Source organism: Flaviflexus sp., from assembly GCF_052087705.1.
GTDB lineage: Bacteria > Actinomycetota > Actinomycetes > Actinomycetales > Actinomycetaceae > Flaviflexus > Flaviflexus ciconiae.
On the sequence record NZ_JBQCYC010000021.1, the window covers coordinates 1 to 46,022 of the forward strand.

Below are 46,022 nucleotides of genomic sequence, written 5' to 3' on the forward strand. Positions count from 1 at the left end.
CTCCTCAACAGCGGCAGATTCCAAAACAAACTACACCCCCAATTATGAAGAGCCCGATAACGTCATCGGCGTCGCACACCTCGATGAGGAGGTCGTAGAGCCCTCCCTTACCGAGTTCCCACAGGATTGGGTTCTTGACCTTGATGTCGAACGTATATTCCAGGCCCTTCGCATCAACACCCACCGAATCGGCTCGCCCGGCCTCGGTACCGTCGGGTCCGAGAAGTGCGGCGCGGAGTGTGAGCAGTGACGTTAGTGTGCCAATGCCTTCGGGAAGGGCGCGATGTCTGTATTCGTCTGCGTCGTGCACGTTGGAGATTGATGCCCGGCACGACACGAGGCCACGGACCTCGGCGTCGGCTTCACTTTTCTCAATGTCAGTGACAACCGTAATGTCATCGAGGTAGTTGACGGGGGTGGAGTAGAGCCACACCCGGCGATGGATACCGGCATAGCTAAAGAAGTCGTGCATCTGCCGTTGCACCGGGCCGTACGTGGTGTCTTCGACGTAGCCGGGCGGAATAGTATGCCAGCGCAAGCGGTTGTCGATCCGCACTGTAATCCGTACTTCTTCGCCGGGCGCAACAAGATCGGTGACATCGGCTTCCAACGGCAGGTAACCACCTTCGTGCTGTGCCACATGGGTATCGCCAACCCAGACATCTGCTTTGCGGGTGGCCGAGTCGAAGCGGAGAACAACACGCTGGTCGTGCCAGCCGCGCGGCTCCCGAACGGTCGTTTGGTAGAAGACGGCACCAACTATTCGTGGAGGGCGCGTCCCGGCACAATGTCGTTGTAGCTGGCCGGCACCGGCATAAGAAAAGCATCGTCGAGCGGCCGACCGAACCACCTCTGCTCCTCCCCTACCTCATCCGGATCGGCCTTAAACCTCCACAAGCCCGAGAGGTCCTTGCGTTCACGAGTGGGCGTATCGAGCGGCTTGAGCATGGTGATCCTTCCCTCGCCACCCAGCCTAGGCGCAAGCCATCGCGTTGGCACGGGGGTCATTCGCTCAGCGAAATCGAGTGCAACTCGCTTGGGCAGGTACGCCCAATAAGCAAAGCCCGCACCCAGCACCACGGAGGCGGCAACAGCTGTGGGGCCAGCCCGATCGAACTGGCCGCACTCGTTCGCCCATAGTCTGATTTGCTGACCATCAGCCAGCTCTCTTAGCTGCCACGCACATCGTTACTCACGGGCACTGAGAATCGCCCCCGGTACTGGCCAGCTATCCGCCGGTGATTGTCATGGTCTTAACGCCGGTCTCGTCGACCTGTTCGCGGGTAAAGGCCCAGGGCAGGGTTTCACCTTCGGCCCACAGAGCAAACTGGTTGTCGACATTGTGGGACCGGGGGTGACCTGAAGTGCCCGAGGAAATGATCCAGGTGGCCGCGTCGAGGTCGGACAGGTCAACAACCATTCTCATGGAGGGACCGGGACCCACTTCGTAGTCAACGAGGCCATTCTCGTCCACCGTAGGCGAGAATCCGTTGGCGTTGGGAATGGAGGAGCTACCCGGAATGGGGAGCGGATCGCCGTTGAAGTAGTTGCGAACAATGCTCGGGATGGCATCGCCTCCCATGACGGAGTGCGTCGGGGTTTCGACGTGAATCTTGCCCCACTCCCACTCGTCCATGTCCTCTCCCATCTGTTCGCTCAGGTCGTGATTCATGGCTTCCAGGGCAGCGACCATGATGGCATCACGATCCTCCACGGCCTCGGTTGACGGGTTGTCCCACCACTCGCTATCGGCTTCCAGTCCGGCAAAGAAGATCAGGTACCTGGTGGAGTTTGTGGCACCAAAGCCATCGATGCGTTCACCGAGAGTGAGGTCCATCAAATGAGAGTAGGCGGATGACATGATGGCGGCACCGGCCTCCTCCGTAGCCGCATGCGCACCGTTCTCGAGCCAGGTGGACAGAATGTCCTGCGCCTCGGAGAGCCGTTCACTATCGGTATCAACAGTTGCAAAGTGCTCGGCGAGCTCCTGGCCGTACGGGGACTGGTCGAGAAGCATGATTTCGTTTGCTCGATCCACCGTGATCGGCGTGCCCGCCTCGATGTCTGATTCGATGGCGTCACGAATCGCCTGTGCACGGTATCCACCATCGGAATAGCTACCGAGGTACGGGCCAAGATCGGGGGGCGTCACCTGCTGGTTGGCAGGAACAATGAAGCCCTCCGCGGGGTCGAGCGAAGCTGGCATGTCGTCCGCACCGTAGTAGCCCTGCCAGTCATAGGACGAATCCCAGCCCGGCCGCGGCCACCTGCCATCGGCACCCAGGTTCTCGGGCAGTTGCGCCTGCTCTAGGTCACCATCGGCGTCACTGACCTCAGGGCGGATCGGGAACAGACCCGGCGCCTGGTATCCAATATGACCATCGTTCGTCGCGAAGACAATGTTCTGTGCGGGAACCGCAAAGGCTGCCGCGGCCTCCGCAACCTCCTCCGCATTACTCGCTCGATTGATCGCAAAGATCGCATCGCCCGTCGTGCCGGGCTTTAACGCAGTCCACTCGAGTGCAATCGAGAAGTCACGCGGAGCATCTGGCAGGGAGGCGGTTCGATCATCTGAGATCAGCAGATCGGACACGATCGGTCCGTGGACGGACTCGCGTACCTCAACCTCGAATGAGTCTCCACCAGCAACATTGAACGTTTCGGTCCGGATCTCGTACTCAACATCCTCGCCATCACGTTCGTACGTTGTCTCCCCCGTATTCTTCTCGACAACAAAGTCCGTGACGTCACCGCCAAGGTTCGTTAGGCCCCAAGCCAGCTCGGAGTTGCGGCCAATGATGAGGCCGGGCATCCCAGAGAAGGAGAAGCCGGTCGCATCGTACGTGCAGTCTTCCGTAATCTCCACGCAGTGCAATCCAACCTGGTACCAGACCGACGGATAGGAAATAGTCAGGTGCGGGTCGTTCGCCAAGATCGGCATACCCGACTCTGTGTACTCGCCCGAAACCACAAACGAATTCGAGCCCACGCCGCTCCCCCTGCCCAGCATGATCGGCATCGCATCAAGGGTCTCTTGAGACTCGAAGACGAGCGCAGAGATCTGAGCCTCCGATTCGGCGCCCCCTGCTGATAAATCTCCAGCTTTATCGGCCGAGGCATCTGAACCTAATTCATCGGCCGATGCCTCTGGATCTGCAGCATCAGCCGAATCCGTTCCATCCGCCGTGTCAGAACCTGCCGCCTCCCCAGCGACGAGCGGACGAGCTTGCGCTCGCGGATAGGTGTCTCGCGGTTGCAGATTCGTGTCGTCGCTACCGGTGAGAATGGGATCGTGGTCGCCTGCCGAGAAGGCGGGGAAGAGCTCCTCGACAAGCTCGGTGTCACCAATGCTGTCGTAGGCGACAACCCTGGCAACCTCGTCATCGAGGTTGTTCTTCAGGTCCCACGCCATGGCCTTCAACCAGGCAAGGGAGTCGATGCCCGTCCAGGGCTCGATATCGGCCACCGGAACCGACAGGGAAAGGACCGTGTATTCAAGGCCGAGTTCACCGGGTGAACGATCTGCAATGTAGGCGTTCACACCATCGGCGTATGCGGTGTAGTAGGACCGCGACTCCTCGGTGATGAGGTCCCACTCTTCTTCGGCGAGCTTCCGCCATCCCATCGAACGGATAACGACGTCGGCTTGCTTCGCTTCGTCCACGTCACCAACAAGCTCGGTAAGGCGGCCTCCGGTCATGTGGCGTCGGTAGTCCATTTCAAAGAATCTGTCCTGGGCGTGGATGTAGCCCTGGGCTCGGAACAGATCCGCATCCGTCGTGGCATAGATGTTCGGGATTCCGTATTCATCCCGAATGATCTCGACGGTGCCATCGGCACCTTCGATAACGTGCTCGCCCCCGTGGGTGGGAAGCGATTTGTTAAGCGTGACAATGAGGAAGCCTCCACCAAAGACGACGAGGGCAACGAGTAAAGCGAGGATGGCAACTGCGACCTTTCGGCCGAGTCTGCGCGGTGATGATTGGGACATGTAGCACCTTGGTAAAACAACGTTGTAGTCGAACCATCCTAGGACGAAAGGCCCGTTATTGGACCGTTTCCCGCGGTGAGTCGGCGTCGAGTTGCGGTGGCGGCTACACCGACCTGGCACAATGGTGCATACCGCACATGGCAAGAGCATTGCCATTACGCCGCAACACATGGCAACTTGTTGCAGAAACTCGTGTGCTAAACCACGCTATTTGGTAAGACCTACGACAAAGGAGTCCGGACATGACTATTTCTAAACCTGCTCCATCTTCCGCCGATATCGGTGTCACCGGTATGGGTGTGATGGGCCGTAACCTCGCCAGGAACCTTGCCCGGCACGAACATCGGGTCGCCATCCACAACCGCACCGCCTCCAAGACCGAAGATGTCATGGACCAGTTCGGTGACGAAGGTACCTTCGTTCCCTCTGAATCTCTCGAGGATTTTGTCTCGTCGCTGACCCCGCCCCGGGTCGCGATCGTCATGGTCCAGGCGGGTGCCGCAACCGATGCTGTCATTGATGATCTGGCTGACCTGCTGGACGAGGGCGACATTGTCGTTGATGCCGGGAACGCACTGTTCACGGATACTCGCCGCCGCGAGGCCGCCCTGAAGGAGCGCGGCCTGCACTTCGTTGGCTGCGGTGTTTCCGGCGGTGAAGAGGGCGCACTTTGGGGTCCGTCGATTATGCCGGGCGGTTCCGCAGACTCGTACAAGCGGCTTGGCCCCATGCTCGAGTCGATTTCCGCTCACGTCGACGGCGAGCCGTGTTGCACCCACGTCGGTGAGGACGGTGCCGGTCACTTCGTCAAGATGGTGCACAACGGTATCGAGTATGCGGACATGCAGGTCATTGGCGAAGCCTACGATCTGCTCCGCCGCGGCCTTGGCCTCACGCCCGCAGAGATCTCGGCGATCTTCGCGGAGTGGAACAAGGGCGATCTTGACTCGTATCTCATGGAGGTCTCCACGGAGGTTCTCCGCCAGGTGGATGCTGAAACCGGCAAGCCACTCGTTGACATCATTGTTGACCAGGCCGGCCAGAAGGGCACCGGCATGTGGACCGTCCAGACGGCCCTCGATCTTGCTGTTCCCGTCACCGGTATCGGTGAAGCAACCTTCGCCCGCGGCCTGTCCTCCGCCGTTGTGCAACGCGAAGCCGCCGCCGATTTCGAAGGAATTGCCGACGAATGGAATATTGCGGACCGCGACGCCTTCATTGAGGATGTTCGCCAGGCTCTCTATGCGTCGAAGATCATTGCTTACTCGCAGGGATTCAACGAGATCCAGGCCGCGGCCACCGAGTATGGCTGGGATATTAGCCTTGCCGACATGGCTCGGATCTGGCGGGATGGCTGCATCATCCGTGCCCGCTTCCTCGGCGATGTCACGAAGGCTTACAACAAAAACCCGGAGCTTCCGCTCCTCCTCGCCGATGAGTACTTCTACAACGCCGTGAAGACGGCACTGCCGCACTGGCGCAGGGTTGTTTCGCTCGCAGCGCTGCACGGCGTTCCTGCACCGGTCTTCTCGTCCTCCCTGTCGTACTACGACGGGGTGCGAGCCGACCGCCTCCCGGCTGCCCTCATTCAGGGTCAGCGTGACTACTTTGGCGCGCACACGTACAAGCGCGTGGACAAGGAAGGCACGTTCCACACCCTGTGGGCCACCGAAGAACGGGGCGAAGTCGAGTCCTAAGACTCTCCGTGGTGGGCCGCTCAGCCCAGCACCCCATTCCGCTGAATCTCAACTGAATAGCTCCAAACGGAACACCCACGCTCGGCTTTCACCCGGGGGTTCAGCTGCACCGCACGCTATTTCAAGCTCTGGAGCTTTATCCAACGGGACTCATAAATTTTTCCATTCTCTATCTGCACATCCACTTCCCAACATGTAGAGGTATTCAATGAAACTCCGTGAAGATGCTCGCTGGTCCATCGTCGTACCGACATCGATCGGCGTCAGGATCACACCCGAAAACCGTCAGCCCGTCCACACCACCGACCGATTCTTCATGCATGCGACGTCGGCAGAGACCAACGTTGCGTCCGTATCGTCGTACCTGGGTGAGCCCACGAAGGTTCTGACGAACTTCGTCGAAGGCTCCCCGATCTCCGCCTTCATTCAGGCTGATCTCCGTAAGCGCGGCATGGCATTCGAGGGCCCCTCGCTGCCGCAGGGCGACGCCTGGGGGTACCGCCACCAGTTCAACGTTGCCGACTCCGGTTTCGGTGGCCGCGGACCCCGCGTCTGGAACGACCGGGCGGGCGAGGTCGGACTCGACCTCGATGCCGCAGATTTCGATCTGGATCGCATGTTCAAGGACGAGGGCGTGAAGGTGGCCCACCTATCCGGCCTCGTTGCCGCTCTTTCCCCGAAGACCTCGAAGTTCTGTGTCGAGATTGCGAAGAAGGCCAAGGAGCACGGCACTGCCGTTTCTTTCGACCTGAACTACCGCGCTTCCTTCTGGAAGGGCCGCGAGGAAGAGCTCTCCGCAGCGTTCCATGCGATCGCCGAGCAGTGCGACATTCTCTACGGCAACGAAGAGGACTTCCAGCTCTGCCTGGGCATCAAGGGACCCGAGGCGGGAGGCAAGGACATCGATGAGGAGATCGATCAGTTCAAGCAGATGATCGGCCGCATCCAGGAGGCCTACCCGAAGGCGCAGTACATTGGCACCTCGCTCCGTGAGGTCGTCTCCGCGAACCACCACCGCTGGGGCATGATCCTCTGGGGCGAGGGCGAGTTCAACGTTGCGCACCTTCGCGACATTGACGTCCTCGACCGTATTGGCGGCGGCGACGGCTCGATCGGCGGCGTTCTCTACGGCATCCTGCAGGGCTGGGAACCGGAGAAGTGCATGCAGTTCGGATGGGCGACGGGCGCACTTGCCGCAACGTCAATCACCGACTTCGGCGCCCCGGCCGACGAGGAGCAGGTCTGGGCCATCTGGTCCGGCAACGCCCGCGTCAAGCGGTAAGCACACATCAACCAGCGGCTGACATAACAGGAAAGGAGGGGTCCCGTGGCACTGCCCCGGCACCCCTCTTCTCCGCCCTACGGACTTCAATCATCCACGGACTTCCGTCCGTCGCAGTCCGAGCTCCGCAATTCGTTCCCATCATGGTTCGTTTCCGGGCCGTAGGTGAAGGCGAGTTCAGCAATTAAACACGTATCGTGCCTTCCCCGGTCAACAGCGACCCTCCCTTCGAACCAGTTCCGCGACCAGAATGGGTTGGACAACCACGAGCCACCCGCGGCAACGACCTAGACAGGGTGGCCACCTAAACAAAGCGGTCTCCTAAACAAACCTGCCAACTCGACAAACCGGCTACCCAAACAAACCGAATACCCATACGATCCGGCCTACCCGACAGGCACAGAGAGGTGCATCATGACGAAGCTTTATCCCGGTATCCCCGAAGCGATTGGCATCGGTGGTCCCGACACGACGTTGACGGATGATGAGATCCGCAGTTTCGTTACTGAGCAGCTGGGTGACTACGACTTCGATGGCAAGCGCGTGACACTTGTTGTCCCCGACGGTACCAGGCATGCCCCGGTTGCAAAGCTCGCCCATATGATCCGCGATGCTCTTGGCAATCGCCCAAAGGACGTTCGCGTTGTCATCGCTCTTGGCACCCACGACAAGATGAGTGAAGAGGCTATCGGTGCGCTCATGGGCTACGAACCCGGGCATTTCAACGACTCTTTCCCGGGTTGGCAGATTTTCAATCACGAATGGTGGGATGAGGACACGTTCGCGAACCAGGGGACCATTCCCGCCGACAAGATCATGGAACTATCGGGCGGACGTCTCGAGCGTGAAATGGTTGTACACGTCAACAAAATGGTGGTTGACACCGACATCACCTTTATTCTCGGTCCGGTGCTCCCCCACGAGGTTGTTGGTATCTCTGGCGGCAACAAGTACCTCTTTCCCGGGCTTTCGGGTCACGACGTCATCAACATGTCGCACTGGGTGGGTGCTCTCATCACATCCTTTGAGATGATCGGCTCTCGCGGAATCACCCCCGTCCGTCAAATGATCGACGCGGCAGCATCGCTTGTCCCGTCAACGAAGATCATGCTCGGCATGATCGTGAAACCGGGCGGCGGCTACGACCTGCACTACGTCGCCTTCGGCGATGTTCACGCGGCCTGGGAGGCCTGCGCACAAGTATCTGCGGACGTGCACGTCAAGTACGTGGAGAAGCCATATCGGCGGGTCGTGTCCATCATGCCGACCATGTACGAGGACATGTGGACGGCAGCGAAGGGCTTTTACAAGCTCGAACCGATCGTCGCCGACGGCGGAGAGCTCATCATTTACGCCCCGCACATCGACACGATCTCCCACATGCATCCCGACATCGTCAAGATCGGCTATCACAACCGCGACTACTTCGTGAAGCAGTGGGACAAGTTCGAAGACAAGCCCTGGGGTGACCTCGCCCACTCGACACATTTGCGAGGCAAGGGCACCTTCGACCCCGAAACCGGCAACGAAGAGAATCGCGTGACTGTCACCCTCGCCACGAAGATCCCTCGCGATGTCGTCGAGTCCATCAACCTGTCTTACATGGATCCCGAGGACCTCAACTTCGAGGCCCTAGAAGCCGACCCCGATACCCTCGTCGTCCCGCACGCCGGTGAACTCCTGCACCGCGTCGAAGCACGCGAAAAGTAGAACTCAAGAGAATAGGTGCCGGCAAACTTCTCAGCAACCGATCCGCGACGGCAACCAGTTGCACCGCCAGGACGAGCAACTACACCGGCCAGTATCCGTAAAAGCAGATTGGGCGATGGCAACAACTGGCAATGTTGCCACCGCGGCAACGAACATTGATGAAATAGACGCAAGAGAGCTTGACTTGACGCAAGGGAGCGATGACATGGCCGAATGGACACCGTTGTCGATGCGGAATGCTGACTGCGCTCAGTCCGCCCGCTTCCCCCGGGCTCACCGTCGAGGAGGAAACGCATGACTAGTCAGATAGCGGCAATGCCGGGTTTCGCCCGCGATCTTCCACCGCACCTCGACGAGCTCGCCCAACGGGTCGCCGCCGAGGTTAAGAATGCTCTCGGCAAGGCACCGCGGCCCAAAATCGGGGTTGCCTATTCCGGCGGCGTGGACTCCGCTGCTCTCGGCGCCCTTGTCGCTCGCGCAGTCGGCCCCGAAAGAACCGTTCTTCTCCTCGGCATTTCTCCATCGCTGGCAGCACGTGAACGAACCCTCGCCCACAGGCAGGCCGAGGAGATGGGTCTACCGGTGATCGAGGTTCCCACTGAAGAGATCGAGAACGCTGAGTACCGCAAGAACGACGTTGACCGCTGCTACTTCTGCAAGGACGAGCTCTTCACGAAGCTGGATGACAGCACGGCCGAGGCTCATGATCTTGGCGTGATCGCCTACGGCGAGAATGCCGATGATTCGAAGCGACCGGATCGTCCCGGCGGCAGGGCTGCTCGAGAGCATTCCGTTCTTTACCCTCTCGCCACCGCCGGCATCAAGAAGGTCCAGGTCCGGGAGATTGCCTCTGCTCTTGGCCTGAGCTCTGCGCTGAAGCCGGCAGCCCCGTGCTTGGCTTCCCGTATTCCTCACGGCCAGGAAGTCACGGCCGAGAAGCTTCATGCCGTTGACGTAGCCGAAGATGTTGTTCTTGGCGCGGGCTTCAGCGACTGCCGCGTGCGTCATCACGGCACCGTTGCCCGTATCGAAGTGCCGACGGACGAGATCGGCAGGATCGCCAATGACGAGCTTCGTAGACACCTGCTCGAGGGTGTGAAGCAGGCGGGCTTTAGCCACGTCGCCTTCGATCTCAACGGCATCCAGTCCGGTGCTTTCACCATGCAGATTCTCTCCCGCAGACCGGAGGAAGCATGAGCAGTATCGCGAACCTTGACTTTGGTCGATACGAGCGGAGGGGTTATCCCGAAGCCGTTCTGTGCGACGGGAAGTCCCTTGACCAGTGCGTACATATCGCACGCACCTGGAGAGCAAAGGCCAATGAGGGCCTGAACCTGGGCACGGTCCTGTTCACTCGGATTACCGAGGACAAGGCCAAGGCGGTCACCAAGATTTTAGATGGTGCGATCTGGCACGAGACAGCCCGCATGGTGGCGTGGCCGGGGGACGTACCTGAGCCAAGCGGAGGCAAGGTCATTGTCGCCTGCGCTGGCACGTCCGATCTTCCCGTCGCCCAAGAAGCAGCGCTCACCGCACGGTACCTCGGCAGGTCCGTGACCGAACTCGTTGATGTTGGGGTTGCCGGCCTGGACCGGATCCTCGCCCACCGCGAAACTCTCCAGTCCGCCCGGGTCATCGTGGTCGTGGCCGGAATGGAAGGGGCACTTGCTTCCGTCGTTTCAGGACTCGTTTCTTGCCCGGTTGTTGCCGTCCCAACCTCGGTTGGCTACGGAGCGTCGTTCGGAGGCATCACTGCCCTTCTCAGCATGCTGAACTCCTGCTCCCCCGGCGTGTCCGTCGTCAATATCGACAACGGCTACGGCGCCGGACATCTCGCAGCGCAGATCGCAGAACCCCAGGGAGACACGCATGGCACCGCATGATCACGGCCACGGCGGACATTCCGACTGCGATCACGCCCACTCTCATGGTCATTCTCATGACGGGGCTTCTCACGGAAGTCACTTGCACGGTAGTCATCCCCACGACCACGGTGGATACTCTCATTCTCACGGCGAGTACAGCCGCGAGATTTCGACTGCCGACGGCCTACCCGTACCCGAGAGTCAGCAAATTGAGGCAACCGACCTTTGGCAAGGTGAAGCAGACCGGATTCTGTGGATCGATGCGAGCCAGGGCGCTTCTGGCGATATGTTGCTCGGTGCTCTGCTAGATGCTGGGGCCGATGCTGGTTCTGTTGCGAAGGTTCTTGAGCTCATCGCACCGGGCCTGCTCCACCTTCAGTCGCGGCACGTGGTCCGCGGTCCGTTCCGCGCGGTCAAGGTGGACGTCATTGCCGACGAGCCGAATCCCCACGCCCGTCATCTCTCCGACGTCGAGGAGCTTCTGGAAGCTCCGGGAGTTCCCCCGGCAACCCGGGATTTAGCAAAGGAAGCGTTCCGCCTGCTCGCGGAGGCCGAGGCTCACGTGCACGGCGCAAGCATCGAGTCGGTTCATTTCCACGAGGTGGGCGCTCTCGACTCGATCGGCGATATCGTCGGCGTCTGCGAGGCAATCCGGACCCTCGGGGTGGAAACAGTCGTCACCACAACCGTTGCGGTCGGTGCGGGAACGGTGAAGACCCAGCATGGTGTGTTGACGGTTCCACCACCCGCCGTTGCCGAGCTAGCGAAGGGCTGGCCCGTCGAGGCCGGCGGACCGGAGGACGTGGGCGAGCTCTGTACTCCAACGGGGATGACTCTGATTCGCACGCTGTCCGCTAGGCACGGGAACATGCCGGAGATGGTGGTTGAGGAGATTGGTGTTGGTGCCGGCACCAGAATCCGCAAGGACCGGGCAGGCGTTGTTCGAGTGGTGGTCGGCACCGCGGCGCACGATAGGACACCAGCTCACTCCGTGGCCGGTGCCGCCATTGATTTAGATTCTTCGCATAATCAGGTAACTGAACCCTCCTTTGAGCCGGACGATCGGGTGCATACGGTCGAGGCGAATGTGGATGATATGGATCCGCGCCTGTGGCCGAGTGTGCTTGATGCCTTGATTTCTGCCGGTGCGAATGATGCTTGGCTGACACCGATTGTTATGAAGAAGGGCCGGCCCGCCCACGTTGTCTCCGCGCTCTCGCATGAGAATAACCTGTCGGCCGTCGTTGATGCGATGGTGGCACACACCTCGACGATCGGCGTGCGCGTTTCTGCGCCCTCGCACCGGAGGGTCCTGAACCGTAGCATTGTTCCGATCGACGTTGACGGGATGATGGTGCGGGTCAAGGTCTCGGGGTCCGAGGACGAGATCACGCACGTGAGCATCGAATTTGATGACGTCGCTCGGGTGGCTCGTTCTCTCGATATTCCGCAGCGCGAGGCACTGTCAATGTGTGAGTCTGTTGCCTGGTCGGCCGGACTCGTTCGCGGAAGGAGTATGCCGTGACAGACGCAAAGAAGCGTGTCACCATTTACGATGTCGCTAAAGTCGCGGGAGTCGCTCCCTCAACCGTGTCGCGAGCCTTCTCTCGACCGGGTCGTGTCAATGCCGAGACATCCCGCCGGATCTACGAGGTTGCCGAAGGACTCGGTTACCGTTCCCAGTCACCGGCCCGCCTGGATACGGGGAAGGTTTCGAAGATTCTCGCCTTTGTCGTCTCCGACATCAATAACCCGTTCCTCACTCACATCATGCGGGGCTTCCAGCAGGAAGCCAGCCAGCAGGGCTACACCACCCTACTGATTGACTCTCAGGAGTCCGATTCCGCAGAGCGCAGCTCTATTGAGAAGATCATTCACCTGGTTGACGGCGTTGTTCTTACCTCATCGAGGATGTCTGATTCGACGATCAGCCAGATCATGAAGGTCAAGCCCGTGATCGCCATTAATCGCGAGGTCCGCGGGGTTCCCTCCATTCTTCCCGACACTGACCGCGGTGTGCGCCAGGCCGTCGAGCTGATTGCCAGCCATCATCACAAGCGCCTGCTTTATCTGGCTGGCCCAGAATCATCCTGGGCCGACGGCGTACGGTGGCGGGCGCTCGCCGAGTCCTGCGATGAACTGGATATCACTCTCAAGCGCATCGGGCCCTATCCGCCCTCGCTCATGGGTGGCATCACTGCTCCCCGGGTGTGGATCCGGCAGCAGTCCTCGGCTGTCATGGCCTACAACGATCTCCTTGCCATCGGGTTCATGAAGGCCGTTCAGAACGCTGGCTTCAACGTTCCCGGCGACGTGTCCGTCATCGGCATGGACAACACGATCACGACCGCACTGACCACTCCCACGCTCACGACCGTCGCTACTCCCCCGAACATGCTGGGTGTGCGGGCTGCTCGCACTCTCATCTATCAGTTGCAGAACCGGTCGAAGCAGCAACCCAAGACCGTGACGGTCCCCATGAACGTGTTCCTGCGGGAATCCGTGGGGCCCGTTCCAACACCAGCCTAGGAATCTCCGGCTCGATGACCACCACCAACGAAGGATTCGTGATGACAACGCCACGTACCGGCCGCGCGCCGCTCACCCTCCACCCGGACCGGCTCTTCCCTGCCGATCCGACCACCCGCGATATCACGCGTGAGATCTACCAGCAGATTGTTGACTTGCCGATCATTTCCCCGCACGGTCACGTGCCGGTCGAATGGCTTGCCGATGACATTCCGTTCACCGACCCGACCTCCCTTCTTCTCACCCCGGACCACTACACGAACCGCATGCTTCATGGCGCGGGCGGCGTTGAGCTATCCGAGCTCGGCGTTCCCGTGGGAAGCGAGATGACACCCGAACAGTCCCGGAATGCGTTCCGCAAGCTGTGCGAGAACTGGAAGTACTTCCGTGGCACCCCGGTTCGCTACTGGTTCGAGCAGGAGTTCTACGACCTATTCGATGTACGGGTGCGCCCCAGTGCCGACACTGCGGACGAGATCTACGACCAGATTGCCGCGAAGCTCGCCACCCCCGAGTACCGGCCGCGCGCTCTCTACCAGCGGTTCAATATCGGGGCGATTGCCACGACCGATGATCCCTGTTCCGACCTGTCCGGTCACGCGAAGTTGCTGGCAGATCCGACATGGGACAGCAAGGTGGCCCCGACGTTCCGGCCCGATGCGTACCTCGAGCCGGGCCGGTCCAACTGGAATGAGCTCACAAACAACCTGGGTGAGGTTACGGGCGTCAATGTCGACACCTACGCCGGCAACCTGGAAGCCATGAGGACCCGCCGCCAGTACTTCAAGGAGCACGGCGCCGTCTCCTCCGATCACTCTCACGCCGATGCTGGATGCGCGAGGCTCTCCGACCGGGAAGCCGAAGCGCTGTATGCAAAAGCAAGACAGGGCACAATCGAGCAGGCGGATGCTGACAGGCTCCGCCGCCACATGATCAACGACCAGGCGAAGCTTGCCACCGAGGACGGGCTGGTCATGACCCTGCATCCGGGCGTGTACCGCAACCACGACACGCAGGCCTTTGAGCGCTACGGTGCCGACGTCGGCGGCGACGTTCCCTACGCCATTGAGTTCACGAAGGCACTTCAGCCCATCCTTGACTCCTACGGCAACGTTGACGGCTTCCAGCTCGTCGTGTTCACCATGGACGAGACGGTGTACAGCCGCGAGCTGGCCCCCATGGCCGGCTACTACCGCTGCCTCTTCGTTGGCGCCCCCTGGTGGTTCATCGACGAGGCTGACGCCATCATGCGCTACCGCCGTTCCGTCACCGGGTACGCAGGCTTCTACAAGACATCCGGGTTCATCGATGACACCCGCGCCTTCTGCTCGATCCCGGCCCGCCACGACCTGGCCCGCCGCATCGACTCCACCTTCCTCGGTGGCCTCGTTGCCGAGCACCGCCTCGACATGGATGAGGCCGTCGAGACCGCTATCGATATTGTCACCACCCAGCCGCGAAAGGTATTCAAGCTATGAGCACGCAACTGACCCGTTCCACCCACGGTAGGCCAGCCGCACCCGTGCGGATTCTCCACGTGGGGCTGGGCAACTTCATGAGAGCCCACCAGGCCTGGTACACGGAAAAAGCCAGTAACGCCGACGAGTGGGGAATCGCAGCTTTCACGGGCCGCAGGCCTCTGATGGCGGAGCTGCTGACGCCCCAGGATGGTCTTTACACTCTGATCACCAAGGAGGCAGCCGGTAACTCCTACGAGGTCATCTCCTCAATCGTTGCCGTCCATCCCGCCTCCGACTTCGCTTCCTTCATTGGCTACTTTGAGTCCTCGGACCTGTCGATCGTCACCTCAACGGTGACCGAGGTCGGCTACTGCCGCCGCCCCGACGGCTCCCTGGATCTGGAGGACGCAAGGGTGGCAGCCGACCTGGAGGCACTCAAGGAACTTGTCGGTAAAGAAATGGAGCTGGGCTCTGCCGAGCTCTCCACGGCGCCCGCGAAGATCCTTGCCGGTCTTCTTGCCCGTCGGGCCGCCGGGGTTGGACCGCTCACGATCCTGCCGTGCGACAACCTGCCGGACAACGGTTCAGCATTCGCACGCGTTGTGACCGATGCTGCCCGCGAGGTCGATCCCAGCATTGTGCAGTGGATGGATGAGAACGTCTCCTGGGCCACGTGCATGGTTGACCGCATTACCCCCGCAACTTCCGATGCGGATCGAGACGAGTGCGAGAAGGTGCAGGGCTACGCTGATGCCTCACCGGTTCCGACCGAGCCCTTCAGCGAATGGGTTGTCTCGGGCGACTTTCCCGCGGGACGCCCCGACTGGGAAGTCGCCGGCGCTCAGATCGTTGAGGATGTCGAGCCCTACGAGCAGCGCAAGCTGTGGATGCTGAACGGCTCCCACTCCCTCATGGCCTACGCCGCACCGATACTCGGCCACGAGACCGTGGCCGACGCCATCGGCGACCAAGTGGTGCGGGGCTGGGTTCAGAAGTGGTGGGAGGAAGCCGGCTCCGGACTTCAGGTCGAATGGGAGGACTACGCGGCAGCCCTCCTGGCTCGCTACGAGAACCCGAACATTCGTCACCTGCTGGCACAGATCGCACACGACGGTTCCCAGAAGATCCCCGTCCGCATCGCACCCACGCTGATCAACCAGCGCACGCAGGGTAAGCTCCCGGTCTCCGCAGTAAAGGCCGTTGCAGCCTGGATGCTCCACTTGCAGGGCTATGGCGCACCCGTTGTCGACAAGAGCGCCGACAAGGTCGCCAGCCAGCTGAACGACAACGCAACGAAGAATGCCGAAGTCGTTCTCAACTATGTGGCACCCGAGCTCAGCGGCGATGCCGAACTCGTCACCGCGATCGCCGATGCAGCAGAGGAAATCCTCAGCTTCGTCAAGGAATAATCCCTGGCCATCACGGATAGTAAAGCGTCAGGGGCGAGAGAAGAACACACAATTCACTCCCGCCCCTGACGGCATATCTCATATTAAAGCGGCAATTCGACCGCGAAACTCAGACTATTCAGGATGTGAACTCTCCCGTGAGCATGCCGGTACAGTTTAAGCCCTCATCCCTTAGGCGGTTAGTTACCCTCGACCACGTTTTCCAGGTAGAGGCGTGCCCGTCTAATTCGCAGGGGTAGGTCGGGGGTAACACCGGAGGGCAGTTCGTCCACCGGCCACCACTGCACCTGTTCGCTCTCGTCACTCACGGAGAACTCCGCATCCGGATCTGCAATCGCTGCAAACCCAACGTCCCAGTGGCGAGAACAGGTAAAACCGCCGTGCAGGTCGTGCCGATCGAGGTCAACAACTCCCCCGGTCAGTTCAAGATCGTCGATCCCACTTTCCTCGCGGGCTTCACGAACCGCGGCGGCCTCAAGCGTGTCGTCGCCTGCTTCGAGATGTCCGCCGAACTGGACCCAGAACTGACCCTTCTTGTGAAAGGTCAGCAAAATCTGGTTGCGGTCCGGTGAGAACACGAAGCAGCTCGCCGTGATGTGCTGATCGCCAAGCGGCTTCCACAGCATGGCCTCACCGTCGGCACCCACCTTGACGAGATATGACTCCTTCAGTTGCTTCTGGAAAGGGTCGATCGACGAGTAGGACACGAGGTGAGAGATAACAGATTCGAGCACACTGTAATTCTACGTTCCGCACCCAGTTGCAGGTACTCCAACGTGCCAGCTACGGACAGCCCTCACTTATCCTCTCCTGGGACTCATCGCTTGGTCCCGATGCTCGTTGCCTGGCCACGGGGTTTACCGACTACCCGGCCCAGGCTCACAACCGTGCCGATGTTCACCACCCTGCCTAGGTTCATTACCACACCCAGGGGTATTACCCGAGCACTGAGGTTCATGACTCGGCCCATGAACTACTCGGAGTAAGCAACCCGATGGTCAACCTGCATTGCCTTGAACATCCATAATTTCAGAATTGTCTTACCTGGAGTTTGTGGCGACATATCGGCGTTTTCGGGATTCTCTAGCAATGCCCTAGAAAAGACTAGGTGGCTCACTCCTTGACAGGCCACCTGGTTAACTGGTTAGTTAGTCATGTAACTAACCAAGGAGGCGGTCATGGACTTCTCAGCCCAGACTCCCATCTACATCCAGATTGCGGATGACATCCGGAGGCGTGTTGTCACCGGAGAACTACAGGCAGGTGACCAACTAATGTCGACCACTCAGTACGCCACGACCTATCGGATCAATCCGGCAACCGCTAACAAGGCTTTCGCCACTCTGGTTGAAGAGGGCCTCGTTGAGAAGCGCCGTGGAATCGGCATGTTTATCACTCCTCATGCACACGAAACTCTGACAACCGCTGGTCGTGCAACGTACCGGGAGGAGACTCTCTCCCCTGCCGTTGCAGCCGGCCTCGAGCTCGGCCTTACCCCTCAGCAGATCATTCAACTCACCACCGACCTTCTCAAGGACGCATCATGACTTACTCCATTTCTATGACGAACGTGTCGTACGCGTACGGCAAGAAGGAAGCTCTTCGCGGCATCAACGCACAGATTCCGGCCGGCACCATTACGGGCCTACTCGGTCGCAACGGCTCCGGAAAGTCCACGCTGGCAATGCTTCTTGCGGGTCAGATGAAGGCGGAGGGTGAGCTTCTCGTTAGCGGAACCTCTCCCTGGGAGAATCCGGAGATCATGCCGAACACGGTCCTCGTATCGGATTCGACCTCAATCTTTATCGATAACAAGCTCGGCAGGTCGTCCGAGCTGTGGCGAAACAGCCGCCCGAACTGGGATGAGGACCTCTACAACGAGCTTCTCGACATGTGGCAGCTGTCCGAGAAGGACACCTATTCTTCACTATCCCGCGGGCAGCAGTCGGCTTTCGTGGCCGCTCTTGGCCTTGCGTCTCAGGGTGAGCTCACGATCTTCGACGAGGTCCATCTGGGCATGGATGTGGTGGTTCGCCAAGAGTTCTACGACGCCATGCTTGCCAGCTTCGTCAAGAAGCCCCGCACCATCATTCTCTCCTCGCATCTCGTGTCCGAGATCGAGAACCTCATCGAAGAAGTTCTCATTGTTGATCGCGACAAGCTCATTGCAGCTGGCTTCGCCGATGATCTTCGCGGAGAGCACGGACAGGACGGTGCTCAGGCATCGCTCACCGATGTTCTGATCAACCTGACTGGAAAGAGGATAGGGAAATGACGACCACAACCATGACCCACAGGAGCCTCTACAACAGGATTTCCACCCAGGACCTGAAGGCGTTCTACTGGATGACGCTGATCGTCGCGGCGATTATCGCCTCCATGTACATCGTCCTTCCCTTCATTCCCGAGTCGTGGCTGGAAAACTACGGAGGCGATAGGACCAACAATTTCCTTCCCCTCGAGGCGATTGATAATCCGCGTTTCGTTCTGATTCCCGAAGCAATTACCTCGACTCTCGTCATCATCCTGTTCGTCAACGGGATCGTCACGGCGGCAGAGAACCGCACAATGCTCGGTGCCGGGGTGACCCGCAAGGCCACCTGGATTGATGGACGGGTAGCAAACATTGGTATCGCGACCATGATCTACGTGCTCTGGACGATCGCCATCGCGGTAGCCGTTCTTCTCGACGGTGGGTTCACCAACCTCGATGTTGGCATCATGGTGCAGAGCTCGCTCACGTTCTACGCAGCCCTGCTCGTCGCCTTTGAACTCGGGTATGCCATCTCGATGCTGTTCTGCCGCTACCACTGGTTCGGCGCACTCATCGCCGCCGGTATCGGCATCACCGTTGGCATTCTCATCATGATCATGCAGCGGGGCGAACTTCCCGCGGACTGGGCCTGGTACACCTGGCTCGCCACCATCGCCTTTGTTACGTTCGCCTTCGCGGCCTCACGCCACATGCTGTTAACGCTTCCAATGAGGCGCAGTTCGTAATGGCAGGACCCCGCCACACCAGCCACACGACTCCGGTCAACCATCCTTGTGGCCGCCCGGTCACTACCTATCGACACTCTCTCCTCGCATCCAACACCGCACCGGCGAATTTTCCGCCCCGTTAGGAAGGCACCATCATGACTCACGCCCAGCTAGCCGCGAGGTACGCGCCCGCCGATAGTCGTAGCCTGCGAACCACACTGGGCTGGACTACCGGGATGGTCGCCGTCATCTTTATCGCTGCCGGGATCTTCCCCACCGCGTGGTACGAGGAAACTCAGGAGATCCTGCAGACCACCCGGATTGGTCTCGAAGGGAGGGACCTGGAATTTGTCCGAGCCGCCGACATGGTGACAAGTTCCCTCACGGTTGTTGCACTCGTTGTCGGCATCATTACCGCCGGCGAGTTCCGCACCTACCTGGGTGCCGGCGCCACCCGCATGTCGATCTGGACGAATGCTCGCAAGAATGCGATTGCCCTCACCATCGTCCTTGTCATCTTCTCAACAGCCTCACAGTTGCTCGGCATTGCCCTCGACAGCGCATGGGATGATGTCTCCTGGTCCAAGTTCGCTATCGTTGCACTGGCCTCTGCCGGAGCTTTCCTCCTCGCCCACGAGTTCGGTTACTTCGTTGCTCTCATGCACGTGCGTCTGACGATCTTGCTCGCCCTGGCAGCCACCCTCCCCATCATCTTCCTCTCGGTCTTCACCCTGGTACAACTCAGCGATAACGGGTGGGAGATCTGGACCTGGATCTGGCTCGCCATCATCCTGACCGTGACTATTGGAGGCACCCACAAAGCAACAAGCACGCTGCCCATGAGGCGGAACGGCTACTAATAACCACAGCGTTCCGACCGGCGCCGACTCCGGCCCCGGCACCACAGGTCCCCGACCGCAATCCCGTTCGGGGACCTTCTGTTTCCACAAAACAATTCACGAGGCAATCGCAGGCGGAGCACGACCCAGCAACAGTAACCGCGACGAGCAACACTCGGCCAGGAAACCCCAGGCACGTCGATCCATTCAGCTCAATGTACGCAGACACCAAAAGAGAGCGGCGCGTTTTTCAATGCCATTGCCGGACGAGAAGAACGGGTCTACGATTAATTCAACAGTCGTTGAGTTAAGGGAGCGTGGGCCCGGTCGTGAATCAGCAAAACGAGTTGGCAGAACCGCGTGCCACCTCCAACTCCGAATCAGCAAGCCAAGCATCCGCACCACCACCTGCCGCCAATTCCCCGGAGCAGCAGGGAGGCGATAGCGGGAAACGCCGCGTCGGCCGGCGGGCGGGTCGTTCCGCCACTCGTGAGGAGATCCTCAACGCCGCTCGTCCAATGTTTGCTGAACGCGGTTTTGCGGGAACATCCATTCGGGCAATAGCCCGCGAAGCAAAAGTGGATCCCGCTCTCGTCATGCATTACTTCGGCGATAAGGAGGGCCTGTTCCGTTCGGCTCTCGAGTTGCCCGTTAATCCCCGCGAAATTCTCAGTAAGGTCATCGAAGGCGACCGGGAGAAACTACCGGAGCGGATCATCACGACCTTCCTGGCCGTGTGGGAAGGTCCGGTTACGGGCGAAGCGATGCAAGCAATTGTCCGCCGCGTCTTCGGCGAACCGGATTCATTCAACCTCGTACGCGACTTCATGGGCGAACTCATCATTGAATCCCTCTCCCCCGCTCTGAAAGATGTTCCCGAGGACGAGGCGCGCACTCGTATTTCTCTCGTTGTGTCCCAAATGCTCGGCTTTGTGCTCGGTCGCTACGTCGTTGGGTTGGATTCCCTGCAGCGCATGACACAGGAAGAAATCGTCACATACTTGGAACCCACGCTCCGCAGATACCTGCTCACCGATCTCGGCGACCTCGACACCTCCGCCGGGGAACTCTCATAAGCATGTGAACTCTTCGCAAGATCGAGTGTGCAACATTCACGGTAAAGCCCGCGAACCCGACCGCACCGCTCTCGCCAACTAAAGAAGGCTTTGATGACAACGACTCCAGCAGTAGCATCCGAACCCGCAATCGCTATCCGTGGTCTCGTCAAACAGTTCGGTAGCACCACCGCTCTTGACAGTCTCGATCTCGAGGTCCTTCGGGGTGAAACCCACGGCTTCCTTGGCCCGAACGGCGCAGGTAAGTCCACCACCATTAGGGTTCTCCTTGGCCTGCTGAAGGCAGATGCTGGGGACGTTAGCCTGCTAGGGCAGGATCCTTGGAAGAACGTTGTCCCACTGCACCGCAGGCTGGCCTACGTCCCGGGCGACGTGGTGCTGTGGCCGGGGCTATCGGGCGGGGAGGCCATCGATCTCCTGGGCAATCTACGAGGCCGACTGGACGAGACTCGACGCAAGCACCTTATCGAGCGTTTCGAACTTGATCCGACGAAGAAAGGCAAGCAGTATTCGAAGGGCAACCGTCAAAAGGTGGCCATTATTGCCGCGCTCTCCTCCGACGTTGAGCTCTTGATCCTTGATGAGCCCACCGCGGGACTGGATCCGCTTATGGAGGCGGTGTTTCAGGAAGAGATCGCTGCTGAGAAAGAGCGAGGGCGAACCATTCTCCTGTCGAGTCACATCATGTCCGAGGTCGAGGCACTCGCCGACCGGGTCAGCATTATCCGACAGGGCAAGATCATCGAGACAGGTACCCTAGCCGATCTGCGCGGCTCCGAGCGTATTTCCATTTTCGCTACCATTCGCGAGCTTCCCAGCTCGCCTTCCGAACTGGGGCCACTGATCAATCCGGTATTAAACGACCATCTCCTCGCCGCATCGGTTGCTCCCGAGAATCTCACGCAGGCCATGACCAAGCTGTCGGCCCTTGGCCTCGATCAGCTCGAAGTCTCACCGGCCTCTCTCGAGGACCTGTTCCTGAGCCATTACTCCATTGGATCTTCGCGTGAAACAGACATTGCCGACCCGGAGGGCGCGCGATGATCGGGAGAGACTCTCAGAACGTCGTGGACGGCCGGTCCCAAGTAGGCTCGGTGACGGCTGAGGCATCCACACAGTCCAACCGGACCGCCGGCATCAAACCCCTCCTCGTGGTGTCCCTCCGGCAGGACCGCCTTCTCATTGCTCCGTGGATTGCCCTGATCACGGTTCTCTCCGCTTCTTCGATCCTCGCCTATCTCTGGGTGTTTCCGGATCAGGCGGACCGCATGGCACTGGCGAATGCCATGGGGTCCAATCCCGCCCTGTCTTTAGTCTTTGGCCCGGCCCACAACATGCTGACCTCCGACGGGTTTAATGCCTGGCGTGCCGGTCAGCTCGGCGCATTCTTCTCAGGTCTCATGACGATCTTTATCGTTGTCCGTAACACGAGGGCCGCAGAGGATTCCGGGCAGGCAGAACTGCTGGCATCGGGAGTTATGGGCAGGGGTGCTCGGCTAGCCGTCGCAGTGTTCATGGCAGCAATCGCCTCCCTGGCACTTGGCGTCGTCTGCTTCGTTGTCACCGTCCTGTGTGGCGGCGGGGTTATCCCAACAGTGTTGCTGAGCGCTAGCTACACGGCCTCTGGCCTGATGTTTGCCGGCGTTGCCGCGCTCGGCTCACAGTTGAGTGGCGATGCTCGAGGAGCGACCAGCCTATCGATAGCAACTCTCGGCATCATCTACGTCCTGCGTGGGTACGCCGACACTGGCGATCTGGGCAACTGGGCATCCTGGGCCACTCCCCTGGGCTGGCTCGGTGAGATCAGGCCGGGTACCGCGAATAATCCTTGGCCACTTCTGTTGGCACTCGGCTTTGCCATCCTTCTTATTTCCGTAGCCTTCCTTCTTCAGTCCAAACGCGACTTTGGTTTCGGCATGCTGCCACAGCGTCCCGGTCGGCCCCGCGCCGGTCTTGCCCGCACTATCTGGGGCCATTCCCTGAAACTCCACCTGCCGAGCATCGTCGGCTGGCTCATCGCATTCGTAGGGCTTGGCGCCCTGTTTGGCACACTGGTAACCACTATCGACAAAATCATGGCGAACAGCCCTGGTATTCCATTCCTCCAGGGAGGGGAAGGCGACCTTGCGGCGACCATGTCCTTCGCTTTCCTCGGCATGATCCTCAAGATCCTCGCAATCATCGCCGCGGTTATGGGTGTGCAGGTGATCATGAAGATTCATTCCGAAGAGGCGAGCAAAAGGGCGGAGCCGCTACTTGCTGGTTCACTGTCTCGACAGAAGTATCTGGCTTCCCACGCCATCATTGCCTTTGCCGGAACCGCTCTTGCACTTCTCGTCGGTGGACTCTTCCTTGGGATCGTCGCCCACGCCAGCGAACCCACTATTAACACCTGGCAGGTGCTTCACCAGGCCCTGGTCACGATCCCCGGAGCCTCGGTGCTGGTCGGGCTCGCTCTCCTTGCGGTAGGCGCAGTGCCATCACGAAGGCTCGTTGGTTGGTTAGGTATTGTTGCGACCTTTGCCCTCACGATCCTTGGCCCGACGTTCAACCTGTGGAACTGGGCGCTAGCGATCTCTCCCCTTTACCACTTGCCCAACGTCGGTGTGGCCGATCCCGACTTCGTCGGGGTGACCGTCCTTTCGCTCATCACCATTGTCTTCACGACAGTGGGCTTCCTAGGCTATCGCCGCAGGGATATGAACATCTGATCGGCTGCCGAAGGATCGTCTCCAGCTTCGCTGGATGTGTCCTGCGTGGATCGCTCAGGTAGATCTCGTGATGTGTTCCCGACAGGGCATGACCATCTCCAGCGATCTTCTCGTGCATTGCTGAAATGACGGGACCTTCCTCAGAATAGGGACCAACATGGAGGGTCTGCAGTGCGTCCCCTTCATCAAATCTCTCAAAGCGAACCTGTTCAATGAGCCGTGGAGCATCCGCTTTCATCACAACATCAACTCGACACCGCTCAACTATGTCTGCCGTGATCCAGTTCGGAACCATGATCATCATCGTCCACCGCCACGATGTCTTGTCGAGCCCTGAGGTGAACGCGTTCATGTCATCTGCCCACCAGAGACCCTCCAATGGCATCACCACGTAGTCGCGACCCAGTTCAATCTTGCTGAAGAACTTTATCCGGTATGCAAGCGGGTACAGAGCCCCGAGAGAATCCCGGTACTCCTCGGAGGTATTCGGGTCGCCCATGCCATCAATCTTCAGAAAGTCCATGGGAGGAACCGTCAGGTAGTCGAGTGAACCCTTTTTCGCCCGGTAGTGCGGTTCCTTCTTATGATCAACCTTCATGACATCCACTGCTCCCGACATCTTGCAATACAAACCGTGACAACCAGACAGACCGCGGCACCGTTGAGTCTCCCATCCAATCAAAATGGAAGGCATTACTCATCGTCCACCGGCGCAGCCGGAAAATCCGACCACACGAAGTAGGCCAACTGGACCCTCGTTATCAGACCCTGGTCTCGGGAACTTCCTTACCTTCACCGGTTCCGTCGTCCTTTCTCCTACGGAACCGGTTCACACCTTTGGGCATGCCTGAACGGAGTCTGCTGGCACTATCTCGAGCCCGGTCACCTGCACCACTTCCAACACTCTTAGCACGTTCCATCGCTCCGGTGCTCACGTCCCTTGCTCGGTCCCGAGCCGCTCCGCTGGCGTTTTTTACTGCGTCGAGGCCGTCACTACCTTTATCGACAATGTCATCCTTGAGGTCACCGATGGCTTCCTTCCAGCCACGTCCTTCGATCTCGGTTGCTGAGGACTCGATCCCAATACTCTGCTCAAAAGCACTGATGTCGTGGAGGGTCTCGTTCCCGGCTTCCACAATCCTTTTTCCGTTCACTGGATTGAACAGGACGCCGGCCTTGCCGATCGCAGCAGCCGCGTTGATCCGCTCGATGAGGTTGGCGGTTGTCTGAGCGATCTCGGTCCTGCGCTTTTCCCGCGCCCTGACCAGCGACCTCCGGTGGGCGTCGAGTTCCTCGGGGGACGCATCAAGCACCCTATCCAACTCGAGCACCCCGAGTACGTCTTGCAGTTGGAAAGACCGGGCGAGGACAGCCAACCATTCCACGACAGACTTCTCGGTGTCGCGTACAAGCTCGGCGAGTTCATCAACCCGGTTTTCTTTCTCAATCTTCTCTGAAAGCCACTGGATCTGGCGGAGTGCATAGGCCTGTGTTTTCGCAATGATCTGATGAGAGCCCTGAATACTCGACCAAGTCACCTCGGAAACGCGTCCGACTTCCTGTCTTGTCACGCATGCGTCGTCGAGCACGAGACCAACGCCGATCATGTCGGCGTAGACAGCATCCTTTTGTGCCCGAAGGACGTCATCCACTTTGGAGTCGATTGTTCTGAGGTAATCGGTAATTTCCTCCATGGCGTGCTCCATGGCTTGCTGCGCCATGAGCCCGGCCACGCCCGACAGTAGAGCCGGATTAGTCAGGGCCGCACCCGGTGTTCTCAGAAACTGAAGGTGTTGAGTAAACTTCCCGTCCTCTATGAGCGTCCCGCGAAATGTTGTCTTCGAGGAACCCTTCAGTGTTGTTCCCTTCTTGAGCGCCTCCGCCGACTCTTCGGTGAGCTTCAGCCACCTGCCGAAATTAGCGGTGACCTCAGCTCCAGCCTGAGTGAGAGCCGCTCCCCGACTCATCCCCGTGCGGAGCATACTGAGGTCAAGCTCTTTTGCTTCCATACCGGCACCCGCCAGAAACTGCTCAACGGCTGTCTTCTCGCCAATAACGGCGACACCATTGCCGTCCGCGATCAGCTCAACTTCGTCCGACACAATAGCTTCCTTTGGCAATCCCACACATCTGGCAACATCCTGCACACACCATTATTGTCCATGAGCCGCACTCAATGGCGTGAAAGGAAGGAAACTTATATCGGTGAAGCCACGCCTGCTCCGGAGCATTTTAGCTCCCATATTCTACTTATCGACGACAGCGGCATTGTTCCATCGGGAACTTCCTTCGCCCGCAGGTGGGGACCAGGCACCACCCGTTAGCCCGTCGACCTTCGGTGCCAGCTCTTACACTCGTTAAAATGCAGCCCACACAGGAGCGCAACCGTGGAATTTCTTCTCCTGCTCTTAGCCGCCTTCGGAGCCTGGTCGCTACTTGCCCCGGCAGCCAGTTCGAGATCATGAATACGCTTCGTTATCGGGACCCCGAGTATCACGAGCCGTCCTCTTTCGCCCTCATAATGACCCGGATCAGCGGACTCTTGATCATCGGCTTGTCGGTCTGGATGAATTTTCATATGCCGGAGCCGCCGCCGTAAGTCTCTCACTCACATCGGTTGTAACAACGACTTCTACCTTCGCTTCCACGGAGCATTCATTGCAAACGGCACACTCCTTCACGAGCGTTGCTCAGTTGTTTGTGGGCGTCGCTATCTCTCGCTGGCGTTCAACGAGGTCAGCAATCTGCTCGGCATAGATCTCCGGAATCGTGGCTTCGAGTTTCTCGACCTCACCTTCGGTGATCAGAACCGAAGTTCCATCAGCATCGACACCCCAGAACCTGGATCCATCCCCAAGAACCATGATGAGAGGGACAACGCTTCCTACGCCCCACTCGGCTACCTTTTCGCTTGCGGTCAGGATACTGGCCCATTCCGGTAAATCTTCAACATCGAAGCCGAGAAGAACAACGCCCCGCCAAAACGTCCACGCGGGAGCCACGGAGAACAGTTCAGGCTCCGGCCATGCTTCAGGCCTGGCAATGATCGAGACACCATTGGTCCGCTTCGTAAGGGCAACAAACTCGGACGGGACTTCAACCGGTAGCAGCGACTCCACTCGACTTATCTGCTTCTTATCAGGAGTACTAGCGCCGACAGCATAGAAGATCTCGTCATCCACTGGACCAAGAGTCTCCCGGATAGCCTCGTGAAACTCCTGATCTCTGTTGCCGCGCGCCATTGCTGTCCTTTCAAAGATTCCCAATAATGCTAACAGTCAGCGATTCTTGAAAGCACAAGACAGATGCAACAGCGGGGACTCGGGCTAGCGCAACGAATCCATTTGCCGCAGGCACCGACCCATGAGCAAGCATCTTCATCCTCTCGAAGCTGCGACCCCGGCATCTCCAAATCTATTTACTCGTCACCTGCCGGTTGTGGACCATGGGAATCTCAACCGAGTCCGATAGCTGCTGGTCATCAGCGATGACATCTGCCGATACCTCAATCCATCCCGGCCCCATGTCACGCCCCTTCCCCATTTCCGCCTGCATGGCCCCAGGACGTTCAAGCAACTTGTCATGTTGCTCAGCGTCAACCCGAACCAGCAGCCCACCGTCCTTCAATGCACTAACAATCATCCTTTCGTTGACCATCATGGACCTACCGCCGAACATCGACACTTCACGCACGTCCGGCTCATCGGCAATCAGATCTCGAATCTTCTCTACCCGTGCGATTTGTTCTGGAGTCATCGCGTACTCCTCAATCTTGAGCAGACACCATCACCTGCTCGTTGAGGTCCACAGTATGCGAGGGGTGCCTGTCATGCTCGGCGAGATCCAGATACATCGATCCGTCCGCCAATCCCACCGGTGATCGCGTAGCCAAAGTCCACATGGTCCGCAACATGGTCGACAGGAAGTGCGATCCCGTCCAAAACCTCCGGGCGCGCTCCAGGCTGGCCGGATCGCGGCCGGACCGGTTCGTTCAAAGGTTACCGGACGCATCATCGAGAATCTGGTCCGTCCTCTTCTCCAATGCTAGCCGCGCCAGCCCAACCCGGATCAGCACATATCAGAACGTAGAGGGGTAGAGCGCGTTCGCGTCACAGACAACCAGCGCTATCAGCTCAGTCCGAGCGTGTGAGCCTCCGCCGCCAACTCGTTCGCTACAGCCGAGCGGCGCGCGTCGTCCTCCTGCAGATAGCGAACCAAGGACGAGGCCGTGATCCGGCAGTGTGTGCCGACCGTACGGTAGGCGATCAGCCCGTTATCGAGCAACCCGATCAGAAACTTGCGAGACACGTTCAGCATGTCCGCTGCCCGCTCCGTGGTTAACTCTGCGTCTGTCGGCTCGGGCACCGGCTTCGCAATGTCACTCATTACCCCACCCCTGCTAGTCGAACTAATCGAAGTATTCACGATAAATGTACCGGGATGGTTCGTCACTGCTAAAGGATCGCAGCACTTTTGTGGCGCACTGGCGGAATGTTGTCAGGCTTGCGCGTCCCACCAGTCGAAGACGCGGATCGCTTTGTGGGTGACCCATTTGGATGGCTCGCCGGTGGGGCGTCCATGTGGAACCAGACTTTTCCTTGTAGCTGGTGGCCTTGGAGCCAATTGCCGTTTGGCTGTCGTTGCGCGCGGATGTGCTCGATCGCCCACTCTCCGAGGATCCGGTGATGTGCCATCGGCGATAGCGGCGGTACGGAAGTCATCCGCGGCAGCGAGAACGCTTAGTAGGCGCGGCGCGGATGTGCGAGGCTCAATGTCCAGTCGTTGAAGGGTTTCCCGGTCGAGAGCTTTTGGAACAAGCCCCCTGGATAAGACGTATTCCTACCCGCAGTGTCGGGCCGCGCGAACACGGTCTGCGTCCCCGGTGGCGAGTTGATGGTCCAGCAACCCGATGAGGGAGTTGAGTGTGGAGTGGAACGAGGAGACGGTCGCTCCTTCGACCCACTCGCGTTCCAGCCACCATCGTCGAGCTGGTGTTCCAAGAACCAGTCGACGATATCATCGACGTCCGCCCCTAGCCAGAGACCGTTAGACAGGGTCCAGGAGTTCATGCAGCAGTCCACCTCACCGTCCTAGTACGGCAGGTCGTCATACTCCCAGCGAGGATTCGCTTTCAGCCACTGTGCGGTGTCCCCTAAGTCGGCGGCGTCAACACCCCACTCGCGAAGGTCTTTCAGCGCCCAGGTGGTACCTGTCCAGGGCTGTGGCTCATCGGTGTCAGACTCCCATCCTGCCGGGAAGATCGCACCGCCCGCCCTCTGCCCACCAGTATCCTGCCGGGCAAGTAGCTCGGCGCCAAACCCCTCGGTCGCTACCCGTGTCCGAGTCACCTGCCATACCTTCTCAGGCACACCCAGGATGTCGCGTTGGATTTGCCAGCGTAGCGCTGGGTCAGAATCGTGCAACCATTCGGCAAGGTCGTCGCGGATCATCACGTGCTCCGTTCGTTTGCGAGCGGTCGCCACACCCTCCTTGGAAGGCCCCTGCTGGTCCGTTCATTTGCAATACCATTCGGAACGAATCCGGAAGCCGTGTTCCCGGGTTCTCCTATAGGTACTTTGTTGGGTTTCTACCGAGAAGAAAACGCTGGCAACCAACTTTACGTTGATATACCAGCGTTTTACGTGGTCGGGCTGGCGGGATTTGAACCCACGACCCCTTGACCCCCAGTCAAGTGCGCTACCAAACTGCGCCACAGCCCGTTCGCGTTTGCGACTTTTCAAGATTAGCCCAACGGAAGGTTAAAACTCCAATTAGACCGGCCGCTAAAAGCGTTATTGATGCCACTATTCCCGGATACGGATAGAGAGTGACGTGACCCCACCCTCGCACTGCTCCAATTCGGTCATGGCAGTGGTGATGACGTTGAAGCCTTCTGCCTTCAGCATCGCTGCGGTTTCGGTAGCGGTCTCCGACATGAGGATCGTTTCACCGTCGAGGATGAGAACACGGGAGCCCTGTGGCTCGAGTGCCCTGCGATATCCCGGGAAGTAGGATTCCGGCGGAGCCGCCTTCGGGTGAGCAATAAACGTGCCGTCCGGAAGTGCAGATACTGCTGACTTCAGGTTCAGAGCATGCTGCATCGGGACTGTGACAACCGTCGGCTCGTATGCGGAGAGTCCACGCTTTAGCCAGTCGAGTCCATCGAGATCCGTGCGGGTCGAGAGGCCGGCCCAGATGGTGCCATCGTACTTGAGGATGTCGCCTCCCTCGAGGTAGCCCCAGTCAGCTAGGTGCTTGATCTTCAGTCCCTGCTCCCGCAGAGTCTGTTCGACCGCTACCGTTTCCGGTTGCCTGGACGGGAATCGTGGCTTCGCAATAACCGCGGTGTCGCCGTAAACAACAGCCGTGTCTTCGATGAAGACGGAGTCAGCCTGGTGCGGTGCTGGTTCGACTTCGATAACCTCTGCCCAGTCGCGGAGGATGTCGCAGTAAGCCTCCCACTCAGCGAGTGCCAGGTCTGCGTCTACCCCCTGGCGGGCCATGTGGGTGAGCAGCCCGTTCTCAAGCTTGGGTGAAGGCTTCCGAACAAGTGCGTTGACGAGCCTCATCGACTACTTCCTCTTTCTGCGTTCACGGACCTTGACGGAGATCTCGATCGGTGTTCCCGAGAAGTCAAACGTTTCGCGAAGCCGGTTCTCAATGAAGCGGCGGTAGCCGTGTTCAATGAATCCGGTCGAGAAGATGACGAACCTGGGCGGGGCCGCACTCGGCTGGGTGGCGAATAGGATCCTCGGCTGCTTGCCACCGCGCACCGGGTGCGGGTGCGCGGCAGAGAGTTCGCCCAGGAAGTTGTTGAGTTTCGCGGTGGTGATCCTGCGGTTCCAGTTCTCGTACGCGTTATTCATCGCGGACGAGAGACGATTCGTATGCCAACCGGTCAGCGCCGAGAGATTCACCCGCTGAGCCCAGGACAGCTGGACAAGCTCGCGTTCAAGTTCGCGGTTGAACTCTTCTTGGCGATCAACATCGACCAGGTCCCACTTGTTCGCGATGATCACGAGAGCCCGACCAGCATCAACCACCTGCTGGATAACCCGCACGTCCTGTTCCGTCAGGGGCTCTGAAGCATCGAGAAGAACAAGACCGAGGTCTGACTTTTCGATGGCGTTCTGGGTGCGGAGCGATGCGTAGAAGTCGGCACCGGAGGTCTGGTGGACGCGGCGTCGGATGCCGGCGGTATCAACAAAGGTCCAGGCTTCGCCATCCAGCTCGATGAATTCATCGACGGGGTCGCGCGTGGTTCCAGCGAGCTCGTTCACAACGACCCGCTCCTCCCCTGCAAGCCTGTTCAGCAGCGACGACTTACCGACATTCGGGCGCCCTACGAGAGCAACCCGGCGGGGACCTTCGGAACGATAGCGCGAGTTCACAAGGGATGTCTGCGGCAGGATCTTCATGATCTGGTCGAGCAGGTCACCGGAGCCGCGGCCGTGCAGCGCCGACACCGGGTAGGGCTCGCCAAGGCCGAGAGACCACAGGTAGGCAGCGTCCGCCTCCTGCATGTCAGAGTCCACCTTGTTGGCCACCAGAACAACGGGCTTGCCGGAACCGCGAAGGAGCTTGACGACTTCCTCATCGGTTGAGGTCGCTCCAACAGTGGCGTCAACAACGAAAGCAACGGCATCGGCTTCGTTGATAGCGATCTCTGCCTGCTGGGCTACCGACAGGTCAAGGCCTTTGACCTTCGATTCCCATCCGCCCGTATCGACGACAATAAAGGGGCGCCCGTTCCAGATTGCGTCGTAGCGGACGCGGTCACGGGTGACTCCGGGAGTATCCTGCACAACCGCTACTCGTTTACCGAGGATGCGGTTGATAAGGGTGGACTTGCCGACATTGGGGCGGCCGACCACCGCGAGGACGGGAGGGACGGGGCGTTCCTTGGCCGCGGGAGCATCGCCCTGCCATTCAAGATCGGCAAGGTCCTCCTCGGTCAGGTCGTACTGGTCGAGTGCGCTACGTAGCGCTTCCGTCGACTGATCGTCGATCATGTCGCCCTCCTCATGAGGTCTTCGACGGCTTCCACAACTTCGTCGATGCTCATCGACGAAGAGTCGATGGTGTGCACACCATCGGAGGCTGTCATGAATTTTGTGACCGCACTATCGACGCGGTCCCTGCGGGACACAATGTCCCTGGTCTTTTCGATGGTTTCCTCATCTGCCTTGCCGGAAATCTCTTTCGCACGGCGTGCGAGACGAGCTTCCTCGGAAGCGATGAGAAGAATACGTACATCGGCATCGGGCTTGACCACCGTTGTGATGTCACGGCCCTCAACAACAATGCCTTTACCACCCGAATACGAGTCGGCTTCCAGTTCAGCGTCGATGATGTCCCGCTGCAGGGAGATGAGAATGTCACGCACGGGGTAGTAGGAGGAAATGGTCGAGACAACCGCCGACAGTTCCGCGGTGCGGATAATTTCGGTGATGTCCTCACCGGCGCAAATCTGGGTCTGATCGTCCGGGTCCACTGGAACGGTAACGGGAAGCTTCTTAACGGATTCGATCACGGCTTCTTCGTCATTCAGGTCAACACCTTCGTGCATAACCCACCAGGTAGCGGCGCGGTACATGGCGCCGGTGTCGAGGTAGGCAAGGCCATTCCTGCGTGCGGTCTCGCGCGACACGGTTGATTTGCCGGAGCCGGACGGCCCGTCAATGGCGATTGTGATGCCCACTAGTTTTCCTCCATCTCCACCGAAGCAACAGTCCATCCCCGCTCTTCCAGCCCGTCAGCAAGCGGACGTGCCTGGGAAGGATTGACGGCAATCGCTGCGCGGCCCACGGGCTGAGCCCTCGAGTGTTCAAGGGTCAGATCCTCGATGTTAGCCCCAATCTCGCCTGTCTCCGTAAAGAGGCGCCCGAGCTCGCCCGGCTTATCGGGAACCAGAACGGTCACGGTTGCGTACCGCATGGGGGCGCCGCCGTGCTTACCCGGGATCCGGGAGACTCCGACATTGCCGTCGGAAACGACCTTGGCGACCTCGGAAACACCCGCATACGAGTCCTCGGTGACCATCCGGTCAACACCGTCGATAAGGCCGTCGAGACGGGTGCGAATGTCTTTAAGGATGGTGGAAACCGGGCCGGGGTTGCCGGCAATGATCGTTGACCAGAGCTTCGCATCGGAACTCGCGATACGCGTCACATCCCGTAGTCCCTGACCTGCCAGGTCCAGGCTCGTCGGAGTGGCTTCAGTCAGCGTTGCGGCGAGCAGGGACGACATGAGCTGCGGAACGTGGGAGACACGGGCAACGGCAGCATCATGAGCTTCCGCAGTCATCTCCACCGGGAATGCCCCAACCTCCATGGCAATCTGCTTGATCAGAGCAACGGCCGAAGGAATCGTCGTCTCGTGCGGGACAACCACCCAGGGCCTACCAATAAACAGGTCACCGTCGGCGGCAATGGCACCGGAGCGCTCCCTGCCTGCCATGGGGTGGGAGCCGACGTAGCGTTCCTTACCGCCTTCCACTTCGGCAACGACAATGTTCTTGACCGAGGCAACGTCGGTAACGATTGCCTGCGGGAATGACGACAGAGCATCGTTAACCATGTCAGCCGCAACGTCGGGCGGTGTCGCAACGATAACGAGATCCGGTGCAGTGGATTCTTCGGATGCTTGTTTACCTGCACCGAGGTCTTCGGCGAGTGCCGCCATGATCGGGCTCGCGTCAACGAGCTGGATTTCATGGTCCTTGGAAAGGGCCAGCCCGATCGATGTGCCGAGCAGGCCCGATCCAACAATCCGAATGATCACAGGTCGACCGACTTCATAAGGACCGCGAGTTCAGAACCACCGACGATACGGGATTTGCCGGGCTTGAGCCGGCCGAGACCGATCGTTCCAAACTGGGTGCGAACAAGGCGTACAACGGGGAAACCGACGGCGTCGAGCATGCGGCGCACAACGTGGTTGGCTCCGGAGTGGAGGGTGATCTCGACGATCGAGTTGGGCAGACCCATTTCGATGATCTTAACCTTGTCGGCCTTGACCACACCATCTTCGAGGGTGACGCCCTTCTCTAGGCGGTTTGTTGCACCCTTGTTGATCTGTCCCTCAACGGTAGCCACGTACGTCTTCGGCACCTCGTAGGAGGGATGGGTAAGGCGGTGCGTCAGGTCGCCATCATTCGACAACAGGATAAGGCCCTCTGTTTCCTGGTCGAGGCGGCCCACGTGGTAGAGCCTCTCATCGCGATCCCCCACGAACTGGTCGAGCGAGGGCCGTCCCATCTCGTCCTCCATGGTCGAGACGATCCCGGCGGGCTTGTGCAGGGCGATCGTTACCTTCGACTCGTCGAACGTGACCCTTTCCCCATCGACCCGGATGATCTGGCCGGGTTGTACGCGGGTGCCGAGACGCGTGACGGTCTTGCCGTCAACCGATACTCGTCCCTGTTCAATAATGTCTTCGCAGGCGCGACGAGATCCCACGCCAGCATGCGCCATGACCTTCTGAAGGCGCTCGCCCTGTTCACTCATTGTCGATCCTTTTCTATGTCGTCGAGCTCATCGAGCTCAGGCAGGTGCGGGGAGGCAGGCGGAAGCTCCGCAAGCGATGTCATCCCCATCTTTTCTAAGAAATATCCAGTTGTACCATACAGAACAGCACCGGTTCCTTCTTGGCCTGTCGCCTCCACAAGGCCGCGAGTCATGAGGGTGCGGACAACGCCGTCGACGTTCACTCCGCGGATCTCGGCAACCTGGGCACGAGTAACTGGCTGCCTGTAGGCAATCACAGCAAGTGTCTCAAGAGCGGGGCCTGAAAGCCTTGCCGTATGGCCAAAGGTGACGAAACTCCCCACGATTTCTGCGTATCGAGGCGAGGAGTACATCCGCCATCCTTCCCCCGCTTCCCGTAGTTCGAAGCCGCGCCGCGGACCCGTCTCACCCCGGTACTCGGCAGCAAGTCCACGAAGAGTTGAATCAATGACTGCCTCAGAGATACCGAGAACCTGAGCAAGGGACCTCGTGGACACGGGCTCTGACACGACCATCAAGATCGCCTCAAGAGCACCGCGTATGTCTTCAGGACTGATGCCATGAGAACCATCCCGGACAGGGCTGTCTGTTTCTAACGACTCCTGACCAACGTTGTTCAAGAAAGACGAGTCCTCTTCTGTATGATCCGATTCTGTTGGATCCGTTTCAGAACCATCCAAGACGGAACTAACCTCCACCGAGTCGGAACTGTCCAACTGGAAGTCGGATCTGTCTGCCTGCAAGTCAAAGCTGTCCGCCTCCCCTAGGCCGGAACCCTCTCCGCCTGCAAACAAGTCTCCATCGATCAGTTCTGTGGGTTCGGGCTCATTCTTTCTAGTCTCGACATCGTTCTGCCGAATCTCGGGCACATTCTGTCCAAGCTCAGAATCATGCTTCCCAGCTTCGACTTCACCGTGCTGAGCGTTTACGCGGTCCATGCCACCTCCAGTTCGGACAGTGCCTGCTCCTGGGAGATAGCGATACGGCCGTTGCGGAGCAGGTCAAGGACAGCAAGGAAACGTGCGACGACAGTTGCTGCGGTGGGTGCGTCGGCGCAGAGTTCACGGAAAGATACTGATCTGCCCCCGGCGAGCTTGACGGCGAGGACATCAATCTGGGATTCAACGGAAACAAGCGGGTCGTGTAGGTGGCTGAGGCCGATGGTCGGTTCTGCCGTGTCGCGCTCAAGCACCTGCCGTGCGAGTTCGGCAAGCCCCTCGGGGCTAACGGTCAGCTGAACCTCGGGCATGAGGTTCGCAAACTCTTGTTCAAGGGGAACGTCGCGTGCGAACGACAGCGAGTTCTCCGCAAGGGTGCGGGCGATAAGTGTGGCGAGATCTTTGTAGGCCTTGTATTGCAGAAGCTTGGCGAACAGGAGATCGCGTGCTTCGAGGAGTTCGAGGTCTTCCTCGTCGTCCTCGGTCGAGGGCAGGAGACGCGCTGCCTTGAGGGCCAGGAGCGTGGAGGCGATGACGAGGAACTCGCTGGCCTGGGACAGGTCCATTTCGGCTCGGGCGCGCGCGTGGGCCAGGAACTCGTCAGTGACTTCGGCTAGAGCGATGTCGGTGACGTCGAGTTGTCGTTTGGCTATGAGGGACAGGAGTACGTCGAAGGGGCCCGAGAAGACATCAAGGGTGACGTCAAACCCGAGCGAGCTCTCCGTGTCGAAGAGCGACTCCTGGTGCCCCTTCATCACGCACTGTGACCGCGTGCGATGACTTCACGTGCTAACCGGCGATATGCGAGGGCACCAGTGTGGCTCGGTGCGTACGTCGTGATCGGCTCGGCCGCAATGGTGGCATCCGGGAACTTCACGGTGCGGGAAATTTTCGTGTCGAACACCTGGTCGCCAAAGCCCTCCTCAACGGAAGCAATGACCTCGCGGGCGTGCAACGTACGGTTGTCGACCATGGTGAGCAGAACGCCGTCGAGACGGAGCTTCGGGTTGAGGCGCTCGGTAACACGCTCGATCTGCTCAACAAGAAGGGCGACGCCTCGCATGGCGAAGAACTCGGCCTCGAGCGGGATGATGACACCGTGAGCGGCCGTCAGGGCATTGACGGTGAGCAGGCCAAGGGAGGGCTGGCAGTCGATGATGATGACGTCGTAGTCGTCCATGACGGGACGCAGGACGCGTGCCAGGGTTTGTTCTCGTCCTACTTCGGAGACGAGCTGGATCTCGGCAGCCGACAGATCGATGTTGGCGGGAACAACGTCGAGGCCTTCGACGGAGGTGTGGTGAATAATCTCTTCGATGTTCGGCTTCGCGGCGAGCAGCTCCGTGTAGATCGTGCGCTCAAGTTCGCGGGCGTTGACTCCCAGGCCGGCGGAGGCGGCTCCCTGGGGATCGAAGTCAACGAGGAGAACCTTGCGCCCATATTCGGCAAGGGCAGCAGCAAGGTTAATGGATGTCGTTGTTTTGCCGACACCGCCCTTCTGGTTGCACATGGCGATGATGCGGGCGGGGCCGTGCCCATCAAGCTCGGGAGGGTACGGGAAGTCGTTTCCTTCCGGGTCGCTCATGAGCGGTGGTTGCTTCGGGTTTTCAGTCACCCCTCAACAATAGCGAATTAGCGGGCCGATCGTGCACGCGGGTGGGATGTGGCAAAGGTTTCCTTCAGAGTCTCAATGCTCACAGCCGTATAGATCTGCGTCGTCGTGACCGATGAATGCCCAAGGAGCTCCTGAACGACCCTGACATCCGCACCACCCGATAAGAGGTGTGTTGCGTACGAGTGACGGAGAGTATGGGGCGAGATATGGGAAGTAATCCCGGCACGATCAGCACAGGCCTGGATAACGGCCCAGGCCGACTGGCGCGACAGCGGCCGACCGAGGGTGTTCAAGAACAGTGCGGGAGTGCCTTTTCCTTTGGAGGCAAGTTCCGGCCGGGCCCGAACCAGGTATGCCTCGATGGCGTCGATTGCGTAGGAGCCGAGTGGAACGATTCGCTCTTTGCGGCCTTTACCGAACAGCCGTACGGCGTGGCCTTCCAGATCAACATCATCAATGGCCAGGCCAACTGCCTCGGAAATACGTGCCCCGGTCCCGTAAAGCACTTCCATAAGTGCCTGGTCGCGGGGACCGATGGGCGGATCGGGAATGCTCGCAGCATCGATCAGGGCCGTGACTTCCTCAATGCTGATGGGCTTGGGGAGCCGCCTCTCCTGCTTCGGTAATTGAAGTTCCTTGGCCGGACTGTCTTCGGTCCAGCCCTCGCCAAGAGCAAACTTGTGGAAAGACCGCACCGCGGTCAGCGTGCGAGCAAGAGATGACGGAGCCAGCCCTTCATCGCTCAAGTACTCGGCAAAGCCCGCGACCTGCTCCCCCGTTAAGTCCGACAGGTTCTCAATGGCGAGGGTCTCGAGGTACGCGAGATAACGGTCGAGGTCTCGCGAATATGCGGAGACGGTGTTGTCGGACAGGGAGCGCTCGACGGCAATAGAGTTCAGATAACCGGCGACAGCGCGCTGTGGTTTCACACGAAGAACGGGTCGACTGCCACTGCGATGAAGACGATCGCGAGGTAGTAGATGGAGCCGTGGAAAACCTTCATGGCCTTCGGCTTACCGAGCTCAGGGTTGCGGGCATGACGGAAGAGGTCAATGCAGGACCACATGAACCAGGTGCCGGACAAGATTGCCGCGACCGAGTAGATCCAGCCCATCGGCGCAACCGGGATCAAAGCAAGGGTTGCGATAATCGTAGCGGCGGCATAAACAAGGACGCGCTTCGCAACGGTCAGATCGTCGGCAACGGCACCAAGCATGGGCACACCGGCGCGCCGGTAGTCCTTCTTGAACTTCATGGATAGCGGCCAGTAGTGCGGCGGGGTCCAGAAGAAGATCACAAGGAAGAGAATGACAGCAGGCCAGTCGAGCGTGCCGGTCTGTGCTGCCCAAGCAATAAGGACAGGCATGCAGCCTGCGGCTCCACCCCAGACAATGTTCTGGTCGGTGCGGCGCTTCAGGATGATCGTGTACAGCACGACATACAGCAGGATCGCCACCGCCGCCAGGGCACCGGCCAGCCAGTTCGTGAAGACACCGAATCCAATAATCGAAATGATGCCGATAACGGTGGCGAAGATCGTGGCGGCACGCGGGCTGATCTCGCCGGTCACGAGGGGACGCTGCTTGGTCCGGTTCATGACGGCATCAATGTCCCGGTCGAGAACCATGTTGTAGGCGTTAGCCGAGCCGGAGGCGAGGTAGCCGAAGACAATGCAGGAAATCATGACCTGCCACGTCGGCCATCCACCCGCGGCAAGAATAACGGTGGGGACCGTCGTGGTCAGCAAGAGCTCAATGATACGGGGCTTCGTGAGAGCAATATATGCTGCGACGATAGACCGTTTCTTTCCCCTCGGGTGGAGGGGTTGCGGGGCCTTCTCGGTAGGAGAATCGACGTTCTCAAATTCGAGATCTGACGTTGACCGCTGACTCACACAAACCACCTTTTCACGACCGTTGGTGCCACAGTCTATCCCACTAGTATGGCCGAAAACCTAGTACCAGAAGGAAAATGTGGTGAACTAGGACTTTCGGTCCGTTATGCCCCGGCTTACGAGCAAAGGTGCTACCCGATGCGTGTCCAACGACACTGCCGCGCGCATTGTCCCTGCACTTTTACCCGCGCTAAATACCCGCTTGGCGAAAATTCTGAGATATCCGTGAAGTCGTGATCATTTGCAGACTAGACTCGGACTCATCCGCCCACATTCACCGCATCTACAAGGAGACACATATGGCTTCCCAATCTTTTACCTGGACCGAACTCGACCAGCGGGCTGTCGACACGACTCGTGCTCTTGCCGCTGATGCGGTTCAAAAGGTTGGTAACGGACACCCCGGCACCGCGATCTCTCTCGCACCTGCCGCCTACGTTCTTTTCAATAAGGTCATGCGTTTTGATCCGGCCGAGCCCCGCTGGGTTGGTCGCGACCGTTTCGTCATGTCCGCCGGTCACTCCTCGCTGACCCACTACAACCAGCTGTTCCTCACGGGCGGCGGCGTTGAGCTTGATGACCTAAAGGCTCTCCGCACCTGGGATTCGATTACCCCCGGCCACCCCGAGTTTGGCCACACCGACGGCATCGAGGTCACGACCGGCCCGCTCGGCCAGGGGCTGGCTTCCGCTGTTGGTATGGCCTACAACGCTCGCCGCGAGCACGGCCTGTTCGATCCGGAGACCCCTCAGGGTGAGTCCCCCTTCGACCACTTCGTTTACGTCATCGCCGGTGATGGTTGCCTCCAGGAGGGCATTACCTCCGAGGCTTCGTCGCTTGCTGGCACCCAGCATCTCGGCAACCTCATCCTTATCTGGGACGATAACCAGATCTCGATTGAGGATGACACCAATATTGCGTTCAACGAGGACGTCCTCAAGCGCTACGAGGCCTACGGCTGGCACACCCAGACGGTGGACTGGACCAACGGTGGTTCGGATTACAAGGAGGACCCCGAGGCCCTCTACAACGCCATCGTCGAGGCACAGAAGGTCACCGACCAGCCGTCGATTATCCGCCTCTCCACGATCATTGCTTGGCCCGCACCGAAGGCCCAGGGCACCGGCGCTGCGCACGGTTCCGCCCTCGGCGCCGACGAGATCAAGGGTCTGAAGGAAAACCTTGGCCTCGACCCGGAGAAGGACTTCCAGGTTGATGACGAGGTCATCGACTACACCCGTGGCAACGCCGCTAAGCGTGCTGCTGAGGCTCGGGAAGCCTGGCAGCCTGCCTTTGACTCATGGCGTGAGAACGCCGGTGAGCGTGCCGACCTATTCGACCGGCTCATTAAGCGTGAGCTTCCTGAAGGCTGGGAGGAAGCACTTCCCGTCTTCGGAACCGAGAAGGGTCTCGCCACTCGCGCCGCCTCCGGCGCTGTCCTGACCGCTCTTGCTCCGGTTCTGCCCGAGCTGTGGGGCGGCTCCGCCGACCTCGCCGGTTCGAACAACACGACAATGAAGGGCGAGCCGTCGTTCCTCCCCGAGGATCGCCAGTCGGAGCTCTTCCAGGGCAACATCTACGGCCGTACCCTGCACTTCGGTATTCGCGAGCATGCCATGGGTGCCATCACCAACGGTATTGCCCTGCAGGGAACCACCCGCCCCTACGCAGGTACCTTCCTCGTGTTCTCGGACTACATGCGCGGCGCTGTTCGCCTCGCCGCTCTCATGGGTGCACCGTCGACCTTCGTGTGGACGCACGACTCCGTCGGTGTGGGCGAGGACGGCCCCACCCACCAGCCGATCGAGCACCTGTGGGCACTCCGTGCAATCCCGGGCCTCGACATTGTCCGCCCGGCAGATGCGAACGAGACCTCGTACGCATGGCGCGGCATTCTCGAGCGCAACGATCGCCCCGCCGGCTTGGTCCTCTCACGCCAGGGCCTCCCGGTCTTTGACCGCGACGAGTTCGCTTCGGCCGAGGGCGTTCTCAAGGGCGGCTACGTCCTTGCTGACTCCCCGACCGGCACGGTTGACGTTGTCCTCATCGGCACCGGCTCCGAGGTCCAGCACGCTGTGAAGGCACGCGAGGAGCTCGCGAAGGAAGGCATCGGCGCCCGCGTCGTTTCCATGCCTTCGCTCGAATGGTTCAATGAGCAGGACGCCGAATACCGCAACTCGGTCATCCCGACCGATGTCAAGGCACGTGTCTCCGTTGAGGCTGGCGCCACCTTCGGCTGGGCCGGCATCGTCGGCGATCGCGGCCGCTCGGTTGGTATCGACCACTACGGTGCATCGGCCGACGGCGCACTGCTCTTCGAGAAGTTCGGTATCAACGCCGAGGCGGTTGTCAATGCAGCCCGCGAGTCCCTTGACTCCCTGAAGTAAGGAACAAGCAAAATGACTAACCTTCAAAAGTTATCTGACGCGGGTGTGTCGATCTGGCTGGACGACCTTTCCCGGTCGCGACTGACCAGCGGTAACCTCGAATCCCTGATCGCCGAGAAGAACGTTGTTGGTGTCACGACGAACCCGTCGATCTTCCAGGCCGCTATCTCGTCCGGCGATGGATACGAGGAGCAGCTTGCCTCGTTCAAGGGCAAGGGCGCCGAGGCCGCAGTTGAGGCCATGACCACGGACGACGTTCGTGAGGCCTGCGACCTGTTCGCTGAGATTTACTCGGCAACGGGCGGCTATGACGGACGCGTGTCCATCGAGGTCGATCCTCGCCTTGCGAAGGAGACCGATGCGACGGTCGCCCAGGCCAAGCAACTCTGGGACACTGTTGACCGCCCGAACGCTCTCATCAAGATCCCGGCAACCGTAGAAGGCTTGCCCGCTATCACCCAGACGATCGCGGCAGGCATTTCCGTCAACGTGACCCTGATCTTCTCGCTCGACCGGTACCGTGCGGTGGCCGAGGCCTACATCGATGGTCTCGAGCAGGCCGCCGAAGCCGGTATTGATCTCGCAACGATCCATTCCGTGGCCTCCGTCTTTATCTCGCGCATCGACGCTGAGGTAGACAAGCGACTCGGCGAGATCGGTGGAGAGGCTCTCGAGCTTCAGGGCAAGGTCGCTCTTGCTAACGCACGCCTCATGTACGAGGCATACGAGGAGCTCTTCTCTTCGCCTCGCTTCGAGGCTCTCAAGGACAAGGGCGCTCACGTGCAGCGTCCCCTGTGGGCGTCGACGGGAACGAAGAACCCCGACTACTCCCCCACCCTTTACGTCGACGAGCTCGTCACCGAAGGCGTCGTAAACACGATGCCGGAGAAGACGCTCGACGCGGCATTCGAGGGCTCAGTTGTTCGTGGTGACACGGTACGCGACCAGTACGACAATGCTCGCTCGGTCCTCGCGGACCTGGCACGCGTTGGCGTGAACCTCGGTGACGTCACCCAGCAGCTCGAGGATGAGGGCGTCGTCAAGTTCGAAGAGTCCTGGAACTCGCTTCTCGACACCGTGAAGGACAAACTGGACTCGTGACGAATCCGTTAAGACATCCGGAGGATCGCCGGTTGCCGAAGATCGCGGGGCCCTGTAGCCTCGTGCTCTTCGGCATTACCGGCGACCTCTCGGACCGCAAGATCCTGCCAGCGCTCTACGACCTTGCCTCCCACGGTCTCCTGCCACCCTCCTTCGCCATTACCGGCGTGGCGCGGCGGCTCAAGGTCCCGTTGGAGGAGATGGTCGAGGAGTCGATCCGTACCTTCGCACAGACAAAGTTCGATCAGCGCGTTTTCGACCAATTCATGGGCTCGCTGTCCGTAGTCATGGGTCAGTACGACGAGGCTAAGACGTTCCAGGATCTTGGCGACAAGCTGGACGAGCTCGATCAGCAGCAGGGAACGGGCGGCAACCACGCGTTCTATCTGGCGGTTCCGCCGGACCTGTTCCCGACGGTGCTGACACAGCTTGGCGAAGCTGGGCTGTCGGAGCATCTGGAGGGATGGCGGAGGGTCGTTATCGAGAAGCCCTTTGGTCACGACCTCGAGTCGTCCCAGGAGCTTAACGATCTGGTGACCGAGGTATTTGCGCCCGAAGATGTCTTCCGCATTGATCATTACCTGGGTAAGGAAACGGTTCAGAACCTTCTGAGCCTCCGGTTCTCCAACGAACTGTACGAGCCGCTGTGGAACTCCGACCACATCGACCACGTGCAGATCACGATGGCGGAGAACATCGGTATTGGTTCCCGCGCCGGCTACTACGACGGCGTCGGTTCGGCCAAGGACGTTATCCAGAACCATCTCCTTCAGCTACTCGCACTGACCGCCATGGAGGAACCCGTTTCCTTCAGCCCGCACGATCTGCGCCAGGAAAAGGAGAAGGTGCTGTCCGCACTCGACTTCTTTGGTCCGGTCGACCAGTCGGCAATCCGCGCCCAGTATTCAGAGGGCTGGCAGGGCGGCAAGTTCGTCAAGGCCTACCTGGATGAAGAGAACATTCCCGCCGATTCGGTGACCGACACGTACGCGGCCCTTCGCCTAGCGGTGCGTACGCGCCGCTGGCAGGGCGTCCCGTTCTATGTTCGTACCGGCAAGCGTCTCGCACGCCGTGTCACCGAGATTACGATCGTGTTCAAGCGTCCCAACTTCCTGCCCTTTGAGCAGCGAGTGACCGCGGGCCAGTCCAACAACACGCTCGTCATCCGGATCCAGCCGGATGAAGGGGTGACCTTCCGTTTCGGTGTCAAGGTTCCCGGTGCGTCGTTCAATGTTCGCGACGTAACGATGGACTTCTCCTACGGTCACGCGTTCACCGAATACACTCCCGAGGCGTACGAGCGACTCATCCTTGACGTGTTGCTGGGCGAGCCACCGCTCTTCCCACAGCAGAAGGAAGTTGAGGAGTCCTGGAAGATCCTGGACAGGGCCTTCGAGTATTGGGACACGCTCGACACGATCGACACCTATCCCCCGGGTTCCTGGGGACCACTGTCATCGGACCACATGCTGGCCCGTGACGGTCGTGCTTGGAGGAGAGCGTAGTGATTCTTCACCTGTCATCGACCACATCCGCCGACGTGGCCGCTGAACTCGACCACCTGCGTGACAAGTTCGGTTCCCTCACTCTCGGCAAGGTCCTTACCCTCATTGTTGTTGCTCGCAAGAACGAGTCGATCGAGGCAGCCCTCGATGCTGCGGACGCAGCATCACTCTCCCACCCGTGTCGCATCATCGCCTACCTGCCGGACACGCAGGCAGACGTCAACGAGGCAAGCCTCGGTGCCGAACTACGCGTCGGTGGAGAGGCCGGAGTCTCGGAGATCATCATCCTGCGTCCCCTCGGTGGCGCAGGAGCGAACCCCACCTCCCTGCTTCTTCCCCTCCTCCTTCCCGAGGCACCGGTCGTCGTCTGGTGGTCCGAGGATGCTCCGGCCAACCCGGCCGAGCATCCCATCGGGCGTCTTGCGAACCGACGGATCACGAACACGATCGCTCACACGAATCCCGTTCCGCTCCTCAAGGATCTCGCAAAGAACTACACCCCTGGCGACACTGACATGAGCTGGGCTGGATGTACGCTGTGGCGCGGCAACCTCGTTGCCATGCTCGACGAGCCACCCTTCGAGGCTGTTGAATCGGCCAAGGTCCAGGGATCTCTTGAGCACGCCTCAACGTACCTGATAGCGTCCTGGTTGGCACTTCGACTCGATGCTCCCGTCACCTTGGAAGATTCGCAGGGTTACGGGCTTGAGAAGATCACGCTGAGCCGAGCATCCGGCGATCTCGTCCTTCACCGCAAGGTGGGTGAGACAACCGCCGAGATGATTCGTCCCGGTCGCAAGACCCAGCGAGTTCGTCTCGAGACCCGTACTCAGGAGAACCGCCTCACGGAGGAACTCCAGCGCATGGTGCCGGACATCTCCTACGGCCATGTCCTCGAGGCGTTTGGGAACGGCATCATTCCCGGTTGCTAACACTTAGCTAAGGACCAGATACCCTAAGAACACGTAGCCTATCGGTAGGGGTGGGGCGGCCACACGGTCGCCCCACCCCGTGCTCGTCCATGACAAAGCACAGTTCACAAAGCGCAATACGATGCTGCGGAATGCACTGATGGTCATAGAGTGGGCTACCAGTCGGGTAGCTGGAACTCACCATTATCTCGGGGCACCACGAGTGGCTCGTCAACATCCCCCTGCATGTCCAAAGGCCACAGCAGTACCTGAGTTCCGTCCTTTTCGAGCAGTTCAAAACCTTCGACAGGCTCCCCAGATCTGGTTGCCACCCGAGTGCCGTCAGCATCCGCCGGAATCAGAACATAGGACAGGCCCCGAACGTTCGGGCCATCGAATGTCCCACCGTCACCCATACTGTGTATCTGTTCCGACGGCGAACATCGCCCGGCAAACTCCTCCAGATCGCCATGCTTATTTGGTAAACCCACAAAAAGACACACGTCACTCGTCCCCGAAAGACCTCGTGCCGGCATGGAACGAGCCACCCACATACTTGCCAGCTCGGTTTCACCAATCAGGCGGGTTGTTCCATCAACCAGGTCAGGCGCATGCATATTGTCCGGTAGTTTTGTCGGTTCACCGGAAGCCAGTGCGGGAACCACAACTTCGGGAGTTAACCGATCTGACTCCCCCTGTGTTGGATCGTCATCGGTTTCCGGCGTACCGGTCTCGTTCTCGGGTAACTCGCTCGCAACCGGATCTGTCGTCAGGGTTTCCACGTTTTCCGGCTACGAAGTATCATCGCTACTTCCGCAAGCGGCAAGCCAGAGCAGCAGGGCAATTCCAAGAGCGACAACCCTGCCCCTAGACCGACGTGCTACCACCTGCCTCAAGCTAGCATTCATGTCTGCCACCCTTCGATTACCTTTCACCTGAGAACAGTCAACACTGACGTAATGGCCTAAAACTCTCCTTTACACCATCGTCGCGCTAACGCAATCAGGATGTGTCACGTACAAACTCTCGTTCTAAACAGCGCTCCAAACATAAATCACACAGAAAACGCCTGACGCTTTCAAGCCCGCGATAGGTGATGGGTGGTCAGGCTGGCTGGCACTCTTTTCTAAGATTTGGTTGTGCCCGAGCGCGTTCGGGTACGTGCTCCGGTAGCCTGGATCGAGTGAGCAGGAGACGCAAGCCATCAAAGAAGATCCGCGCAGGCAACGGTAGGGCACCGAAGCCCTATCGGTGGGTGGGAGTGTGTATGGCGGTCGACGTTCTCGATTGCTCTGAAGGACGGTGACCACGAGGATGATCTGCTTCGCGAGTACACGGTCGACGTTGATTACTTCGATTGGGATATTCGCCTTTACACAGACGGAGTTCAAACCGCCGTCGGGTCTTATCCCGTTCGCTTCCCTGTACCGGACGGGCTGATCCACGCGGATCTCTCCCTCTATGGTGCCCAGCGGATGCACTACGAGCCGGACGTCGGTGAACCTGTTCTACTCAAACCACATAGGCACTCCCTGGAAGGCTTGAGAGCGGCAGTTGATCGCCGACACCCCCTGGCATCCCGCATCATCTCCTGGACCGCCATAGCAACCCT

41 protein-coding genes and 1 tRNA gene are annotated in these 46,022 nt (G+C 59.6%); 20 read left to right on the plus strand and 22 right to left on the minus strand.

The features are described 5' to 3' along the window. Positions 1 to 4: 4 nt before the first annotated feature. From ACTHUY_RS09785 to ACTHUY_RS09795, 3 genes are all read right to left on the minus strand, one after another. On the minus strand, positions 5 to 850 hold the full coding sequence (locus ACTHUY_RS09785; RefSeq protein WP_441655171.1) for a sugar-binding domain-containing protein: 846 nt from the start codon (positions 848 to 850) through the stop codon (positions 5 to 7). Next, the gene (locus ACTHUY_RS09790; protein ID WP_441655170.1) at positions 760 to 1,008 is read right to left on the minus strand and encodes a hypothetical protein; all 249 of its coding nucleotides are present in this window, start codon (positions 1,006 to 1,008) and stop codon (positions 760 to 762) included. The genes ACTHUY_RS09785 and ACTHUY_RS09790 overlap by 91 nt, the downstream gene beginning before the upstream one ends. Before the next feature lie 220 nt (positions 1,009 to 1,228). Continuing rightward, positions 1,229 to 3,991: a penicillin acylase family protein gene (locus tag ACTHUY_RS09795; RefSeq protein WP_441675169.1), complete on the minus strand. Its 2,763-nt coding sequence runs from the start codon at positions 3,989 to 3,991 to the stop codon at positions 1,229 to 1,231. Between the two features lie 242 nt (positions 3,992 to 4,233). Here ACTHUY_RS09795 and gndA point away from each other — a divergent pair, with 242 nt between their 5' ends. From gndA to ACTHUY_RS09840, 9 genes are all read left to right on the plus strand, one after another. Continuing rightward, positions 4,234 to 5,688: an NADP-dependent phosphogluconate dehydrogenase gene (gndA, locus tag ACTHUY_RS09800; RefSeq protein ID WP_441655168.1), complete on the plus strand. Its 1,455-nt coding sequence runs from the start codon at positions 4,234 to 4,236 to the stop codon at positions 5,686 to 5,688. A gap of 208 nt (positions 5,689 to 5,896) precedes the next feature. Beyond that, positions 5,897 to 6,970, plus strand: a complete 1,074-nt coding sequence (locus ACTHUY_RS09805; protein WP_441675170.1) for a PfkB family carbohydrate kinase — start codon at positions 5,897 to 5,899, stop codon at positions 6,968 to 6,970. A gap of 414 nt (positions 6,971 to 7,384) precedes the next feature. Then, the gene (locus ACTHUY_RS09810) at positions 7,385 to 8,680 is read left to right on the plus strand and encodes a lactate racemase domain-containing protein (RefSeq protein ID WP_441675171.1); all 1,296 of its coding nucleotides are present in this window, start codon (positions 7,385 to 7,387) and stop codon (positions 8,678 to 8,680) included. 294 nt (positions 8,681 to 8,974) lie between these two features. Beyond that, positions 8,975 to 9,877 (plus strand): ATP-dependent sacrificial sulfur transferase LarE, encoded by a 903-nt coding sequence (gene larE, locus ACTHUY_RS09815; protein ID WP_441678637.1) that lies wholly within the window; start codon positions 8,975 to 8,977, stop codon positions 9,875 to 9,877. Beyond that, positions 9,874 to 10,563 carry a nickel pincer cofactor biosynthesis protein LarB gene (gene larB / locus ACTHUY_RS09820; protein ID WP_441655164.1) on the plus strand — a complete coding sequence of 230 codons (690 nt, stop codon included), beginning with the start codon at positions 9,874 to 9,876 and terminating at the stop codon, positions 10,561 to 10,563. The genes larE and larB overlap by 4 nt, the downstream gene beginning before the upstream one ends. A gap of 82 nt (positions 10,564 to 10,645) precedes the next feature. Then, positions 10,646 to 12,070 carry a nickel pincer cofactor biosynthesis protein LarC gene (larC, locus tag ACTHUY_RS09825; protein WP_441675173.1) on the plus strand — a complete coding sequence of 475 codons (1,425 nt, stop codon included), beginning with the start codon at positions 10,646 to 10,648 and terminating at the stop codon, positions 12,068 to 12,070. Then, positions 12,067 to 13,074, plus strand: a complete 1,008-nt coding sequence (locus ACTHUY_RS09830) for a LacI family DNA-binding transcriptional regulator (RefSeq protein WP_441675174.1) — start codon at positions 12,067 to 12,069, stop codon at positions 13,072 to 13,074. Before larC ends, ACTHUY_RS09830 begins: the two co-directional genes overlap by 4 nt. 41 nt (positions 13,075 to 13,115) lie before the next feature. Next, the gene (uxaC, locus tag ACTHUY_RS09835) at positions 13,116 to 14,552 is read left to right on the plus strand and encodes a glucuronate isomerase (protein ID WP_441675175.1); all 1,437 of its coding nucleotides are present in this window, start codon (positions 13,116 to 13,118) and stop codon (positions 14,550 to 14,552) included. Then, positions 14,549 to 15,943 (plus strand): mannitol dehydrogenase family protein, encoded by a 1,395-nt coding sequence (locus ACTHUY_RS09840; RefSeq protein WP_441675177.1) that lies wholly within the window; start codon positions 14,549 to 14,551, stop codon positions 15,941 to 15,943. The genes uxaC and ACTHUY_RS09840 overlap by 4 nt, the downstream gene beginning before the upstream one ends. A gap of 179 nt (positions 15,944 to 16,122) precedes the next feature. Here the strand turns inward: ACTHUY_RS09840 and ACTHUY_RS09845 are convergent, their stop codons facing one another. Continuing rightward, the gene (locus tag ACTHUY_RS09845; RefSeq protein WP_441675178.1) at positions 16,123 to 16,677 is read right to left on the minus strand and encodes an NUDIX hydrolase; all 555 of its coding nucleotides are present in this window, start codon (positions 16,675 to 16,677) and stop codon (positions 16,123 to 16,125) included. A gap of 444 nt (positions 16,678 to 17,121) precedes the next feature. On the opposite strand from ACTHUY_RS09845, the gene ACTHUY_RS09850 reads away from it, so the two are divergent. The 7 genes from ACTHUY_RS09850 (at position 17,122) to ACTHUY_RS09880 (ending at position 23,551) form a co-directional block, all read left to right on the plus strand. Then, a complete protein-coding gene (locus ACTHUY_RS09850) occupies positions 17,122 to 17,490 on the plus strand; it encodes a GntR family transcriptional regulator (protein WP_441655157.1) in 369 nt (122 codons plus the stop codon). Continuing rightward, complete coding sequence (locus tag ACTHUY_RS09855; protein WP_441678639.1) at positions 17,487 to 18,218, plus strand: ATP-binding cassette domain-containing protein; 732 nt, start codon at positions 17,487 to 17,489, stop codon at positions 18,216 to 18,218. The genes ACTHUY_RS09850 and ACTHUY_RS09855 overlap by 4 nt, the downstream gene beginning before the upstream one ends. Then, positions 18,215 to 18,943, plus strand: coding sequence for a hypothetical protein (locus tag ACTHUY_RS09860; protein ID WP_441655155.1), 729 nt, complete (start codon positions 18,215 to 18,217; stop codon positions 18,941 to 18,943). Before ACTHUY_RS09855 ends, ACTHUY_RS09860 begins: the two co-directional genes overlap by 4 nt. 137 nt (positions 18,944 to 19,080) lie before the next feature. Continuing rightward, a complete protein-coding gene (locus ACTHUY_RS09865; protein ID WP_441675179.1) occupies positions 19,081 to 19,785 on the plus strand; it encodes a hypothetical protein in 705 nt (234 codons plus the stop codon). Between the two features lie 308 nt (positions 19,786 to 20,093). Next, positions 20,094 to 20,840 carry a TetR/AcrR family transcriptional regulator gene (locus ACTHUY_RS09870; RefSeq protein WP_441655153.1) on the plus strand — a complete coding sequence of 249 codons (747 nt, stop codon included), beginning with the start codon at positions 20,094 to 20,096 and terminating at the stop codon, positions 20,838 to 20,840. A 93-nt stretch (positions 20,841 to 20,933) separates the two neighbouring features. Next, positions 20,934 to 21,884 carry an ABC transporter ATP-binding protein gene (locus ACTHUY_RS09875; RefSeq protein WP_441655152.1) on the plus strand — a complete coding sequence of 317 codons (951 nt, stop codon included), beginning with the start codon at positions 20,934 to 20,936 and terminating at the stop codon, positions 21,882 to 21,884. Between the two features lie 50 nt (positions 21,885 to 21,934). Further along, a complete protein-coding gene (locus tag ACTHUY_RS09880) occupies positions 21,935 to 23,551 on the plus strand; it encodes an ABC transporter permease (protein ID WP_441655151.1) in 1,617 nt (538 codons plus the stop codon). On the opposite strand, the gene ACTHUY_RS09885 is transcribed toward ACTHUY_RS09880, so the two are convergent. From ACTHUY_RS09885 to ACTHUY_RS09965, 17 genes are all read right to left on the minus strand, one after another. Further along, positions 23,502 to 24,149 (minus strand): GyrI-like domain-containing protein, encoded by a 648-nt coding sequence (locus ACTHUY_RS09885; RefSeq protein ID WP_441655150.1) that lies wholly within the window; start codon positions 24,147 to 24,149, stop codon positions 23,502 to 23,504. The genes ACTHUY_RS09880 and ACTHUY_RS09885 overlap by 50 nt on opposite strands. A 163-nt stretch (positions 24,150 to 24,312) precedes the next feature. Beyond that, positions 24,313 to 25,653 (minus strand): hypothetical protein, encoded by a 1,341-nt coding sequence (locus ACTHUY_RS09890; protein WP_441678641.1) that lies wholly within the window; start codon positions 25,651 to 25,653, stop codon positions 24,313 to 24,315. 588 nt (positions 25,654 to 26,241) lie between these two features. Further along, complete coding sequence (locus ACTHUY_RS09895) at positions 26,242 to 26,793, minus strand: hypothetical protein (RefSeq protein ID WP_441655148.1); 552 nt, start codon at positions 26,791 to 26,793, stop codon at positions 26,242 to 26,244. A gap of 172 nt (positions 26,794 to 26,965) precedes the next feature. After that, the gene (locus ACTHUY_RS09900; protein ID WP_441655147.1) at positions 26,966 to 27,307 is read right to left on the minus strand and encodes a TfoX/Sxy family protein; all 342 of its coding nucleotides are present in this window, start codon (positions 27,305 to 27,307) and stop codon (positions 26,966 to 26,968) included. Positions 27,308 to 27,679: 372 nt separating this feature from the next. Then, entirely contained in the window at positions 27,680 to 27,937 is a 258-nt protein-coding gene (locus ACTHUY_RS09905; RefSeq protein ID WP_441655146.1) for a helix-turn-helix domain-containing protein, read from the minus strand. A gap of 704 nt (positions 27,938 to 28,641) precedes the next feature. Beyond that, positions 28,642 to 29,034 (minus strand): hypothetical protein, encoded by a 393-nt coding sequence (locus tag ACTHUY_RS09910; protein ID WP_441655145.1) that lies wholly within the window; start codon positions 29,032 to 29,034, stop codon positions 28,642 to 28,644. 160 nt (positions 29,035 to 29,194) lie between these two features. Next, positions 29,195 to 29,271, minus strand: a tRNA-Pro gene (locus tag ACTHUY_RS09915). Positions 29,272 to 29,355: 84 nt separating this feature from the next. Next, a complete protein-coding gene (locus ACTHUY_RS09920) occupies positions 29,356 to 30,120 on the minus strand; it encodes a dimethylarginine dimethylaminohydrolase family protein (protein WP_441655144.1) in 765 nt (254 codons plus the stop codon). A 3-nt stretch (positions 30,121 to 30,123) separates the two neighbouring features. After that, positions 30,124 to 31,563, minus strand: a complete 1,440-nt coding sequence (gene der / locus ACTHUY_RS09925) for a ribosome biogenesis GTPase Der (RefSeq protein ID WP_441675181.1) — start codon at positions 31,561 to 31,563, stop codon at positions 30,124 to 30,126. After that, complete coding sequence (cmk, locus tag ACTHUY_RS09930; RefSeq protein ID WP_441675182.1) at positions 31,560 to 32,252, minus strand: (d)CMP kinase; 693 nt, start codon at positions 32,250 to 32,252, stop codon at positions 31,560 to 31,562. Before cmk ends, der begins: the two co-directional genes overlap by 4 nt. Further along, positions 32,252 to 33,334, minus strand: a complete 1,083-nt coding sequence (locus tag ACTHUY_RS09935; protein ID WP_441655141.1) for a prephenate dehydrogenase — start codon at positions 33,332 to 33,334, stop codon at positions 32,252 to 32,254. Before ACTHUY_RS09935 ends, cmk begins: the two co-directional genes overlap by 1 nt. Then, entirely contained in the window at positions 33,331 to 34,059 is a 729-nt protein-coding gene (locus ACTHUY_RS09940) for a pseudouridine synthase (protein ID WP_441675183.1), read from the minus strand. Before ACTHUY_RS09940 ends, ACTHUY_RS09935 begins: the two co-directional genes overlap by 4 nt. Then, the gene (gene scpB, locus ACTHUY_RS09945) at positions 34,056 to 34,616 is read right to left on the minus strand and encodes an SMC-Scp complex subunit ScpB (RefSeq protein ID WP_126704925.1); all 561 of its coding nucleotides are present in this window, start codon (positions 34,614 to 34,616) and stop codon (positions 34,056 to 34,058) included. Before scpB ends, ACTHUY_RS09940 begins: the two co-directional genes overlap by 4 nt. 368 nt (positions 34,617 to 34,984) lie before the next feature. After that, positions 34,985 to 35,752, minus strand: coding sequence for a segregation and condensation protein A (locus ACTHUY_RS09950; protein ID WP_441655173.1), 768 nt, complete (start codon positions 35,750 to 35,752; stop codon positions 34,985 to 34,987). Next, complete coding sequence (locus ACTHUY_RS09955; protein ID WP_441655172.1) at positions 35,752 to 36,582, minus strand: ParA family protein; 831 nt, start codon at positions 36,580 to 36,582, stop codon at positions 35,752 to 35,754. Before ACTHUY_RS09955 ends, ACTHUY_RS09950 begins: the two co-directional genes overlap by 1 nt. A 47-nt stretch (positions 36,583 to 36,629) precedes the next feature. Next, the gene (xerD, locus tag ACTHUY_RS09960) at positions 36,630 to 37,541 is read right to left on the minus strand and encodes a site-specific tyrosine recombinase XerD (protein ID WP_441655139.1); all 912 of its coding nucleotides are present in this window, start codon (positions 37,539 to 37,541) and stop codon (positions 36,630 to 36,632) included. Continuing rightward, on the minus strand, positions 37,538 to 38,506 hold the full coding sequence (locus ACTHUY_RS09965; protein ID WP_441655138.1) for a heme o synthase: 969 nt from the start codon (positions 38,504 to 38,506) through the stop codon (positions 37,538 to 37,540). The genes xerD and ACTHUY_RS09965 overlap by 4 nt, the downstream gene beginning before the upstream one ends. A gap of 299 nt (positions 38,507 to 38,805) precedes the next feature. Here ACTHUY_RS09965 and tkt point away from each other — a divergent pair, with 299 nt between their 5' ends. From tkt to ACTHUY_RS09985, 4 genes are read left to right on the plus strand one after another with little or no spacing between them, the layout of a single operon-like run. Continuing rightward, positions 38,806 to 40,893, plus strand: coding sequence for a transketolase (gene tkt / locus ACTHUY_RS09970; RefSeq protein WP_441655137.1), 2,088 nt, complete (start codon positions 38,806 to 38,808; stop codon positions 40,891 to 40,893). A gap of 12 nt (positions 40,894 to 40,905) precedes the next feature. Next, positions 40,906 to 41,994: a transaldolase gene (gene tal, locus ACTHUY_RS09975; protein WP_441655136.1), complete on the plus strand. Its 1,089-nt coding sequence runs from the start codon at positions 40,906 to 40,908 to the stop codon at positions 41,992 to 41,994. After that, a complete protein-coding gene (gene zwf, locus ACTHUY_RS09980; protein WP_441655135.1) occupies positions 41,991 to 43,499 on the plus strand; it encodes a glucose-6-phosphate dehydrogenase in 1,509 nt (502 codons plus the stop codon). The genes tal and zwf overlap by 4 nt, the downstream gene beginning before the upstream one ends. Next, positions 43,499 to 44,431, plus strand: a complete 933-nt coding sequence (locus ACTHUY_RS09985) for a glucose-6-phosphate dehydrogenase assembly protein OpcA (RefSeq protein WP_441655134.1) — start codon at positions 43,499 to 43,501, stop codon at positions 44,429 to 44,431. The genes zwf and ACTHUY_RS09985 overlap by 1 nt, the downstream gene beginning before the upstream one ends. 155 nt (positions 44,432 to 44,586) lie before the next feature. Here the strand turns inward: ACTHUY_RS09985 and ACTHUY_RS09990 are convergent, their stop codons facing one another. Then, positions 44,587 to 45,192, minus strand: a complete 606-nt coding sequence (locus ACTHUY_RS09990) for a hypothetical protein (protein ID WP_441675184.1) — start codon at positions 45,190 to 45,192, stop codon at positions 44,587 to 44,589. Positions 45,193 to 46,022: the final 830 nt, after the last annotated feature.

Coding starts and splice junctions, on each gene's coding strand:
- ACTHUY_RS09940 (WP_441675183.1), bottom strand. CDS start 34,059: ATGAGTGAACAGGGCGAGCGCCTTCAGAAGGTCATGGCGCATGCTGGC.
- ACTHUY_RS09895 (WP_441655148.1), bottom strand. CDS start 26,793: ATGGCGCGCGGCAACAGAGATCAGGAGTTTCACGAGGCTATCCGGGAG.
- ACTHUY_RS09860 (WP_441655155.1), top strand. CDS start 18,215: ATGACGACCACAACCATGACCCACAGGAGCCTCTACAACAGGATTTCC.
- ACTHUY_RS09855 (WP_441678639.1), top strand. CDS start 17,487: ATGACTTACTCCATTTCTATGACGAACGTGTCGTACGCGTACGGCAAG.
- ACTHUY_RS09920 (WP_441655144.1), bottom strand. CDS start 30,120: ATGAGGCTCGTCAACGCACTTGTTCGGAAGCCTTCACCCAAGCTTGAG.
- ACTHUY_RS09865 (WP_441675179.1), top strand. CDS start 19,081: ATGACTCACGCCCAGCTAGCCGCGAGGTACGCGCCCGCCGATAGTCGT.
- gndA (WP_441655168.1), top strand. CDS start 4,234: ATGACTATTTCTAAACCTGCTCCATCTTCCGCCGATATCGGTGTCACC.
- ACTHUY_RS09875 (WP_441655152.1), top strand. CDS start 20,934: ATGACAACGACTCCAGCAGTAGCATCCGAACCCGCAATCGCTATCCGT.
- ACTHUY_RS09885 (WP_441655150.1), bottom strand. CDS start 24,149: ATGAAGGTTGATCATAAGAAGGAACCGCACTACCGGGCGAAAAAGGGT.
- ACTHUY_RS09900 (WP_441655147.1), bottom strand. CDS start 27,307: ATGACTCCAGAACAAATCGCACGGGTAGAGAAGATTCGAGATCTGATT.
- ACTHUY_RS09955 (WP_441655172.1), bottom strand. CDS start 36,582: ATGAGCGACCCGGAAGGAAACGACTTCCCGTACCCTCCCGAGCTTGAT.
- ACTHUY_RS09950 (WP_441655173.1), bottom strand. CDS start 35,752: ATGAAGGGGCACCAGGAGTCGCTCTTCGACACGGAGAGCTCGCTCGGG.
- tal (WP_441655136.1), top strand. CDS start 40,906: ATGACTAACCTTCAAAAGTTATCTGACGCGGGTGTGTCGATCTGGCTG.
- ACTHUY_RS09790 (WP_441655170.1), bottom strand. CDS start 1,008: ATGACCCCCGTGCCAACGCGATGGCTTGCGCCTAGGCTGGGTGGCGAG.
- der (WP_441675181.1), bottom strand. CDS start 31,563: ATGATCGACGATCAGTCGACGGAAGCGCTACGTAGCGCACTCGACCAG.
- ACTHUY_RS09795 (WP_441675169.1), bottom strand. CDS start 3,991: ATGTCCCAATCATCACCGCGCAGACTCGGCCGAAAGGTCGCAGTTGCC.
- tkt (WP_441655137.1), top strand. CDS start 38,806: ATGGCTTCCCAATCTTTTACCTGGACCGAACTCGACCAGCGGGCTGTC.
- larB (WP_441655164.1), top strand. CDS start 9,874: ATGAGCAGTATCGCGAACCTTGACTTTGGTCGATACGAGCGGAGGGGT.
- ACTHUY_RS09840 (WP_441675177.1), top strand. CDS start 14,549: ATGAGCACGCAACTGACCCGTTCCACCCACGGTAGGCCAGCCGCACCC.
- ACTHUY_RS09850 (WP_441655157.1), top strand. CDS start 17,122: ATGGACTTCTCAGCCCAGACTCCCATCTACATCCAGATTGCGGATGAC.
- uxaC (WP_441675175.1), top strand. CDS start 13,116: ATGACAACGCCACGTACCGGCCGCGCGCCGCTCACCCTCCACCCGGAC.
- ACTHUY_RS09810 (WP_441675171.1), top strand. CDS start 7,385: ATGACGAAGCTTTATCCCGGTATCCCCGAAGCGATTGGCATCGGTGGT.
- larE (WP_441678637.1), top strand. CDS start 8,975: ATGACTAGTCAGATAGCGGCAATGCCGGGTTTCGCCCGCGATCTTCCA.
- ACTHUY_RS09805 (WP_441675170.1), top strand. CDS start 5,897: ATGAAACTCCGTGAAGATGCTCGCTGGTCCATCGTCGTACCGACATCG.
- ACTHUY_RS09905 (WP_441655146.1), bottom strand. CDS start 27,937: ATGAGTGACATTGCGAAGCCGGTGCCCGAGCCGACAGACGCAGAGTTA.